Here is a 57,671-nt window from a genome sequence, read left to right as displayed (position 1 = left end):
GCAGCGGCATCACCTCGCTCGACGGCCAGGGCGGAGGCAGCAGCGGCGCCGGCTCCAGCGCCGGCGGCATCACCATCGGCACGGCCAACTTCACCGAGAACCAGGTGCTCGGCTACCTGTACGCCGAAGCCCTGAAGGCCGCCGGAGTGAAGACAGGGGTCCGCGCCAACCTGGGCACCCGCGAGATCCTCATCCCCGCCCTCGAGGGCGGGGACATCGACCTCCTCCCCGAGTACCAGGGCGCCCTCCTGCACTACCTCGACCCGAAAGCGAAGGCCACCGAGGAGGGCGAGATGCAGAACGCCCTGGCCATCGCCCTCCCCAAGGGCCTCCAGATCCTCCCGTACGGCATGGCCGAGGACTCGGACGCCTTCGTGGTGACCCCGAGGACGGCCAGGAAATACGGCCTGTCCTCCCTCGCCGACCTGGCGAAGCAGAACGGAAAGCTCGTCATCGGCGCGGCGCCCGAGGTGAAGAAGCGGACGGTCGGGGCGGTGGGCCTGAAGGACGTGTACGGGGTCGAGTTCAAGGAGTTCAAGTCGCTGGACTCCTCCGGCCCGCTGGTCAAGGGGGCCCTGAAGAAGGGCGACGTCGACGTCGCCAACCTCTTCACCACCGACACGGACATCGCCGCCGAGGGCTGGGTGGTCCTCACCGACCCCAAGAACCTGATCCCCGGCCAGCACGTGGTCCCCCTGATCGCGGACCGCGCGGCGGACTCCACGGTCCGCAAGGCACTGGCCCGCCTGGGCGCCACGCTCACGACGAAGGACCTCACGGAGCTGAACCGCCTGGTGGACAAGGACAAGAAGGACCCGGAGGACGTGGCGCACGAGTGGGCCGCGGCGCACGGCCTGACACAGAAGTAAGCGAAAAGGAGCACCCCCATGGCCGACTCTCTCGTCGAGCGTCGCTCGATCGACGTCGTACCGGACGACGAACGGCACGGAAACGCGTTCTCCCAGTTCACCCTCTGGCTCGGCGCGAACCTCCAGATCACCGCAGTGGTCAGCGGCGCGCTCGCGGTCATCTTCGGCGGCGGCGCCTTCTGGTCCCTGATCGGCCTGCTGGTGGGCAATCTGCTCGGCGGAGCGGTGATGTCGCTGCACTCGGCGCAGGGCCCCCGGCTGGGCCTGCCCCAGATGATCTCCAGCCGGGCACAGTTCGGGGTGCGGGGCGCGGTCGTGCCGCTGCTCCTCGTCGTCGTGATGTACGTCGGCTTCTTCGCCAGCGGCAGCGTGCTGGCCGGTCAGGCGGTCGGCGAGCTCACCCACCTCGGGCAGACCTCCGGCATCCTCGTCTTCGCCGTGATCACCGCGCTGATGGCGGCGATCGGCTACCGGGTCGTCCACGTCCTCGGCCGGGTGGCAAGCGTGGTCTGCGCACTGGCCTTCGTCTATCTCGGCATCCGGCTGCTGGACCGGATCGATCTCGGCGCCGCCCTCGCCGACCGCGCCTTCGACCTGCCGATGTTCCTGCTCGCGGTGTCGATCGCGGCGTCCTGGCAGCTGGCGTTCGGGCCCTACGTCGCGGACTACTCGCGTTACCTGCCGCGCCACACGAGCGCCCGCGCCACCTTCTGGTGGACACTGGCCGGCACGACGCTCGGCTCCCAGTGGTCCATGGCCTTCGGCGTGCTGGTCGCGGCATCCGCGGGCGAGGCGTTCCTCGACGACCAGGTCGGCTACGTCGTCTCGCTGGGCGGCACCGGGCTGATCGCCTCGCTGCTCTACTTCGTGATCGCGCTCGGCAAGCTGACCATCAACGTGCTGAACACCTACGGCGGGTTCATGTCGATGGTCACCGGCATCAGCGGCTTCCGCGGGCAGCGCGCGCTCTCGCAGCGCGGCCGCTCCGCGTACATCGCCGTGATCATGATCGCTGGCACGGCGGTCGCCCTGCTCGGCAAGGACACCTTCCTCACCTCGTTCAAGGACTTCCTGCTGTTCCTGCTGACCTTCTTCACCCCGTGGTCGGCGATCAACCTCGTCGACTACTACCTGATTTCGCGTGAGCGGTACGACATCCCGGCCCTGTCCGACCCCAACGGCCGCTACGGCGCCTGGCGATGGGACGCACTGTCGGTGTACGCGGTGGGCATCGTCGCCCAGCTCCCCTTCCTGGCGACGACCTTCTACACCGGCCCGCTGGTGGAGCCGCTGGGCGGCGCGGACATCTCCTGGGTGATCGGCCTGCTCGTACCCGCCCTGCTGTACTGGCTGCTCGCCCGCCGCGACACGACACACATCCCGACGGCCACGATCACCTCGCCGGACCGGGTCCCGGCCGGCTGAGCCCGGTCCCCACCGGGTCGCGGTCGACCACGACCCGGTGGGCCATGGCGCGACGGCCCGAGGCGTCAGGAGCGAGGTCGTCACCATCGACGGGTGGGCCATCTCCACCGAGGGCCGGCCCGGGGCGCCCCCGACCTCCAACAGGGGGGCTAGCCCCACTGTGCCGGGCTTGTTCGCTCCGTACCGTTGGGCCATGGAAGCCCGTGACTCCGAGCTCGAGAAAGAGCTCAATGCCACCTTGCAGGCCCGCAGTGAGCTGGGGCCCGAGTACGAGTCGGCGCTCATCGACTCGTTTCTGGAGAAGGTCGACCGGCGCCTCGACGAGACGCTCGACCGTCGCGTCCGGCGTCATCTTGCCGAGCAGCAGATCACGGTCGCCCGAGGGGCCCGGGCGCCCCAGGAGCCGATGGCGAACTTCGGTGAACGGTTCGGGTTCGGGATCATCTCGCTGGTGCTGGCCATCCCGCTGTCCGCGATCGGGGTCGCGAACGCCGGGATGGAGGGGCTCGTCGTGGCCTGGCTGGGGATCGTCGGGGTGAATGTCGCCCAGGTGGTCCGCGGTCGGCCGTCGTCCCGGCGCCCGGAGGGACGCACGAAGTCCGACTGGGAGGACTGAGCGGCCGCCGGTCACGCCTGGCGTGTGGGGAGCACGATCAGCTGGCGCAGGTTGACGTGGCGCGGGCGACTGGTGGCGTAGGCGACCAGATCGGCGATGTCGTCGCCGGACAGGGAGCCCATCGTGTCGAACATGCCGTCCAGTTCGCCCGACAGCTCCGCGTTGTCGATGTGGCTGCCCAGCTCCGTGTCGGTGAGGCCCGGCTCGATGTTCGTGACGCGGACGTCTCGCGGGCCGAACTCCGTGCGCAGGGATGCCGACAGGTAGCTGAGCGCCGCCTTCGTCGCCCCGTACACGGCGTAGTTGGGGAACGCGATGTGCGCGCCGATCGACGAGATGTTCACCAGGTCCGCGGTGCGGCCCGCGGAGGCGGCCGCCACCAGGTCGGGGGTGAAGGCACGGATGATCCGCAGCGCGCCCGACACATTGGTGTCGAGCATCCGCTGCCACTCGTCGGTACGGCCCTCTGCCACCGGGTTCGGCAGCATCACCCCGGCCGCGTTGACCACCAGGTCGACCTCGCCGTAGGCGGTGTGGACACGCTCGGCAGCCGCGTCGACGGATGCCTGGACGGTGACGTCCGCCGCCACGACGAGGGCTTCGCCGCCCTCCGCCGTGACCTTGGCGGCCACTTCCTCCAACCGGTCCGCCCGTCGGGCCAGCAGCGCCACCCTGGCTCCCCGGGCGGCGAGCAGGAGGGCGGTGGCGGCGCCCATGCCGCTGGCGGCTCCGGTGATGACAGCGGTGCGGCCTGCGAGGGTCTCGTACGACATGGCGTGCTCCTTGCGCTCCGTGGTGCCCGCCGGGCGTCTGCCCGGTGGCGGGTTCCACTCTTCGCCGCCCGGCACCCGTTACCCAGGGATGCGTCTTTCCTGGGTCCGGCAGTACCAGGCTCCGCTCCGGCCCATCTCCTAGGATCGAACGCATGGATGGGGACCTCGGAGACTTTCTCCGCTCGCGACGAGCACGGATCCAGCCCGAGGACGTAGGCCTGCAGGCGTACGGCCGACGCCGGGTGCCGGGGCTGCGCCGCGAGGAGGTCGCACAGCTCGCGGGAGTGAGCGTCGACTACTACATCCGGCTGGAACAGGGGCGCGGACCGAGCGTCTCGGACGCGGTGCTCGACGCGATCGCCCGGGTGCTGCGGCTGGACGAGACGGAGCTGGCGTATTTGCACACCGTGGCCCGGCCGAGCACGAAGGCACGCGGCGAGCGGCCGGCTACCACGCAGCGGGTACGGCCCGGGCTGCGGCTGCTGCTGGACACCATCGACCGGGCCCCCGCGTTCATCCTGGGCCGCCGCATGGACGTGCTGGCCTGGAACGCCCTGGGCGACGCCGTCGTCGGTTTCTCCCGGATGCCCGCCGCCGTGCGCAACATGCCGCGCCAGGTGTTCCTGGAACCGGCGGCGCGCGAGCTGTACCCGGAGTGGGCGGCAGTGGCAGCGGAGACGGTCTCGCATCTACGGCTGGATGCCGGGCTGCACCCGACGGACAGACAGCTCGCCACGCTGGTCGGCGAGCTGTCGTTGCGAAGCGAGGACTTCCGGCGGCTGTGGGCGGACCACCAGGTCAAGGCGAAGACCTACGGGGTCAAGCGCATCCGGCATCCCGTGGCGGGTGAACTGACGCTTCCGTACGAGACGCTGGCGCTGCCCGGCGACCCCGACCAGTCGCTGGTCGTCTATACGCCGGAGCCGGAGACCGAGACTGCCGAGCGGATCGCGCTCCTGGCGAGCTGGTCGGCCGCGCCCGCCGGATGAGCGGCCCTTGGCCGCCGCTGGACGCGCGTGGAGGTATGTCGCAGGGACCGCCGCACCCCCGGTTTCCCAGGGGGCGGGACGACGGCGGTCCCCGCGAGGGACGCGGGTCCGGGTCAGGGCCGGCTGATCGCGTCCTGGCGACAGTGGAGGTCCGGGAGCCGCTCCGTAGTCCGTGTCGCCGTCTCGGGTGCCGGCGGGTTTCCCTGCCGACACCCACTAATGTGCCGGAGCCGTGTTAAGCCGGTGCTGCAGGTACGTGTCGTGCTCGTACCGTTTTCACGAAGCCCAGCTTCCCGCTCTACTGCTTCGGACCGGCGTCCTTCGCCAGGAACGACAGCAGGTCCTGCCTGCTCACGACGCCCTTCGGCTTGCCCTCCACCAGGACGATCGCCGCGTCGGCGGCGTCCGCACCGCTGAGCACCGACATCAGGTCCTCGACCGGTTCGCCCGAGCCGACCTGCGGCAGCGGCGGCGACATGTGCTTCTCCAGCGGGTCGGTGAGCGAGGCGCGCTGCGCGAACAGCGCGTTCAGCAGCTCCCGCTCCACCACCGAACCGATGACCTCCGCGGCCATCACGTCCGGGTGTCCGGCGCCCGGCTTCACGATCGGCATCTGCGAGACGCCGTACTCGCGCAGGACATCGATCGCCTCGCCGACGGTCTCCTCCGGGTGCATGTGGACGAGCGTCGGGATCGGGCCCTCCTTGTGGGCGAGTACGTCCCCCACACGTGCCGACGGGCCGGTGCCCTCCAGGAAGCCGTAGTCGGCCATCCACTCGTCGTTGAAGATCTTGCTCAGGTAGCCGCGCCCGCTGTCCGGCAGGAGCACGACGACCACGTCGTCCGGGCCGAGCCGCTGCGCGACCTCCAGGGCCGCCACGACCGCCATGCCGCAGGAGCCGCCGACGAGCAGGCCCTCCTCCTTGGCGAGTCGGCGCGTCATCTGGAAGGAGTCCTTGTCGGACACCGCGACGATCTCGTCCGTGACCGTGCTGTCGTACGCGCTCGGCCAGAAGTCCTCACCGACGCCCTCGACCAGATACGGGCGTCCGGAGCCGCCGGAGTAGACCGAGCCCTCCGGGTCCGCGCCGACGATCTTGACCGAGTCGCCGCTGATCTCCTTCAGATAGCGGCCGGTGCCGGTGATCGTGCCACCGGTGCCCACACCCGCCACGAAGTGGGTGATCTTCCCGTCCGTCTGCTCCCACAGCTCGGGACCGGTGGTCTCGTAGTGCGAGCGCGGGTTGTTCGGGTTCGAGTACTGGTCGGGCTTCCAGGCGCCCGGCGTCTCACGGACAAGCCGGTCGGACACGTTGTAGTACGAGTCCGGGTGCTCGGGGTCGACGGCCGTCGGGCAGACGACGACCTCGGCACCGTACGCGCGCAGCACATTGATCTTGTCCGTGGACACCTTGTCCGGGCAGACGAAGATGCACTTGTAGCCCTTCTGCTGCGCGACGATCGCCAGGCCGACGCCCGTGTTGCCGCTCGTCGGCTCGACGATCGTGCCGCCGGGCTGCAGCGCGCCGCTCTCCTCGGCCGCCTCGATCATGCGCAGGGCGATGCGGTCCTTGACCGAACCGCCGGGGTTGAAGTACTCGACCTTGGCCAGCACCGTCGCCTCGATGCCGGCCGTCACACTGCGCAGCCTCACCAGCGGGGTATTGCCAACGAGACTGATCATCGAATCGTGAAATTGCACCGTGTTACTCCGGGGTCTCCGAGATGGTGCGGCCAGCGTATGCGTACGGGGATGAGATTGGGCGAAGCGATTGGGCGACGGTCGTTACGGGGCAGTTAGCTCTATGTACGGCGGTACGGCGACGAGGAGGTGGACCGGACTGTGTCGAGAGCAAGGGTGGCACGGCGGATCGCGGCAGGGGCCGCCTACGGCGGCGGCAGTATCGGACTGCTCGGTGCGGCGGCGGTGGGCGTGGTGGTGGCGGAGGTCCAGCTGGCGAAGCGGCAGGTGGGTGGCGGTATCGCACCCGTCCCGCCGAGTGCCGACGGGCGGTACGGGGTGGCCTTCGCCGGTCCGGCGGAGCCATTGCTGCTCGGTCTGCTCGGCGACTCCACCGCGGCCGGCCAGGGCGTGCGCAGGGCCGGGCAGACCCCCGGGGCGCTGCTTGCCTCGGGGCTCGCGGCGGTCTCAGAGCGTCCGGTGGATCTGCGGAATGTCGCGCAGCCGGGGGCCCGGTCGGACGATCTGGAGCGGCAGGTGTCGGTGCTGCTGGCCGACACGTCCCGTATGCCCGACGTCTGCGTGATCATGATCGGGGCGAACGATGTGACACACCGGATGCCCGCCACCCATTCGGTGCGGTGCCTGACCACCGCCGTGCGCAGACTGCGTACGGCGGGCGCGGAGGTGGTTGTCGGCACGTGCCCTGATCTCGGCACGATCGAGCCGGTCTACCAGCCGTTGCGCTGGCTGGCCCGGCGGGCGAGCCGCCAGTTGGCCGCGGCCCAGACGATCGGTTCGGTGGAACAGGGCGGGCGCACGGTGTCGCTGGGCGACCTGCTGGGGCCGGAGTTCGAGGCGAACCCGCGCGAGCTGTTCGGCCCGGACAACTACCACCCGTCGGCCGAGGGATACGCGACGGCGGCGATGGCACTGCTGCCGACCCTGTGCGCCGTGCTGGGGCTGTGGCCGGAGTCCGACCGCCTCGACGGCTCGCGCCGCGAGGACATGCTGCCGGTGGCCAAGGCGGCGTCTCAGGCGGCCAGGGAGGCCGGTACGGAGGTCACAGGGGCGCGAGCTCCCTGGGCCCTGCTCAAGCACCGCAGGCGGCGGCGTCTGCCTGCGGCCACGGAGCCGCAGTCGGAGCCTCAGCCGCAGTCGGAGCCCCTGGCGCGGTCCCATCCGCATCCGGACGGGCAGCACCCCGACGTACCGCTGCCGGACGGCCAGCACCCGGACGGGCAGCGCCCGGACGGCAAACACCCCGACGTGCACCAGGACAGGGACCCGCGCGCGGGCGGGGACGCGGGCACGGATCCCGCGCCCCGGCACGCCTGAACATCGGCATGCACTCGGCCCCGTCCACCGACCCCACCCAGTCGACTGAGCGGTCGCTTAGAAAAGAGGTCCGCATCACATGGCCTGCCGGGTGACCTCAGCGATACGGCCGGGTAACTTCCAAGGCAGTCCTGCCCGTCAGGTCTGCCGGTCAGTCCTGCGGGACGGCCAGCCTTCCAGCCCTCATGGAGCCGCGTGATGCCTGAAGCCGTGATCGTCTCTGCTGCCCGTTCCCCCATCGGCCGGGCCTTCAAGGGTTCACTGAAGGACCTGCGGGCGGACGACCTGACCGCCACGATCATCCAGACCGCGCTGGCCAAGGTCCCCGAGCTGGACCCGAAGGACATCGACGACCTGATGCTCGGCTGCGGCCTCCCCGGCGGCGAGCAGGGCAACAACCTGGGCCGCATCATCGCCGTACAGATGGGGATGGACCACCTTCCCGGCTGTACGGTCACCCGCTACTGCTCGTCCTCCCTGCAGACGAGCCGCATGGCGCTGCACGCCATCAAGGCCGGCGAGGGCGACGTCTTCATCTCGGCCGGTGTCGAGATGGTCTCCCGCTTCGTGAAGGGCAACTCCGACAGCCTGCCGGACACGCACAACCCGCTCTTCGCCGAGGCCGAGGCCCGCACCGCAGCGCGCGCCGAGGAGACCGGTGCGAGCTGGCACGACCCGCGCGAGGACGGCCTCGTCCCGGACGCGTACATCGCGATGGGGCAGACCGCCGAGAACCTGGCCCGGCTCAAGGGCGTCACCCGTCAGGACATGGACGAGTTCGGCGTACGGTCGCAGAACCTCGCCGAGGAAGCCATAAAGAACGGCTTCTGGGCGCGCGAGATCACCCCGGTCACGACCCCCGACGGCACGGTCGTCTCCCAGGACGACGGCCCGCGCGCGGGCGTCACACTGGCGGGCGTGCAGGGTCTGAAGCCGGTCTTCCGCCCCGACGGCCTGGTCACCGCCGCCAACTGCTGCCCGCTCAACGACGGCGCCGCCGCGCTCGTGATCATGTCCGACACGAAGGCGCGCGAGCTGGGTCTGACCCCGCTGGCCCGGATCGTCTCGACCGGCGTCTCCGGCCTCTCCCCCGAGATCATGGGGTACGGGCCGGTGGAGGCCAGCAAGCAGGCCCTGAAGCGCGCCGGACTCACCATCGACGACATCGACCTGGCCGAGATCAACGAGGCGTTCGCCGCCCAGGTGATCCCCTCCTACCGCGACCTCGGCCTGCCGCTGGAGAAGGTCAACGTCAATGGCGGCGCGATCGCTGTCGGCCACCCCTTCGGCATGACCGGCGCCCGGATCACCGGCACTCTGATCAACAGCCTGCAGTTCCACGACAAGCAGTTCGGTCTGGAGACCATGTGCGTGGGCGGCGGCCAGGGCATGGCGATGGTCATCGAGCGGCTGAGCTGAGCTGCAGCGGAGGGTAGGGGGCGCCTGAGGTACGAAGGCGGCACCTGCCCGCAGCGGAAGCGAAGCGAACGCGACCAGAGGCCCGAGCGGCTGAGCTGAGCTGCAACGGAGGGTAGGGGGCGCCTGAGGTACGAAGGCGGCACCTGCCCGCAGCGGAAGCGAAGCGAACGCGACCAGAGGCCCGAGCGGCTGAGCTGCAGCCGAGCCGAGCCGAGCCGAAGTGAGCTGATCACTTCCGGAGCCGCCGGGTCGGCCTCTCCCGGCGGCTCACCCACCCACGCCATGGCTGGTTCCGAGCCCCGACCGTGACCGAATCTCCCCCAGGATGTGACCTATCTCCTGGGGGAGAGGTGTTTTTGCAGGTCACACCCACATCAGGGGTAAACACGAGCCCCAAAGAACTGTCCAATTCGTGACGTAATGCACTGACAACGGGCACAGGCGCGGGCCAAGCTGATGTAGGAAGTCGTGGAATCAATTGAAACCGGGAGTATGTCAGTGAGCATCATGCCTCTTGCCCTGTTGCTGACCACCGCCGCTGCGACGGCTGTGGGCGCTGCTGCGCTGCACGCTGCTCACGGGCTGCGCAAGCAGGTCACGGCCCTGCGCATCGAGCTGGCCGCGGGTCACGCCCGTACCGCATCGGTGCCGCCGCAGAGCCGCGCCACGGCTACCCCCGCCGCCGAAATACGCGCTGCTGTGGCCGAAGCACTGGCCGAGGAGCGTGAGCGCGAGCTCGCCGAGGCCCGTGCCTTCTGGGCCTCCCAGGAAGCACGCGACGCCGCCGACGCCCCGTCCCTGCTGGGCGGTCTCTCCGGGATCGGCGAGGATGCGCCGTTCTTCCTGCCGCGCCAGGCCGACTTCGCGGGCCTGGAGGCCATGGACCTCGATGCCACCGAGGCGCTCGAAGAGCTGACGGAACTGGCCGAGCTGGCGGAGATAACCGAGCTGCCCGAGACGGCGGAGTTCGCCGAGGACTCCCCCGAGCTGGCCGCGGCCCGTCGCCGCCACCCCTCGCATCCCGACTTCGTGCCGGTGCAGACCCCGGTCGTCACCGACCACGAGCGCACCGTGAACCGGCTGGAGGAGCTCGCCGACCGCCGTACCGAGCTCGCCGATGTGCGCCCCGGCCCGCTCGGCACCCTCGATGTCTACGTCTTCGCCGACGGCACCACACTCTGTATGACCCCCGGCCACCGCGAGACGGCCGAACAGCTCGGCCGGGCGCTGCTGGCCGGTGAGCACCCGGTGCTGCTGGGCGGCTCCGGCGTCTCCGGCGCGTACGCGCTGACGTTCTCCTGCGGCAAGGAGAACGTCTACATTCTCGCCGACCGCGTCATCGCCTCGTTCTGACCCACCGGAAGCACTCCCGGAACCCCTGGAGCCCCCGGGAACCCTCCGGGAAGCCCGGGTTCCCCGCAGCGGCTCCCGTCGGCCGCCGCCCGAAGGCCGCTACGCGAACGCCCGGGCGGCCGCTTCCTCGACGAATCGCACGGCCTCGTCCAGCTCAAGGGACGGGGCCGTTTCCTGTGCCATCGCCAAGTCCCGCCCCGCGACCGCGAGTTGGTCGCCGATTGCGAACATCCCGACGTCCGGCAGGATGCGTGGCTCACGGTCCGGCGCCTCGATGCGCTGGGCCCGTACGGCCAATTCCCTGGCCGTGGCCAGCCCTTCGGCGGCGGCTCCGCGCTGCAGCCTGCTCTGCGGAGCGGCACGCAGCCGGTCGGCAAATCGGTCCACGGCGGTGATCAGCGGGGTCGTATCGAGCACCCAGTGACCCTACGCGCCGGTCCGTGATGGTTGCCAACGGGCCAACGCTCAGGCACGGTGTCGGGAAGGACCAGCAACGCGCAATGCGTCGGAGGCGCCGATGAACCATGTCTTCTCCGAAGAGACCCATCGCAATCTGCTCTCCCGAATCCCCCGCTGCACCGGTCGTGAAGTCTCCGACTGGCTCCGCACCGTCGACGAAGGCCCTGCCCTCCGGTTCGACGAGAAGGTCAGCTGGCTGCGGAGCGAACACGACCTCGCCTATGGACACGCGAAGGCACTCATCCACGAGTACGACCTGAGGCGGGCGGCGCGGAAGCTGCTTTAGGCGTACGAGATCCGGACAAGCGGAACGGCCCGCAGGCGGTGTGCCTGCGGGCCGTTCCGTCGTGAGGGGCTCTGCGGTCAGTCGTCGCCGCTGAGGATGGAGAACAGACGCAGCATCTCCAGGTAGATCCACACCAGGGTCATGGTGAGGCCGAAGGCCGCCAGCCAGGACTCCTCGCGCGGAGCGCCGTACGCGATGCCGTCCTCGACCTGCTTGAAGTCCAGGGCCAGGAAGCACGCACCGAGGATGATCCCGATGACGCCGAAGAGGATGCCGAGACCGCCGCTGCGGAAGCCCAGGCCGTCGCCCCCGCCGAAGGCGGCGAACAGCAGGTTGACCACCATCAGGAGCATGAAGCCCATGGCGGCGGCCATCACGAAGCCGTAGAAGCGGCGGGTGACGCGGATCCAGCGCATCTTGTACGCGAGAAGCACACCGGCGAAGACACACATGGTGCCCAGCACCGCCTGCATCACCACGCCGGGCCCGATGTACGTGGAGACCGCGCTGGAGATCACCCCGAGGAAGACACCCTCGAAGGCCGCGTAGGAGACGATCAGCGCCGGGACCGGCTTGCGCTTGAACGACTGGATGAGCGACAGGACGAACGCCACCAGGGCGGCACCGATGGCGATGCCGTAGGACTTGCCGAGGTTGGCCTCGTCGACCGGCAGCAGGGCCCAGGCGAGGGCCGCGCCGAGCACCACGGTGCCCAGCGTGATCGCGGTCCGCGTGACGACGTCGTCGATCGTCATCGCGCCGGTGCGCGCGGGCGCCTGCGGGGCGCCGTACCGGGTGTCCTGCTGGGCGTAGGGGTTGGTGGCGTACGGGTTCGCGGCGGTGCCCTGCGCGTACGGGCCGGCGCCCGTCACAGGGGCCCCGGCCTGCGGCGCCGCGTTGAAGCCCGCGTAGCCGTTGTCGCGGCTGAACCCCCGTCGCGAGAAGACCGGGTTGCTGCTCCTCATTGCTCTCCTCCATGGCCACCCTGCGTGGCCTTCCCACAAGAGTAATGGGTAGGCAAAAGAATCACCCTAGTGCCAGGGGAGGATCTTTATGAAGGTTGATCGCTGAAGTAACGCCTGTCCGGACCGGTGCCCTCACTGAATGTCGCAGTGGTGCCCGGAGCCGGACTCGAACCGGCACGCCCCCGAGGGGCAGCGAGGTTTAAGCTCGCCGTGTCTGCATTCCACCATCCGGGCCTGGCGCGCGGCTCCGCGTTGGCACATGACCCTATCCGTGGACGTCCCCCGATCAGCGGAGCTGTGGCTCGATGTTGTCTTATTTTATTGGCCGTTTGAGGGACCGTCAGCATAGCTGAGAGGGCATCGGCACATGCCTGGCCGGGGTAGTGGGTACCAAGACCCACAATCGGGATTGACGGAAACTCGCCGCACCCGGACGGCCCAGTGCGCCATGGGTGCGCCATGGTTCGCCATGGGCCCGCGCCAGGGATCACGGGACAGCCCTCAGGCAAGGGTGTCGTTGACACACCTCAGCACCGGGTGGGTCCCCAGTGCCCCGGGGTCCTCGATCACCGCGCCGGTCACCCGGAAGACGGTGCTCTCCCCCGGCAGCAGGGTGACGAGCATCTCGTCCACCTCGGCCGCCGGATCGAGCCGGTCGGGGAAGAGCGCGAGATCCCGCAGCAGTGTCCGGGCGGTCACCTCGACACGGTATGCGGACGCGTCGCCCTCACTCCGGGTGATCCTCGCGTCGTAGCGGGCGGGCGGCAGAGCCAGCCGGGTGTCCTCCTCGTAGAACTCGACTGTCCGCACCTCGCCCAGCCGTGCCACCAGCAGTTCCCGCGTCCGGTCCGCCGGCTCCGCGACGGACGGCGGCAGAGTGAGCCGGGTGACCTGGCGCGGGGCCGTGCTCACCCTCAGCTCCTCCTCGGCCAGCACGGTGCCGTCCAGATCGTGCCGGGTCAGGCACAGCGTGCCCGCCCACGGCCGGTCCGCATCGTTGACCAGGTGCAGCGCACCGTCACGCACGACCAGCAGCCGGTCCGCGTACACGGCACGCAGCGCGTACCAGAGGGGCTTGCGGCGGCCGTCGCCGTCGACTGCGGCCCAGGAGACGACCGGCCAGCAGTCGTTGAGCTGCCAGACCACGGTGCCCATGCAGTACGGGGTGTGCGAGCGGAAGTGCCGGATGCCGAAGGCGACCGCGCGGGCCTGGTTGAGCTGGGTCAGCCAGTGCCAGTCGTCGAAGGACCCGCCCGGCTGCGGCAGGTGGTCGCCGAGGCCGCGGAGCAGTTTGGCGTTGCCGTCCTCGGCCTTCTGGTGGTGGGTGAGCAGCGGGGCGTCGGGGGCGAGAGGGCCGCTGACGGCGCGCCGCAGGGTGGCATGGGCGGGCGGGCCCTGGAAGCCGAATTCGGCGACGAAGCGGGGGACACGGTCCGCGTAGGCGCGGTAGTCGGCCCGGTTCCAGACGTCCCAGATGTGGATCGTGCCGCGGGCCGGGTCCTGCGGGTGCAGGTCCGGCGATCCGGAGTAGGGCGAGCCGGGCCAGTACGGGCGGGTGGGATCGGTCTCGGCGCAGATCGCGGGCAGCAGCTCATGGTAGTAGCCGTGCCCCCAGGTCCGGTCGCCGAGCTCCTTGCGCCAGCCCCAGTCCGCGTGGCCCTCCAGGTTCTCGTTGTTGCCGCACCACAGGACGAGGGAGGGGTGCGGGGCGAGGCGGACCACGTTCTCGCGCGCCTCGGCCGCCACCTCGTCGTACAGCGGCTGCTCCTCCGGGTAGGCGGCGCAGGCGAACGGGAAGTCCTGCCAGACGAGCAGTCCCTTCTCGTCGGCCAGCTCGTAGAAGTCGTCGCTCTCGTAGAGGCCGCCGCCCCAGACCCGGATCAGGTTGACGCCTGCGGCCACGGCCTGGTCGAGGCGGTCGGAGATCCGCTGCCGGGTGAGGCGGGCCGGGAAGCAGTCGTCGGGGATCCAGTTGACGCCGCGTACGAAGACGGGTTCGCCGTTGACGGCGAACCGGAACGCCTCGCGCTCCAGGGACACGGAACGGAAGCCCGTCCTGCCGTGCCAGGTGTGGCCGCCGAGGCGGACGGTCACCTCGTAAAGGGGCTGCTCGCCGTGACTGTGCGGCCACCAGACCTCGGCGTCCGGGAGGAAAAGAGCGGTGGTGGCGCTGTCCTGCCCGGCCGGGACAATGAGCTCGGCCCGTTCACCGGCCACCTCCGCGACGGCCTGCAGCGTGCCCCGGTCGCCGCTCCGGTCCACGTCCAGGGTCACGCTCAGCCGGGGCACTCCGTCGTCCGCGAGGTCGGCCAGCAGCTTCACCGAGGCGATCCGCGGCCCGGTCCACGACTGAAGGGCGACCGGCCGCCAGATGCCGGAGGTGACCAGGGTCGGCCCCCAGTCCCAGCCGAAGTTGCACGCCATCTTGCGGATGAAGGGGTACGGCTCGGTGTACGCGCCCGGCCGGTCGCCGAGCCGTTCGCGCAGCTCCTCGGCATAGGTGTACGGAGCGGTGAACCGTACGTCGATCGTGTTGGTGCCCTCGACGAGCAGCGGGCGGACGGCGAAGCGGTAGCTGCGGTGCTGGTTGGCGGTGCGGCCCACCTCCGTACCGTTGAGCAGGACGGTGGCGACGGTGTCCAGCCCGTCGAAGCACAGGTCGGCGTGGTCGTGGCCGTCGTCCGTCCAGTCGAAGGCGGTGCGGTACGTCCAGTCGGTCCGGCCGATCCAGTCGAGCCGGGTCTCGTTGTCGTCCAGGTACGGGTCGTCGATGAGTCCGGCGGCGAGCAGATCGGTGTGGACGCACCCGGGCACGGTGGCGGGGACGCCTCCTGTGGGGAGCCCGAGGGGCACGGGACCGTCGGCGCCGAGCGTCCAGCCGTCGTGCAGGGGCAGGTGGCGAAGGGTCACGCCGGGTTCCTTCCGCAGTCGGGGAGCTGGGCGCAGGCGACGAAGTGGTCCGGTTCGGTCTCGTACAGATCGGTGTCCTGTGCTCCCGCCGCGTGGAAGGCGCAGGTCTCCACGGGCTCGGGCAGGGTCCACGGGCTGTTGAGCCGGGGCACGGCGGCCAGGAGGGTGCGGGTGTAGGGGTGGAGCGGGTTGCCGAACACCTTCTGGGTGTCGCCGCGCTCGACGATCCTGCCGCGGCGCAGCACCACGGTCCGCTCGGCGAGATAGGTGCCGAGCGAGAGGTCGTGGGTGATGTAGAGAACGCCGAGGCCACGCTCCTTGAGCCCGGCCAGCAGGTTGAGGACGTCGATGCGGGTGGAGGCGTCGAGCATGCTGGTGATCTCGTCGGCGACCAGGAAGCTCAGGTCGAGCAGGAGGGCGCGGGCGATCAGGAGGCGTTGCAGCTGGCCGCCGCTGAGCTGGTGCGGGTAGCGGCCGAGCACCTGTCCGGGGTCCAGGCGCACGTCCCGTACCGCCTGCTCGATGCGGTCGGCCCACTCCTTGTCCGGTACTCCGGGGTGGTAGGCGCGACGGACGAGGGCGAAGACTCGGTCGGCCTTGAAGACGGGGTTGTAGCAGGAGAAGGGGTCCTGGAAGACGCCCTGGACCCGGCGGTAGAAGTCCTTGCCGGGGCGGACCGCCTTCCCGTCGAGGGTGAGGCGGCCGTCGCTGACCTCGGTGAGACCGAGGATCATCCGGCCGATGGTGGATTTGCCGCTGCCGCTCTCGCCGATGAGCGAGACGACCTCGCCCGGGGCGGCGTCGAAGGAGACCCGGTCGACGGCGGTGACGGAGCCGCCGCCGAAGGCGCCGGCCCGGTAGGTCTTGGTGACACGGTCGAGGGTCAGCATCAGGCCGCCTTCCAGCATGCGACGGAGTGACGGGGGGCCACCTCGACGACGGGGGGCTCTTCGGCGCACCGGCCGTCGGCGAGGGGACAGCGGGCGCGGAAGCGGCAGCCGGCCGGTGGGTCGAGCAGGGAGGGCGGAGAGCCCGCTATGCCCTTCAGCGGCTGGTCCGCGTACCGGGCCCCGACCTCCGGGAGCGAGCCGAGCAGGAGTTTGGTGTACGGGTGGCGGGGCTCGGTCGTCAGGACCTTCGCGGGTGCCTTCTCGGCCGTCTTTCCCGCGTACATCACCATGATGGAGTCGGCGATGTGCGAGGTCAGTCCGAGGTCGTGGGTCACGAAGATCATGCTGGTGACCAGGCCCTTGTCGCGCAGTCCGGTGAGTGCGCCGACGACGGCCCGCTGGGTGGAGACGTCGAGAGCGGAGGTGACCTCGTCGGCGATGAGGACGGCCGGGTCGAGCAGGGTGGAGATCACCATGACGGTGCGCTGCTTCATACCGCCGGACAGCTCGATGGGGTAGCGGTCCAGGACGTCGTGGTCCAGGCCCACCAGATCCAGGCGGCGGTGCAGTTCGTCGGTGTCGACACCGACGCCACGTGAGGCGAGGAGTTCGCGGATCATGCGCCCGATGCGCCGGGTCGGGTTGAGGGCGCTCATCGAGTACTGCGGCACGAGCGATATCCGGTGGAAGCGGAAGGCGTTCATGGCACGGTCGTCGGCGATCGGGACGTCGTCGCCGTCGAGGGTCACGGTGCCGCCGGCGTGGCGCATCCGGCCGTCGAGGCGGATGAGGGATTTGCCCAGCGTCGTCTTGCCGCAGCCGGACTCGCCCGCCAGGCCCAGGATCTCCCCGTCGGCCAGGTCGAAACTGACGCCGTCCAGCGCCCGGACCTCGCCCCGCAGGGTGCGGTAGTGGACCCGCAGATCGGTGACGGTCAGGGTCATGTGTTCAGGCCTCCCTCAGCTTCGGGTTGAAGACCTCGTCGAGGCCGACATTGGCGACGTAGAGCGCGCCCACGATCGCGGTGATCCCGGCACCGGGCGGAACGAACCACCACCACATACCGAGTTGGAGTGCGCTCCACTGCTGCGCGCTCTGCAGCATCAGCCCGAGCGAGACGCCCTCGGTGGGGCCGAGCCCGATGAAGTCCAGTGAGGAGGCGATCAGGATGGAGCCGCCGAAGAGCAGGATGAACATCATGAAGAGGTACGAGCTCATGTTGGGCGCGATCTCGCGGAAGACGATCCGCCAGGTCGAGCAGCCGCTGAGCCGGGCCAGGTCGACGAACTCCCGGGTGCGCAGCGAGAAGGTCTGCGCACGGATCGCGCGCGCAGCCCATGGCCATGAGGTGAGTCCGATGAACAGTCCCTGCACGGCGACGGACCGCACCCCGAGATAGGCGTTGATGATCAGCAGGACGGCGAGGGCGGGCAGGACCAGCACCACGTTGGTGACCATGTTGAGGATCTCGTCGACGACTCCGCCGCGGTAGCCGGCGAGGAATCCGACGAGCATGGCGATGACGGCGGCGATGGCTCCGCCGACTACGCCCACCAGGAAGGTGGCGCGCAGTCCGTGCACGAACTGCGCGTACACGTCCTGACCGAAGGTGGTGGTGCCCATCCAGTACGTCCCGTCCGGCGGTGCGGCCTGCGGTCCCACGTACTCGTTGGGGTCGGCGTTGTCGAGCAGCGGCGGGCCGATGATGCCGACGACCAGGAGCAGCGCGACGACCGTGAAGCCGATGAGCAGTTTGGGGTTGCGCAGGGCGTAGTGGAGCGTCTCGCGGGTGGGCTGGGACGCGGGCACGGCGACGGTGTCGGTGGCCGGTTCGGGCACGGTGCTCACGACTGGCCTCCTGCCATGCCGGTACGGGTGCGGGGGTCGACGACGACGTACACGATGTCGATGAGGAAGTTGGCGATCAGCACTCCGATGACGATGAACAGGAAGGCACCCTGGAGCAGGAAGAAGTCCTGGTTCTGGATCGCCGCCAGGATGAGGGAGCCGAGGCCGGGATAGGCGAAGACGATCTCGGTGACGAGCGCTCCGGCCACCAGGACACCCAACTGGAGCGCGAGGCCGGTGATCTGGGGCAGTACGGCGTTGCGGAAGGCGTAGCGGCGGATGAGGCGCTGCGGTGCACCGAGGGCCGACAGATAGGACGAGTAGTCGGACTCCAGCTCGTAAATGATCATGTTGCGCATGCCGATCGCCCAGCCGCCGAGCGCGACCAGGAAGAGGGAGAGGAAGGGCAGCACCCAGTGCTGCAGCAGGTCGACGACGAAGTCGATGCTGTAGCTCGGCTGGATGTTCAGGCTGTAGCCGCCCGAGAGGGGGAACCAGCCGGCCTTGGAGCCCAGCGCCCAGGCGAGGATGACGGCGATCCACATGTACGGCATCGCGGTCAGCAGGTATCCGGCCGGGAGCAGTGTGTTGTCCAGGACCTTGCGGCGGGCCGCGAGGGCGCCGGCCCAGTTGCCGACGAACCAGCTGAGCAGGATGGCCGGGATCATCAGACCCAGGGTGTACGGGAGCGCGTCGAGCAGGACGTCCGCGACGGGCTTGGGGAAGACCCAGATGGAAAGACCGAAGTCGCCCCGCAGGAGGGCACTCCAGAAGTGCAGATACTGCTGCCAGACCGGCTCGTCGAAGCCGAACAGATCGTTGTAGTAGGAGCGCATCGCCTCGACGGCCTCAGGCTGGGAGACCCGGGCGCGGGCCACCATGGCCGACACCGGGTCACCTGGCATGAAGCGCGGGATCATCCAGTTGACGGTGACGGCGACGACGAAGGTCAGCGCGTAGATCAGGAGTTTTCTGGCGAAGTAGCGGCGCAAGGGGGCTCCCCGGGGAGAGCCCCGCCGTGCGGACAGCGGCCAGGGCGCGCGCACGGCGGGGCGGTCATGGAATCAGAACGGCCGTGTCACTTGGCAGGCTTGAGCTGCGTGAGCGCTTCAAAGCCGCCCATCTCCAGCCAGTTGCGCCACAGGGCGGGGGCGTACTTGGGTGCTCCCGAGGCGTCCGACGGCCAGTTGGTCCAGGTCCCGGTGGTGGACTGCGACCAGAGGCCGTTGTACCAGAGCGGGATGACCGGCATCTCCTTGAGCTGGATGTCCTGGATCTTGGAGATGACCTGCTTCATACCCTCGGTGTCGTCGGTCTTCACCCCGCCGAGCTGCTGAACCAGCTTCCAGGCTTCCTTGTTCTCGTACCGGCCGAAGTTGACCGTGTTCTGCTGCTTCTGGACCGGCAGCTGGAACATGTACTCGTAGTACGTCCACGGGGTGTTGGAGAGCTGGCGCTCGTTGTTGATGACGAGGTCGAAATCGCCCTTGCCGCGCTGCTCGTTGAGGGCGTTCTGGTCGGGGAACTCGGTGGTGATCCGGATGCCCGCGGCCTTGCCCGAGGCGGCGATGACCTTCGCGGCCTCCATCCAGTCGGTCCAGCCGGTCGGCACGGCCAGCTTGAGGCTGATCTTCGAGCCGTCCGTGTTCTCCACGAACCCGTCGCCGTCGGTGTCCTTGTACCCGGCGTCGGCGAGGATCTGCTCGGCCTTGCCCGTGTCGTAGGAGAAGCCCTCCTTCGCCACCAGGTCCTGGTCGACGAACTGGTTCCACTGCGGGAGCAGCCCGGTCGGGTCGGCGGGCTTGACCAGCTCTCCGTACACCCCCTTGACGATCTTCCCGACGTCGACGGACGCGGCGAGCGCCTTGCGGAAGGCCGCGTCGTTCATCGGCTTCTTCTTGGTGTTGGGCACCAGCCAGGCGGTGTTGGCGGAGAGCATGTAGGGCGGCTTGTCGTAGTACGAGACGACCTTCTTGCTCTTGATCAGCGAGGAGGCGCCCGGCAGGAAGTTGTTGCTCAGGTCCAGCTGGCCCTGGCCCAGCTGGCCGATGACCACTTCGTTGCTGGGGTTGGAGACGTCGACGATGTAGCGGGGGGCCGGCTTCATGCGGAGCGTCTTGACTCCCCACCAGTCGTCGCGCCGCTGCCACACGACACGGTCCTGGGTGTGACTCTTGAGGGTGTACGCCCCGGTTCCCACCGGCTTGTCGTTGACACCGTCGAGGACTTCCTTGTCCGAGCGCTTGCTCCAGATGTGCTCAGGGACGATCGGACGGCCGTAGAGCGTGAAGTCCCATTCCTGGTACCGGGCCTGCTTGAAGGTGAAGCGGACGGTGGTGGCGTCCACCGCCTCCGCCTTGTCGAGCCAGGTCCACAGGTTGTGGAAGGACGACGCCTCGATCTTGCCGATCCCGTAGGAGTAGGCGACGTCCTGGGCGGTGAGCGGCTTGCCGTCGGACCAGGTGATGCCCGGTCGCAGCTTCAGCTCATAGGTCTTGTCGTCGGTCCAGCTGCCGGACCGGGCCAGCCAGGGCGTCAGCTTGCCCGCCTCGGGATCGAAGTGGAACAGCGTCTCGTAGACCAGACCCTTGGTGCCGGTCGCGTGGTCCCAGTCGTGCAGCGGGTTGTAGTTGGCCGGCGGCCCCCACTGCGTACCGGTCGTGTAGAGCGTCTCGTTACGCGGAAGCGCGCCGCCCGAACCGCCGCCGGAGCCGCCCGAACCACCCGACGAGGAGCCGCCTCCCGTGCACGCGGTGGCGGCGAGTCCGATCACGGCGAGCGTGGTCGCGATCCGTCCCCGGAATCCCGTACCCATCATCTCTCCCTTTCCCCGCCATCCCTGCCGAGCGGAGTTACTGAACCGGGTAAGTGCCGTGAAGTTAAGACCACCGAGAGGCCGTGTCAAGGGAGCGGGAGCGCTCCCATTCCTTTATTTTTCAGGCCAGTTGAGCGATCATCGACCTTCGTCGGGAGATCGCAGGCAGCAGAATCGGTCATTAGGATGGCTGAGGAACAGGAACCGGTTAAGCGAGGTCGCATGCCCAAACACCGTCCTACGATCGCGGACATCGCGCGCCGCGCCGGGGTCTCAAAGGTCGCGGTGTCGTACGCGCTGAACGACCGGCCGGGGGTCTCCACGGCGACCCGCGCCTCGATCAAGGCCATCGCGCAGGAGATCGGCTGGCGTCCCAACAGCGCCGCCCGCGCTCTGACCCGGGCCCGCGCCGACGCCGTCGGCCTCGCGCTGTGCCGGCCCGCCCGGCTGCTCGGCATGGAGCCGTTCTTCATGGAGCTGATCAGCGGCATCGAGAGCGAGCTCTCCCCGCGCGGCTGCGCCCTGCTGCTCCAGGTCGTCGACGATCCCGCGCAGGAGCTGGAGGTGTACCGCCGCTGGTGGGGCGAGGGCCGGGTGGACGGGGTGTTCCTCGCCGACCTGCGCAGCCCCGACCCGCGGATCGAGGGCGTCACCGAACTCGGGATGCCTGCCGTGGTGATCGGCCACCCCTCGGCGGCAGGCCCGCTCACTTCCGTATGGTCGGACGACTCGGCGGCGGTGCGCGACACCCTCACGTATCTGACCGCGCTGGGCCACCGGTCCGTCGCCCGGGTGGCGGGGCTCCCCGATCTGATCCACACGCAGCTGCGCGACCGGGCCCAGCGCGAGATCTGCGCCGAACTGGGTCTGGGCGAACCGCTGATCGTCCACACCGACTACTCCGGCGACGACGGGGCACACGCCACCCGGCGGCTGATCAGCTCCGCCGCGCGGCCCACCGCCGTCATCTACGACAACGACATCATGGCCGTCGCGGGTCTCTCGGTCGCCCAGGAGATGGGGCTCGACGTCCCCGGCGACCTCTCCCTGGTCGCCTGGGACGACTCCCAGCTCTCCCGGGTGGTCCGGCCACCGCTGACCGCGCTGAGCCGGGACATCCCGGCCTACGGAAGTCATGCGGCGCGCACCCTGATGGCGCTGGTCACGGAGGGCAGCGCGCCCGGATTCGAGGACTCCGCCGCCCGCCTCGTCCCGCGCGGCTCCACGGCGCCGCCGCGCTGACCGCCGGGTGCGGGGCGGCCGGCGCGACGTGCCGGAGGTGACGTCCCGGCTGTGACGTGCGCGGTACGTCCTCAGGGTCGCCGTCATACCGCAGGAGGACGCGCCTGCCCCGCCGATGCGACTCAAGAGGGCCTCCGGAACGGGCACGGGGACTGACGACCGGTGGCGAATCGGCGGAGAGGATGAAGCGGTGCCTTGCAGAAGGCCCCGTACCTGAACCGAGCCCCGACCCAGGAGTCTCCCGTGACCACCATGTCCACCGCTCACCGCGCCACCGCGGTGGCCGCCCGCGCCACGGAACTGTCGAAGATCTACGGAGAGGGCGAGACCAAGGTGACCGCCCTGGACCGGGTCACCGTGGACTTCCCGCAGGGCGAGTTCACCGCGATCATGGGTCCGTCGGGCTCCGGCAAGTCCACGCTGATGCACTGCGTGGCAGGCCTCGACAGCTTCAGCAGCGGTTCGGTACGGCTCGGCGAGACGGAGCTCGGCTCCCTCAAGGACAAGCAGCTCACCCAGCTGCGCCGGGACAAGATCGGCTTCATCTTCCAGGCGTTCAACCTGCTGCCGACGCTGACCGCACTGGAGAACATCACCCTGCCGATGGACATCGCGGGCCGTAAGCCGGACGCCGACTGGCTGCGTGGGGTGATCGACATGGTGGGCCTGTCCGACCGGCTCAAGCACCGGCCGACCGAACTCTCCGGCGGCCAGCAGCAGCGCGTCGCGGTGGCCCGCGCCCTGGCCTCCCGGCCGGAGATCATCTTCGGTGACGAGCCCACCGGGAACCTGGACTCCCGCTCCGGCGCCGAAGTCCTGGGCTTCCTGCGCAACTCGGTGCGCGAGCTGGGCCAGACCGTGGTGATGGTGACGCACGACCCGGTCGCCGCCTCCTACGCGGACCGGGTGATCTTCCTCGCGGACGGGGCGATCGTCGACCAGATGGTGCGCCCCACCGCGGACGGGGTGCTGGACCGGATGAAGGCGTTCGACTCCAAGGGCCGCACCAGCTGAGCGCCGTTCCAGCTGCGCACCCACCGCCTTCCCCGTTCCCGCTTCCGGCCCCCATCCCAGGACTGACAGACATGTTCCGTACCGCCCTGCGCAATGTGCTCGCGCACAAGGCCAGGCTGCTGATGACCGTGCTCGCCGTGATGCTCGGCGTGGCCTTTGTCTCCGGCACCCTGGTCTTCACCGACACCCTCGGCAACGCCTTCCGCAACCAGTCGGCGAAGAGTTACGACGACGTCGCCGTCGCCGTCACCACCCACGCCGACCGACGCGACGAAAAGTCGTCCGGCATCGACGCGGCCACACTGAAGAAGATCCAGTCCCTGGACGGGGTGGCCACTGCCACCGGCCGGGTCTCCGGATTCGCCGGGGTCGCCGACCCGGGCGGCAAGCTGATCGGCAACGGCTGGTCCAACACCGGCGGCAACTTCTCCCCCGGCACGGACGGCAAGGACGCCTCGTACACCTTCGTCGACGGCACGGGCCCGGTCGGCGACGGCCGGATCGCGCTCGACAAGGAGACCGCGAAGAAGGGCACGTACGAGGTCGGCGACCGGATCAGGGTCGCCACGAACGGGCCGGTGAAGGAGTACACCCTCTCCGGGATCTTCACCACCGAGGACGGCGCGGTCAACGCGGGCGGCAGCCTGGTCCTCTTCGACACCCCGGTCGCCCAGCAGCTCTATCTGAAGCCCGGCTGGTTCCAGGACGTCACCGTCACCGCCGCGGCCGGCGCCTCCGACCGGAAACTGCTGGACGCGGTGGAGCCGCTGCTGCCCAAGGAAGCCACCGCCAGGACCGGCAAGGTCCTCGCCGATGACCAGGCGAAGCAGATCGAGGACGGCCTGGGCAACCTCAACACGATGCTGCTCGCGTTCGCGGCCATCGCCCTGTTCGTCGGCGTCTTCCTGATCGCCAACACGTTCACCATGCTGGTCGCCCAGCGCACCAAGGAACTGGCGCTGCTGCGCGCCGTCGGCGCCTCCCGTCGCCAGGTCAAGCGGTCCGTACTCCTCGAAGCGGCCGTGGTCGGCGCGCTCGCCTCGGTGATCGGCTTCCTGCTCGGTCTCGGTCTCGCCACCGGACTGCGCTCGGCGATGAGCCTGATCGGCGGGAAGATCCCGGCCGGTCCGCTGGTGATCTCCCCCGTCGCGGTCGGCGCCGCGCTCGGCGTCGGCATCCTGATCACCGTGCTGGCCGCCTGGCTGCCCGCCCGCCGCGCCGCGAAGATCGCGCCGGTGGCCGCGATGAGCAGCGTCCACGCGGTGGCCACCACCAAGTCGCTGGTCGTGCGGAACTCGATCGGCGGGGTGCTCACCCTGCTCGGTGCGGCCGGGATCGTCGCGGGTGCGGCGGCCGGTTCGGACGGCCGGACCATCATCGGGGCCGGCGCCTTCGTGGCACTGATCGGTGTCATCGTGCTGATCCCGCTGCTGTCGCGGCCGGTCATCGCGCTGGTGCGGCCGCTGCTGCTGAAGCTGTTCGGCGTCTCCGGCAAGCTGGCCGCGCAGAACGCGGTCCGTAACCCCCGGCGTACCGGAGCAACGGCCTCCGCGCTCGCGATCGGCCTCACCCTCGTCACCGGCATCTCGGTGCTCGGCGTCACGCTCGGCCAGGCCGTCGACCGGATGACGACGGACAACATCAAGGCCGACTACATGATCTCGATGGCGAGCGGCGACTCGCTCGACGAGTCGGCACTCACCGCCCTGGAGAAGTCCGACGCCGTCTCCGCGGTCTCGCCCCAGCAGGCCGCCTCCATCAGGGTCGAGGGCGCCTACCACGCGGCGTCCGGGGTGACGCCGGGCGATGTGCAGAAGGTCTTCTCCGTGAAGACGGTCTCCGGTTCGCTGGATTCGCTCGCCGACGGCGAGATCGCCGTCGGCGACAAGACCGCGAAATCCAACGGCTGGAAGCCCGGCACCTCGCTCCCGGTGACGTACGACGACGACAAGAAGGGCACCCTGCAGATCGGTGCGGTCTACGAGGAGAACGAGTTCCTCTCGCCCGTCCTGATGCCGAAGAACATCCTGGACGCGCACCAGAGCCGCCCGGACATCCGCGAGATCTGGCTGAAGACGGACGGCGGCGCGTCCAAGGCCAACGAGCAGGCCGTGGTCGACGCCCTGGGTGACAACCCGGCGATGTCCGTGATGGACCGTCAGGACATCCGGGACATGTTCGGCGGCTTCATCAGCACGGCGCTGAACATCATGTACGGACTGTTGGCGATGGCCCTGATCATCGCGGTGCTCGGGGTCATCAACACCCTGGCGATGTCGGTCTTCGAGCGCCAGCAGGAGATCGGCATGCTGCGGGCGATCGGGCTGGACCGGCGCAAGGTCAAGCGCATGATCCGGCTGGAGGCCGTGGTCATCTCGGTCTTCGGTGCGGTGGTCGGGGTCGCGCTCGGTACGTTCCTCGGCTGGGCGATCGGCCGGACGCTGGCCTCCTCCATCCCGGGCTACGCCCTGGTGATCCCGTGGGACCGGATCGCGGTCTTCCTGGTACTGGCAGCGCTGGTGGGCGTGCTGGCCTCGCTCTGGCCGGCCCGCAGCGCAGCGAAGCTGAACATGCTGACGGCGATCAAGACGGAGTAGCGAGTGAGCCACTGATGGCCGGCCCCTGATACGGAGGGCCGGTACCCGCAAGCTGGAGCTGCGGGTACCGGCCCTCTCTGCATCCGTATGCGATCAGTCGGCCGCGGAGGCCTTCCATTCGCGGGCGCGCAACGGCATCCGGGACGCCCCGCCGTCCATGGGACGCACCACGAGGATCTGGTTGACGCCGATCTTGTTGTGCTCGAAGGAGAGCGCGGAGGCCGCCATGTAGAGCCGCCAGACCCTGGCCCGGCCGGGCGTGGTCATGGTGACGGCGCGGGCCCAGTGCTTCTCCAGGTTGGCGACCCAGCCGCGCAGGGTGAGTGCGTAGTGTTCGCGGATCGACTCGACGTCACGGGCTTCGAAGCCCGCTTCCTCGAGCGTTGCGACAGTCCGGCCCACCGGCGCGAGTTCGCCGTCCGGGAAGACGTACGCGTCGATGAACTCGTCCACGTGGTACGCGGACTCGTCCTTCTCGGGGCGGCGGGCGATCTGGTGGTTGAGCAGCCGGCCGCCGGGCCTGAGCAGTGCGTAGAGGCTGTCTGCGTATTCGCGGTAGCGGACCGAACCGACGTGCTCGGCCATGCCGATCGACGAGATGGCGTCGTACGGGCCGTCCCTGACGTCCCGGTAGTCCTGGACCCGGATCTCGATCCGGTCCGTCAGGCCCTCTTCGGCGATGCGTTTGCGGGCGAACGCGGCCTGCTCGGTGGAGAGGGTCACTCCGGTGACCTGGGCGCCGTACTCGCGGGCCGCGTGCATGGCCATGGAGCCCCAGCCGCAACCGACGTCGAGGAGGCGGTCGCCCTCCTTCAGGGCGAGCTTGCGGCAGACCAGATCGAGCTTGTCGCGCTGTGCGTCCTCGAGGCTGCCGTCGTCCTCCCAGTAGGCGCAGGAGTAGACCATGGACGGGCCGAGGACCAGTTCGTAGAAGTCATTGCCCACGTCGTAGTGGTGGCTGATGGCCTCCTTGTCGCGGCGCCTGGTGTGGAGGGGGCCCGTGCGGCGGCGGACCTCCTCGGCGGGCGGGGGCGGGGGCGGCCAGGGCCCGGCCAGCTGCAGCAGGCCGCGGGCGGCGGCCCGCACCTTGGGGTCCCGGATCGGGTGGACGGCGTCCTTCGCGTCCGCCCCGCGCTCCCAGAGCAGCCCGGCCATCCGGTCCAGGGTCTCGTACAGATCGCCTTCGATGTCGAGTTCGCCCGCCACCCAGGCGCGGGCCAGGCCCAGTTCGCCCGGCTTCCAGAGCAGCCTGCGCAGCGCCCGGCGGTTCCGGACGACGAGTACGGGGGCACCTGGCGGTCCGGATTCACTGCCGTCCCAGGCCCGGATCCGGACCGGTACGGGTTCTCCCAGCAACTCCTCGGCGAGAGCGGTCAGCCGCAACGCGGCGTCTGCCATGGCGTACACCTCCGTAATGGTGTTTCCCAACGTGCCCGAACATGCCCAAACATGCCGTGAACCACGCCCTGCACCCGTGGTGCCACGACGAGGTACACCCCCGTCAACACTCTCCGGCGCCAACGCCATCCCGCAGCGGAGCAACGGATCGGCAAAATACCTGTAGTCCACATGCACTTACCGGGTCGAAGGGCCGGCCCCTCCCCGGGCACGCCGAAGGGGCCGCCCGCACCACGGATGGCGGACGGCCCCTTCGGGGTCATGCACAAGCTGCGCGGATGCGAGCATCCGCGATTGGACTAGGAGGCGTTGGCCTTCTCGCCCTCGGCCTTGGCGGCGGCCGGAGCCGGAGCCGGCTTGGCGGCCTCGTAGAACTCCTCGCGCGGCGTCTCCATGGCGCCGAGCGAGACGACCTCGCGCTTGAGGAACATCGCAAGGGTCCAGTCGGCGAAGATCCGGATCTTACGGTTCCAGGTCGGCATCGCCACGCCGTGGTAGCCACGGTGCATGTACCAGGCGAGACGGCCCTTGAGCTTGATCTTCACCTTGCCCATGACGATCATCGCGACGCCCTTGTGCAGGCCGAGACCGGCGACCGCACCCTTGTTGGCGTGGCTGTAGTCCTTCTGCGGGAAGCCGCGCATCCCGGAGATGACGTTGTCGCCGAGAACCTTGGCCTGACGCAGTGCGTGCTGGGCGTTCGGCGGGCACCAGGCGTTCGGGTTGCCGGCCTTGCGGCCGACCATGTCCGGAACCTGGGCGTTGTCGCCCGCGGCCCAGATGTAGTCGGTGCCCTGCACCTGAAGCTTCTCGGAGGTGTCCACGTGACCGCGCGGACCGAGCGGCAGGCCGAAGCGGGCCAGCGCCGGGTTCGGCTTCACGCCGGCCGTCCACACGATGGTGTTGGAGTCGACCTCGAGGCCGTTCTTCAGGACGACGTGACCGTCGACGCAGGAGTCCATGGAGGTCGAGAGGAAGACCTCGACACCACGGGACTCCAGGTGCTCCCGGCCCCAGGTGCCCAGCTTCGGGCCGACCTCGGGAAGGATCTTGTCGGCGGCGTCGACGAGGACGAAGCGCATGTCCTCGCGCTTCACGCTCGTGTAGTACTTGGCCGCGTCGCGGGCCATGTCCTCGACCTCGCCGATGGTTTCCGCACCGGCGAAGCCGCCGCCCACGAAGACGAACGTCAACGCCCTGCGGCGGACGTCCTCATCGGTCGTCGAGTCGGCCTTGTCCAGCTGCTCGAGAACGTGGTTGCGCAGGCCGATGGCCTCCTCGATGCCCTTCATGCCGATGCCCTGTTCGGCCAGGCCGGGGATCGGGAAGGTGCGGGAGACCGCGCCCATCGCGATGACCAGGTAGTCGAAGGGCAGCTCGTAGGCCTCGCCGACGAGCGGCGCGACCGTGGCGACCTTGCGGTCCTGATCGATGGTCGTGACGCGGCCGGTGAGAACCTCGGCCTTCGGCAGTACGCGTCGCAGCGGGACGACGACATGCCGAGGCGAGATGCTGCCGGCGGCGGCTTCGGGGAGGAAGGGCTGGTAGGTCATGTACGACCGGGGGTCGACGACCGTGACGGTCGCCTCGCCGTAGCGCATCTTCTTCAGAATGCGCCGAGCTGCGTACAGGCCTACGTACCCACCGCCTACTACGAGGATCCTGGGACGCTCCGTGGTGCTCATGCCATCGAGTATCCACCCCACCCGGGGGGCACGCTCGTGAGCCCCTTCACAAGGTATTCCCCACCCTCTGCTACACTCCGCCGCCCACGTGACCGAGGTCATGGCGGCGCGAGGGAACCACCGCGCCGGGGCGAACGTTGTTCACCGCTTGTGAGCAGGCTCTTGAGCCCCGCGAGCACCGTGGACCACCCCCTTCCCCCACCCCCTCGAAACACGCCCGAAACCGTGCCGCATGCACGGCGGGCGGGCCCGTCGGCGGACGTGGAAGCCCGTACGGAGCAGAAGTGTGGTCCGGAGTGCCGAATTCCTTGTGAAGAAGTTCACGAACTTCGTCGCGGCGTGTCTCCGGAGGGGGTCCGCGAAGGGTCCACGAGGAGCCGACGAGGGCTCAAAGGTGCAGGCGGGAGTGCGCATGAGCGCGACACCGGCCACGCTCGTACCCACCCCTGCCCGGCCGCCCGGCCAAGGGCTGTCCCGGTAATCCCTGGCGGGCGTACGACGACAGCTACGGCACCTCACGGCGTTGTCGGAACGCCCGAATACGCCCAGCACGATGGCGCCCCTCCGCCTCGCGATGCACCGCATCCGACGCCGCGCCCTGATCCACCAGGGATCACGTGACAGCCCTCAGGCGATCGACCAGCCGATTCCGTCCAGGATGTCGTGCTCGCTGACGACGACCTCGCGGGCCCCGGTCCGCTTCATCACGGCCAGCAGGACGAGCGCCCCGGAGGTGATCACATCGACGCGCCCCGGGTGCATCGCGGGAATCGCGGCGCGCTCGGCGTGGGTCGAGGTGACGAGCCGCCCGGTGATCTCCTGGACCTGCTCGAAGGAGATCCGCGAGTGGTGGATCGCCTCGGAGTCGTACTCCTGCAGTCCCAGAGCGATCGCGGCCACGGTGGTGACGGTGCCGGCGAGGCCGACGAGCGTGGCGGCCTCGGTGAGCGGGACGCTCTCCTCGGCGAGGTCCAGGGCGGCGTCGATGTCCGCGCGGATCGCGGTGATCTGACCCAGTGTGGGCGGGTCGGTGACGACACCGTCGCGTACGAGGTGGCGCTCCGTCATCCGTACGCAGCCGATGTCCACGGACCGCGAGGCCAGTACCCGGTCGCCGCCGACGACGAACTCGGTGGAACCGCCGCCGATGTCGACCACCAGATACGGCTTGGCGAGATGGTCCCGGCCCGCGAGCTCCTTGGTGGCGCCCTCGAAGGAGAACTGCGCCTCCTGGTCGCCGCTGATCACCTCGGGCTCGACGCCGAGGATGTCCAGCACGCCGCGGACGAACTCGTCCCTGTTCTCCGCGTCCCGGGAGGCGGAGGTGGCGACGAAGCGGAGCTTCTCCGCGCCGTGCTCCTTGATGACGGCCTCGTACCGGCGGCAGGCGGCGAAGGTCCGCTCCAGCGCTTCGGGGGCGAGCCTGCCGGTGCGGTCCACGCCCTGCCCGAGCCGGACGATCTCCATCCGCCGGTCGAGCTCGGTGAGCTCACCGGTGGCAGGGTCGGCGTCGGCGACGAGCAGCCGGATGGAGTTGGTTCCGCAGTCGATGGCGGCTACGCGGGTCATGGACGCTCCTGTCGTGATGCCTGGGGCTCCGCGCCGGACCCCGGTCCGGGGTCGCCGGACGGGGTTGATGTGCCGGCCTCGGCCGCGGGTTCGCACGGCGTCACGCACGGCCCCTTGCGCCACCACTCCGGCAGCATCGCAATCGCCTCGTCCCCCAGCGGATTCACGCCCGGCCCCGCCGCCAGCGAGTGTCCGACCAGCACATGCAGGCATTTCACCCGGTCCGGCATGCCCCCCGCACTGGGGAAGCCCTCCAGCACCTCGATCGCGTCACGCCGGGCGATGTAGTCCTCGTGCGCATTGCGGTACGCCGCCGCCAGCTCCGGGTCCGTGGCCAGACGCTCCGTCATCTCCTTCATGACGCCGTTCGCCTCCAGCGTTCCGATCGCGGAAGCCGCGCGCGGGCACGTCAGGTAGTACGTCGTCGGGAACGGCGTACCGTCCTCCAGCCGGGGCTGCGTCTCGACCACGTCCGGGTTGCCGCACGGGCAGCGGTGCGCGATCGCGCGCAGTCCGCGCGGCGGGCGGCCGAGCTGCTGCTGGAACGCGGCGATGTCCGCCTCGGTGGGCGTGGTGGATTCGGTCTGGGGAGGGGGCGTTTCCATGCCTGCCTTGGTTCTACTCGGGATGCTTGAACTGCGGTTCCGCAGAGGATCAGGAGAAAAGGAGAAGAGGTCAGTAGCGGTCGGCGGAGTCCACGCCGTCCCACAGGTTCGAGTGCCACGGCCGATCGGTCTCCTCCGACCCTCCGCTGCGCTCCTTGGCCGCGTCCGGGTCGACCACGATGTAACCGGTCTCTCCGGGGAGGACGTAGTGCAGATGCTCCCGGGCCAGCCGCCGGATGTACGCGTCGTCCTGGAGGCGCGCCTTCTCGTCGCGGAGCTCCTCGGTCCGCGCCTCCGCCTCCTGCGCCAGCCGCTCCTGGTCGGCGATCTCGTCGCGCTGCGACACGTACTGCCGCATCGGGTACGCGAGCGCCACCACCAGGGAGCAGACGACAAGGGCGAGGAAAGCGGCCCGGCCGGTGAGCCGGGAGCGGCGGGCCTGACGGCGGTTCTGGGACCGGTAGACGCGGGCGGCGGTCTGCTCTCCGAGCAGCCGCAGCCGGGTCGCGGTGGAGAACCGGTCCCGGTCCTTCGCGGCCATGTCTCCGCCTCCCCACTACGCACGTCCGTCCCCGCACACGGTACGGGACCGAGTGCGGGGACGGACGGAGGCCGGTGCCTTTGACCCGTGACGGGCCTGCGATCAGCCCTTGAAGCGCGGGAACGCGGAGCGGCCCGCGTACACCGCCGCGTCGTCGAGGATCTCCTCGATGCGCAGCAGCTGGTTGTACTTGGCGACGCGGTCCGAGCGGGCCGGGGCGCCGGTCTTGATCTGACCGCAGTTCACCGCGACGGCGAGGTCGGCGATGGTGACGTCCTCGGTCTCACCGGAGCGGTGGGACATCATGCACTTGAAGCCGTTGCGCTGGGCCAGCTCGACGGCATCCAGGGTCTCGGTCAGCGAACCGATCTGGTTGACCTTGACGAGCAGGGCGTTGGCGGAGCCCTCCTCGATGCCACGGGCCAGACGCTCCGGGTTGGTGACGAACAGGTCGTCGCCGACGATCTGCACCTTGGCGCCGAGCTTCTGGGTGATGACGTTCCAGCCGGCCCAGTCGTCCTCGTACAGCGGGTCCTCGATGGAGACCAGCGGGTACGCGGAGACGAGCTCCTCGTAGTACTCGGTCATCTCGGCGGCCGAGCGGGACTTGCCCTCGAACTCGTACTTGCCGTCCTTGTAGAACTCCGAGGCGGCGACGTCGAGCGCGAGCGCGATGTCCTTGCCCGGGGCGTAACCGGCCTCCTTGATGGCCTCGAGGATGAGGTCCAGGGCGGCGCGGTTCGACTCCAGGTTCGGCGCGAAGCCGCCCTCGTCGCCGAGACCGGTCGACAGGCCCTTCGTCTTCAGGACCTTCTTCAGCGTGTGGTAGACCTCGGCGCCCCAGCGCAGGGCCTCGGAGAAGGACTCCGCGCCGATCGGGGCGATCATGAACTCCTGGATGTCCACGTTGGAGTCGGCGTGCGACCCACCGTTGAGGATGTTCATCATCGGGACGGGCAGCAGGTGCGCGTTCGGGCCACCGAGGTAGCGGAACAGCGGCAGGTCCGAGGCCTCGGAGGCGGCGTGCGCGACGGCCAGCGAGACGCCGAGGATGGCGTTGGCGCCGAGCGAGCCCTTGTTCTCGGTGGCGTCCAGGTCGAACATCGCCTGGTCGATCAGCCGCTGCTCGGTCGCGTCGTAGCCGACGAGCTCCGGGCCGATCTGCTCGATCACGGCGAGGACGGCCTTCTCGACGCCCTTGCCGTGGTAACGGTTGGGGTCACCGTCGCGAAGCTCAATGGCCTCGAACGCACCGGTGGAGGCGCCGGACGGAACGGCAGCACGGCCGGTGCTGCCGTCGTCGAGGCCAACCTCGACCTCGACCGTGGGGTTTCCGCGGGAGTCGAGGATTTCCCGGGCTACGACGACGTCGATGGACGGCACGAGGCATCTCCTTCTGGGATATGACGCTGGTTGTGCAGGGTCGCTTTGGCCTTGCGCCAAGAGCCTAACCGCCTTGGCCCACTGCGTTCGGCGACCGCCCGTCTCCTGGGACGAAAAAGGACCCAAGGGCACCCGTAGACGGGCAAAATTCAGAAATCTACTGATCAGTAACCACAACAGTCGAACGGTGAGCGCAGAAACCCCGACCCGGCGCGTACGGGGGAATCCGCGCCGGGTCGAGGTGCTCAGGGAGGAGAGAGCTTTTCTGCTGAGGCTCGTACTACTTCGTCAGGTGGAGCTGCTGACCCGGGAAGATCAGGTCGGCGTCCTTGACGATGTTCTTGTTCAGCTTGAACAGCTGGTGCCAGCCGCCCTTCACCTTGTGCGCCTCGGCGATCTTGCTGAGCGAGTCACCGGCCTTCACCTTGTACTCGCCGTCACCCTTCGCGACCTTCTGTCCGGTCGGCGTGGTGACGGTCTTCGCGGCCTCGGGGGCGGTGCCGCGGTCCGAGCGGGAGGCGGTGGGGGCCTCGGTGTGCTCGGCCGGCTTCGGTGCGGCCGGCTTCGCGGCGGCGGAGCCGGTGTCGACGCCCGGGTCGACACCGTCGTTGGTCAGGTTGCCGGCGCCGGCGCAGCCCCAGGCACCCGGACCCTGCATGTCGAGGAGCTTCTCGGCGATGGCGATCTGCTGGGCCTTGGTGGCCAGGTCGGCCCGCGGGGCGTACTGCGTGCCGCCGGCGGCAGCCCAGCTGGACTGCGAGAACTGCAGGCCGCCGTAGTAGCCGTTGCCGGTGTTGATGGACCAGTTACCACCGGACTCGCACTGGGCGACGGCGTCCCACGTGGCGACGGAGGCGGCGGAGGCGCCCGTGGCACCCATCAGGGGAACGGCGATGGCGGCACCGGCGACACCGGCGAGCGTGGCCACACGGACGGCCTTGGACGGGCGACGGTGCTTGCCCTTGCTGTTCAGCAGCATGCAACTTCTCCTCACCGACGCCTACGAGGTGAGCTGTCGGGTTCGGGCCAAGTGAGTTGCCCGGTCGCATGTCCTAGCGTGCGACTTCACCCCAAGCCGGTCCTGACGGTCTTTCGACCATCGGGCCCGGCGCTTACCTGGGTCCCCCGCTCCTGCCTACGGCGCTTTACGCGTCTGTTCCCTTCGACCGACGGCAGGATTCGGCGTGACGGTCGACGGGGCCCGCGGTGCGAGCGGTTCCGACCGTAAACGCACGCAACCCCCACATTCAAAGACGGACATAACTGACAATCATCCCCTACCCACGTCCGGCCGTTCATCGTTTTCGCAGGTGGGGGGCAATGCGGACAGGCCTGGCAGACGAGACACGCCGATTAACGCAAAGAGACCCATGTCTCACTTACGCATAAGTGGACATAGGCCTCTGAACTACCCCGATTTCTGGGGTGATTTAAGCCGTTGATCAGACCGGTCTCACTCCGCCTTCACACCGAGATCGAGGCTCTGGCCAGGAAGAATGAGATCCGGGTCGTCGCCGACAGCACTCTTGTTGGCCTCGTAGAGCGCCGGCCATCCGCCATGAACCTTCTGTGCATCAGCAATCGCCCAGAGGTTGTCGCCCGGCCGAACGGTGTATGTGCCGTCGGCGGCCGAGTCGCGCGTGTCGCGCCCGTCGCTGTTACCGCGGGAAGCATGGCGGCCCGAGTCTCGGTCACCGCCCGGTCCCATGCCCTGGCTCACCTCGGGGGCCGGCGCGCCACGATGCTTACCGCCCGTCTCGCTGCCGGAAGAACCGGGCGAGCGGGACGAGTCGGTTGAACCCGACGTATCCGGCACATCGGCCGACGGCTCGCTCGATGCCTGGCCCGACGTCCGACCCGACGTCTCGCCGGACGACTTCTCCGACGACTTGGCGGACGACGACTTCGATCCGCCCGTGGCGCTCGCCTCGTCCGACGCCTCGTCGGACGGGTCCGCACTCTCCGTCGGGTCGGCCGACAGCAGGCTTCCCGGGTCGACACCCGGCAGCGTCCCGTCCACCGTGAGCCCGGAGATCACCGCGCAGCTGGGCCACGCCCGTGGCCCCTGGTCGTCGAGGACCTTCTCGGCGACCGCTATCTGCTGCGAGCGGCTGGCGAGGTCGGCACGCGAGGCGTACGCCTCGCCGCCGTACGACTTCCAGGTGTCCTGCGAGAACTGGAGACCGCCGTAGAAGCCGTTGCCGAGGTCGGCACTCCACATGCCGCCGCTCTCGCACTCGGCGACCCGGTCCCAGGTCGTGGCGTCGGCCGCGTGCGCACCGGCCGCGCCGAGCAGCGGGATGGCGATGGCAGAGCCGGTGACGCCTGCGGCGACGACGATGGCGGGTGCCTGACGAGGGCGACGGTGTCTGCCGTTCGCGGAGCCCATGGGGTTGCCTTCCGTGTGACTGACAAGTGACTGGTGAGTCGAACGGTGAACGTAGCGGCAGTCGAACGCTTGTCACAAGTCGATGCAGTACAGATCACGTGAAAGTCACGGAGTTGACAGAGCGTCACCTTCACCGGAGCAATGTCCGGGATGGAACTCCACGGGAAGAGTGCGCAGTCCGCGCATGATGAGCCCCCCGCGCCACCGCAAATCGGTAGGTTCCACCGCAAGGCGCAGGTCCGGGAGGCGCCTCAGGAGCGTGGCCAGCGCGGCCTGTCCCTCCAGCCGGGCGAGCGGCGCCCCCAGGCAGTAGTGGATGCCGTGACCGTAGCCGAGGTGCTGATTGTCACGCCGGGAGAGGTCGAGCGTGTCGGGGTCGGCGAACCGTTCCGGATCCCGGTCCGCGGCGGCGAGCACCACCAGTACGGGGTCGCCCGCCGCGATCCGCTGCCCGCCGAGCACCAGCGGTTCGGTGGCGAACCGCCAGGTCGCCAGCTCCACCGGGCCGTCGTACCGCAGCAGTTCCTCGATGCCGGTCTCCAGCAGCCCCGTCTCCCCCGCGTCGAGCGAACGCTGCAGCCGCTCCCGCTGCTCGGGGTTGCGCAGCAGGGCGTACACCCCGTTGCCGATGAGGTTGACCGTCGTCTCGAAGCCGGCGAAGAGGAGGATGAAGGCCATGGCGGCGGCCTCGTTCTCGGTGAGGTGCTCGCCGTGGTCGCTGGCCCGGATCAGCCCCGAGATCAGATCGTCCCCGGGGTTCTCCCGCTTCCGGTGGATCAGTTCGGCGAGATAGCCGCGCATCTTCTTCACCGACCGCGCCACCCCGCCACGCGGCCCGCCGCCGTGGCGGATCATCATGCCCGCCCAGTCCCGGAAGTCGTCCTGGTCCTCGCGCGGAACGCCGAGCAGGTCGCAGATCGCGTAGATGGGGAGCGGGAACGCGAAGTCATGGATGAGGTCCGCACTCCCCACCTCGATGAAGTTGTCGATGAGGCGGTCCGTCAGCTCCTGCACGCGCGGCGCGAACTCCGCGACCCGGCGCGGCGTGAACGCCTTCGAGACGAGGCGGCGCAGCCGTGTGTGGTCGGGCGGGTCGATGTTCAGCAGATGCGTCATCAGCTCCGCCTTGCGCTCGCCCGGGATGCCGGTCTTCCCCTTGGCGTGCGCCGGTTCGTCGTGGTGCGCCGGGTTCTTGGAGAGCCGGGTGTCGGCGAGGGCCTGCCGGGCGTCCACGTACCGCGTCACCAGCCATGCCTCGACCCCGCTGGGCAGCTCGGTGCGGTGCACGGGGCTGTTCTCGCGCAGCCAGGCGTAGGCCGGGTACGGGTCGGTGGCGAACTCCCATGTGAAGAGTTCGGGGGCGTCCGCAGGAGCGTCGGCAGGGGTGTCGGCGGGGCTGTCGTTCACCCCCTGACGTTATCCGTTGGTCTCCGCCGCGAGGATCGCGTCCCGGTAGGCGCGGCCGGCGGCGCGCAGTGCCGCCTCGGGGTCGGTGCCGTCCTGTTCCGCGCGTACGGCGAGGGCGAGGAGCTCGTACCCGATGCCGCCCCCCGCGGGGAGCGCCACATCGAGTCCGGCGGTACGGACCCGGCCGGCCAGTTTCGCCGCCAGCGCCAGGCCGGGCTGGCCGAGCGGCACCCCGTCGGTGACCGAGTCGCGCTGCTTCTCGATGGCCTTGGTGCGCAGCCAGTGCGCGTGCACGTCCTCCGGGGTCTCGGCGGTCTCGTCGCCGAAGACATGCGGATGGCGGTGGATCAGCTTCTCGACGAGGGTGGCCGCGACATCGTCGACGGAGAACGGCTGGTCCTCGTCGTCCTCCGCGATCCTGGCGTGGAGGACGACCTGAAGGAGTACGTCCCCGAGTTCCTCGCGCAGCTCGTCGCGGTCGCCGTCCTCGATCGCCTCGACCAGTTCGTACGCCTCCTCGATGGCGTACTTGGCGAGCCCCTGGTGGGTCTTCTGCGACGTCCAGGGGCACTCGGCCCTGATCCGGTCCATGACCTGGACGAGATCGAGGAGGCGGGCGCCCGGCAGGTCGTACGAGCCGGGCAGCAGCTCCAGGTTCGGCATCTGCACCCGGCCCGATCCGGCGAGCCGGGCCAGCCCGTCCGTCAGCGGCTGGTTGCCCTCGCCGCCGGTGACGACCACGACGGTCCGGCCGCCCGCGCAGGCGTCGACGAGCTCCTGCGCGGTGGGCGCGGTGTGTTCGACGGTGACGCCCGCCTCGCGCAGATACGGCAGCTGGGGGTGGTCCTGCTCGGCGCAGAGCACCCGGTCGGCGGCGTGCAGCGTCTGCCAGGCCGGCCAGGACAGCAGCCCGGGCGCGACCCGGTGGCTGGCGGTGAGCAGGACGATACGACCGGGATCTTCAGCGTTCACCCCACCAACCTACCCAGGGGGCGTCCGGTCGGTCAGGCCGGATCAGGGAGCGGCCCGCCGCGGAGCGGCTGATGTCACCGTGGTGCGTGCAGCCGCAAGGCCGAGGAGGGAGCCCACGCCGAGCGGATGGGGTCTCCCCTGCTCGAGCGAAGCCGAGAACCCGGGGAAGACCGACGACAACGCCGCAGGGGTCCCCCTGGCCCTCAAGGCCCTGGAGGAGTGCGCGCCGGCGCACGCGAGCCCGGCCTGACCGACCGGACACCTCCTAAGCGCCTGCTGCGGCTTCCTGCTGGGCGGGCTTGGTGACCTGGGTGATCCACGGGGCCTTGTAGTTGGCGAGCTGGGTCTGCTTGTCGTCCCAGGTGCCGAAGCGCGGGTTGACGTCGATGTGCAGCGACTTCGACGCCGCAGTGAGTGCGTCGCCGACGGCCTTCTGCCCGACGGGCTGCTGCAGGTCGGCGCCGAGGGCCTGGGCCAGCTTCGTCAGCTGGACCTGCTCGCGCAGGACGGCCTCGATCTGGTCCGGGGCGACCCAGCTCTGCTGGAGCATCATCGTCCGCAGCTGCGCCTCTCCCCCGGACTGGGTGGCCGCCGACTGCCGCATCTCCTGGATCTCCTTGCGGCTGACCGTCACGTCCGCGTCCGCGGCGGCCTTGTCCAGGATCCGGTCGAAGATCAGCCCGTGCAGCTTGGCCCGGCCGAGCTGCCCCGACTTGTTGATGAGCTGGACGGACTGGTCGGACCCGCGCTGCGCGGTGCGTACCTCCGCCACCTGGGCCTGCACGGTGGACACCTCGATCCGGTCCCCTCCGACCACGGCTGCGGCACCTGGGTGGGCCTGGTTCCCGCAGGCGGAGAGCAGCGGCGCCGCGACGAGCATGGCGGCGGAGACGACGAGCGCGGTGCGACGGCGGCGGTGCAAAGGAGCCTCCCGGGGAGAGATTGTGCGGTGGTGCACAAGACCTTGCGGTGATCGATGTTAGGCAGTGGGCGTGATCCGGGCCACTGGTTCGACCAACGATTCGGAAGGAGTTGGGGATGTGGGCCGAATCCGGCGTGGTCAGCGCGCGCGTTCGACCGCTTTCGGCCTCGCGTCCGGCCGCAGCATGATCGCGCGGGAGACCACAAAGGTGATCGGGATGGCCGCCACCGCCGCGACCAGCGGTGCGTAGCGGCTGCTGAAGCCGGCACGGTCGACCAGCAGCCAGACACCGCCGGTCGTGATGACGAAGTTGGCGGCGTTGGTGAGCGGGAAGAGCAGGAACTTCCGCCAGGTGGGCCGGGTCCGGTACGTGAAGTACGAGTTCAGCAGGAACGAGCCGGTCATGCTCAACGTGAACGCGATCACATGCGCGGCCAGGTACGGCAGCACGGTCAGCAGGGCCAGGTAGCAGCCGTAGTACGTACCGGTGTTCACGACACCGACGAGGGCGAAGCGGGTCATCTGGGCCGTGACCGTCATCGGCGTACGAACTCCCGCGGCCGCTGCTGATTCGGTACGCCGGTATTGGATGCCTTCACCAAGAAGTGCGGGCGCCGCTTCACCTCGTAATAGATGCGGCCGACATACTCACCGACCACGCCCACTATCACCATCTGGACCCCGGCGAGGGCCGTCACCACGACGATCAGCGTGACGTAGCCAGGCGTGTCCACTCCCTTCACCAGGGCGACGCCGACGATCCAGGCGGCGTAGGCGAAGGCGACGGACATCAGCACCATCCCCAGGTACAGGGCGGCGCGCAGCGGCTTGTTGTTGAAGGAGAGCAGCCCGTCGAGCCCGTAGTTGAGAAGCTTCCCGATCGTCCAGGCGGAGCTGCCCTTCTCACGGACCGCATTCTCGTATCCGAAGGTCGTCGTCCGGAATCCGACCCAGGCGAACAGGCCCTTGGAGAAACGGTTGTACTCGGTGAGTTCGAGGACGGCGTCGACGGTACGCCGGGACAGCAGCCGGAAGTCACCGACCCCGTCGACCAGCTCCACGTCCACCAGGCGGTTGATCAGCGAGTAGTAGGCGCGGGCGCCGAGGGTGCGGGTGACACGGTCGCCCTTGCGGTTGCGGCGGGCGATCACCTGGTCGTAGCCGTGGGCGTGCTCCTCCAGCATGCGGCCGACGAGCTCGGGCGGGTGCTGGAGGTCCGCGTCCATGATGACGACCGCATCGCCGTCGGCGTGCTGGAGGCCGGCGAGCATGGCGGCTTCCTTGCCGAAGTTGCGGCTGAAGGAGAGGTAGCGGATCCGTGGGTCGGCTGCGGCCAGCTCCTCCAGGATCGGCAGCGTGCGGTCCGCGCTGCCGTCGTCGACGTAGACGACCCGGAAATCATGCCCCAGCCGGCTCATTTCGTCCGTGGCACGCGCATGGAAGCGTTCGAGGATCTCCTCCTCGTTGAAACAAGGCACTACCAACGAGATCAGCACAGGAGCATCTCACCCTGTCGGTGCGTCAGACATGCAGGCCGGACATGGACAATGAGCAACCATCAGGTGAATTGAACTATTGAATGACGGTTCCGTACCGCTTATCACTTTCACGGCTGCGATATTCGTCCGTATGCCGACTTTCCGTCCCCGCACGGCCGCGGCCATGCTCGCCGCATTGATCACCACGGCCACCGTGTGCTCGGGCGACGCCAGGGCCCGCAGCTTTCCGTTCGGGCCGCACAGCCGGAGCGTCAATGATCTCGGCAATCAGTTCGTGCCGTTCCACACCCGGCTCTGGGACCTGCTGCACGGGCGCGGCGACGGCGACCTGTTCCTGAACTGGTCGTCCGGGTACGGCACCAGCTTCCTGCCGGATCTCGGTACCTACCTGACCAGCCCGTTCGCGCTGCTCGTCGGGGTCTTCCCCCGGGACCGCATCGACCTCGCGGTGTACGTGGTCACCGTGGTGAAGATGGCATCCGCTGCGGCAGCGATGGCATTCCTGCTGCTGACACTGCGGGGCGGGCGCTGGTGGGTGGCCGGGGTGCTCGGCAGCTCGTACGCGTTGTGCGGCTGGTCGGTCGCCGAGGCGTCGTACAACCCGATGTGGCTGGACGGTCTGATCGCCCTGCCGCTGCTCTGTCTGGTCGGTGAGTGGGCCCGGACGGGGCGCCACCGCATGGTGGCTCCGCTGCTCGTCGCGGTGGTCTGGGTCGCCAACTTCTATACGGCGTACATGGCGACCCTGGGGGCCGCCCTGGTGCTGGTGGTACGTCTGCTGACGGAGGGTGAGAAAGGGGCCGGTAGGGCGAAGGCTGCGATACGGGGGCTGGCGCGGGCAGCCGGGAGCGTGCTGCTGGGGATCGGGCTCGCGGCGCCCGTCCTGATTCCCGTCTACCTGGGCACGAAACACGCCTACCCCGGCTGGGACCAGACGTTCCGGCCCGCTGCCTGGTCCGATGTGCTCGCCCGGCTGTTCCCCGGTACGTACGGCTTCTTCACCCCCGCCCTCTTCCTGAGCGCCGTCGCACTGCTCCCGGCCTGCGCACTCGTCTTCCAGCGGGGTGTGCCGCGGCGCGAACGGTGGGCGTGGGCGGGGCTGGTGGCGGGGGTCGGGCTGTCGCTGCAGTGGGGGCCGACCCACCTCCTCTGGCACGCGTTCGCGACGCCCAACGGCAGTCCGTACCGGCAGACGTTCGTGCTCGCCGGTCTGGTGGTGATCGCTGCCTGGATCTCGGTCTCGTACGGACGGCCCGGGCCCCGGGCCCTGCTCGGCGGAGGCGCCGTGCTGGCGCTGATCGCGGCCGGGGCGGCCTTCAGCGACCTGGCCACGCACCGGTCGTACCTGCTGTTCGCGGCCGGGCTGGTGGCAACGGCCGCCGCGCTCGCCCTGCCCGCCCGGGGCCGTCGGGCGGGTCTCGCCGCCGTGCTGCTGACCGGTGCGCTGGTGGGGCAGGCCGCGGCGACCACTGCGTTCGCCGACCGGCAGCGCCTGGCCCAGCTCGATCACTACGCGCCCTGGGGCGAGCGGCAGCGCGTACAGGCCGACGCGGTGGCCCGCGCGGACGGCTGGCCGCGCTACCGCACCGACCCCGGTGGGGAGCGGACCACCGCCAACGATCCGCTGCTCGTGGGCGGTGAGGGCGCCGCGTACTACAGCAGCCATACCCCGGCCGTGCTGACCCGCACGCTCGCCGCCCTCGGCGCCGGCTGGACGTCCCACGGCCGGGCCGTGCAGAGCATGGACAACCCCGTGACCGACGCGATCTTCTCGGTCGGTGCTCGGGTCCACGGGCCGCGTGACCCGCACCAGCGGTGGAACACACCGGACGACCGGCCGGTGACGGTGGTCCGGCAGCAGGTGCCGCCGCTGGTGACGGTGCGGCAACCGGGCGCGGCGCCGTCCTTCGGCCCGTCGCCGTTCCGGAACCAGGAGGCGCTGCTCGGTTCACGGGTCTATAACGTGCCACGGACGGCACTCCGGACGGTGAGCGGTGCTCCGGTCGAGGATCAGGGCGACCGCACCCAGCGGGTGGGGCGCGGTACGTACCGGCTGACCGCCCGCTGTGCGGCGGACAGCGAGGTGTATCTGTGGACACCCGGAGTGTTCGGCTCGGCGCGGGTGAGCGATCGGCCGGGCGCGGCCCAGGAGACCGAGCTCCGGGGCCTGTTGCCGGCCCGCCGCGCGGCGATGGAACCACTTGGACGGATCGTGGGCGCCGACGGGCAGGTCGTGGTCACGCTGCGGTCCGTCCGCGCGGGCACCGTGCCGCGCGAGGCCCTCGGCTGTCTGGACCGGGACCGGCTGGCCGCGGCCGTGACCGGGCTGCGGCGCACAGGAGCGACGTCGGTCCGTGTCACCGATGACGGCGTCCGGGCCGAACTGCCGCCCGGAAGCCGCGGAACCGTCGTGCTCGCCGCGCCCCGGATCGCGGGCTGGAGCTGCGAGGGGCGGCCCGCCGACTCGTATCTGGGACTGGTCGCGGTGCCGGTCCCCGCCCACGCGTCCTCCGTGGACTGCACGTTCCGGCCGCCCGGGCTGCGGGCCGGTTCGACGGTCGGAGCGGGCGCGCTGCTCGTGCTGGCCGGGGCGGCGGTGTGGGGTGCGCTGGTGCGACGACGCGGCGGGCGGCAGGACTTTGTGCTGGCGGGACCGGACCGAGCGAGCCCGTCCCGTCACGCCGTCGGCGCCGGACCGGCCCGCCGCGTCCGGTCCGCTCAGCCGCCGCGGACCTGCATCTGACGGTCGAGCTGGCGGCGCAGCTCCACCGGCAGCGGGTGGTGCGGCCCGTACATCCGCTCGGTGTCGTACAGCAGTGCCTGGAGCTGCCCGCGCGCCGCCGCATGGTCGCCGACCGCGAGCAGCAGATACCCGATGCGCTGACGGATCTCGAAGGAACGGGCCGGGTCGTTGCCCGTCGCGTACTGGTTCTCGTAGTACGGCAGGACCGCGCGGTACTCCGCGAGCGCGGCGGCCGGTTCGCCCAGCTGCTCCAGGCACTGCGCCGCGTCGTAGCGGTACTGCAGCGTCTGGGTGTCGGCCGGGCCGGCCTCCGCCACGCGGTCGTCGGCGAGGCGGCGCAGTTCGGGCAGGGCGCGACGGTACTGCCCGTCGTCCATGAGCGTCGCCGCGTACTGCTTGCGCAGGATGCGGACCACCGGCGAACCCTCACCGTGCTGTTCGGCCGCGGCCGGGAGGATGCCACCGAGGATGTCCACGGCCTGGGTGATCCTGCCCTGCCCGAGCAGCTGCTTCACCTCGTCGACGGCGGCCGCGACATCCGGTTTGGCGGCCACCGGCGCCGGCTGCGCGGCGGGCGGAGTCGTGACCAGGTCGGGCCACGGGGCGTGCGGTCGCAGAAAGGGGCGGGTCGGGTCGAGCGGGCCGGACGGCAGCCCCGTGGAGCGGGACGGGAGGAGCGGGGTGAGGTGTTCGTACACCTCCTGGGCGCTCGCCGGACGGTGCTGCGGGTCCTTGGCGAGCAGCCGCAGCACGAGCGCTTCGAGGGGCTCGGGGATCTCGGGCCGGATCTGCCGGACCGGGAGCGGCGGCTCGTAGAGGTGACGGTGCAGCACACCGAGGGCGGTGGATCCGGCGAACGGCACGTCCCCGCTGAGCAGTTCGTGGAGCAGCACCCCGAGCGCGTAGAGGTCGGTGTACGGGCCGACGGCGCCGCCCATCGCCTGCTCGGGCGCCATGTAGGCCGGGGAACCGATCGGCGTTCCGGTGTGGGTGAGCCGGGTGGTGTCGTTGTCCAGGACGGAGGCGACGCCAAGGTCGAGGACGGTGATCGTGCCGTCCGGGCGCACCATCAGATTGCGGGGCTTGAGGTCGCGGTGGACGATCGGCACGGCGTGCACGGCGGAGAGCGCGGCACAGAGCTGGGCGGCCACGGCGACTGACCACTGCCAGGGATACGGGTCGTGCTCGGCGAGATGGTCGGCGAGGTCGGAGCCCTCGACGTACTGCATGACGAGGAACAGGTCGTCGCCGTCATTGCCCGCGTCATGGACGGTGACCAGGCCCGGATGGTCCACCTGGGCGGTGACCCGGCACTCGCGCACGAACCGGCGCCGCAGCTCGTCGGCGGCACCGCTGCCGCCGGGACCGGCGACCCGGTCGGGCCGGAGCAGCTTCACCGCGACCCTGCGGTCCAGGCGTTGGTCGTACGCCGTCCAGACCTGGCCCATGCCGCCCTGGCCCAGGATGGTCGCCAGCTCGTACCGCCCGGCGATGACGCGTCCGTTCAACGGTCCTCCTCCTTACGGAGGTAGTCGCTCAGCTCGTCGAGCTCGGCGCGGACCTGGTCGATGCGGTGGGGCGGGGTGGGCGCGGGCTGGGGTTGCGAGCTCTGGGGATGCGCGGGCTGGTACCGGGGCGGCTGATGCTGCTGGTACTGCTGCGGCTGGTGCTGCTGCGACTGAGCGGGCCGCGGCTGCTGTAGGGGGACGGTCGTGTACCCGTAGCCCGGCACCGGCGGCAGGTACCCGCCGGCGAAAGGCTGCTTCGCGAGCTGCTCGTAGTGGCGGATGTCCGCGACCACGTAGTACACGGGGGCGCCCAGCATCGCCAGGAGCAGCATCGGTATGAGAACGAAGTCGATGCCGTTGGCGTCGGCATTGCTGCCGTCCCTGCCGATGATCGGCACGAGGACACAGATGAACACGAAGCCGGCCCCGGTCAGCCACCAGTCGAACGTCCTGCGGCGCACGATCGCGAGGCGCAGCAGCGGAGCCCACAGCAGCAGACCGATCGAGCCCACCGAGAGCACCACGAACAGCACGCGCATCGAGACGACCCAGGCCTGGCTGGGCAGCCGACGCGGCGGCATAGGCGTCGGCTGCGGCGGATGACCCGGGCCGTACATGGCTGCTCCTGGTACCTGGTCGGGGAAGTGCTGAACGCACCTGTCAGCGCGCGCAGATCTGGCAGACCTGAGCGTAAAGGGCGACACCGACAACGGTCCCGGGGTTGTACGGAACCGTTGTGGTTCAGCTCACTTCGGCGTGACCGTACCGTCCGTCAGCCCGTCGTACATCCCCTGGACCAGCTGTCCGCCGAGCCGGCCGGTCAGCCGGAGCGCGTCCTCGAACGCGGCGAGGGCGCGGAACTGCGCCCCGTACCGCTGCTGTTCGGCGAGTGGCATGCGCGGCAGCTGGAGGCGGCGGGCGTCGAGCCGGGTCGCGGTCGACGCGTAACTGCTGGCCTGCCGATTGTTGGCGGTGCCGCGCAGGAAACCGGCGAGGAACCACGGGTCGAGGGCGGCCGGATCGGGGCGCAGCAGCTGAAGGTTGCGGCCGAGTGCGGCGCCCGCGGTGGCCTCGTCGATCACCCGGGCGACGGTGCCGCCACCGAGTACGGGGACGACGACGTCACCGGGCTCGACGAGGACCGGCTCCTCGGGCGGCCCGTCGGTGCTCGCGGGGGTGGCGGGAAGTGTTCCGGAGGGGGCGGTGGAGCCCAGGACGTCGTATTCCATGAGGACGGGCCCTCGTCCGGTGCCGGAGCCGCCGGTGCGGAGCTGGAGTGCGCCGGCACGGGCGAGTTCACCGACGGTGGTGAGAGGCCAGCGGGCCGGGTCGGAGAGGTCCGCGAGCGGCGGGGTGAGAGTGGCCGTCAGCCGCAGCGTCTCGGCCAGCCGGTCCCGTACGCGGGTGAGTTCGGCGGGCCCGCCACCGGCCGTCGGCGGGGGCAGATGGCGGGCGGGGGCCAGGTCCACGTCGTCGTCGAGGAGTTCGATGACGGGGACGACCCGGCTGGCACCCGGCCGGTCCTGGCCGGTTCGGCCGAGGGGGGTGTCCGACTCGGGACCGGTCCGCTCCGCCCGGTCGAACGGCTCCCAGGCGCCCAGCACGGCGCTGCGTACCGCCTGCCAGTCGAGCCGGTCGCGTCCGCCCGGCGCGGGGGCGGCAGCCGTCGCCGCAGCCGGTTCGGCGGGCTCGGCAGTGTCTACGAGCAGCAGCTCGGGCGAGGGGCGGGCACCGGCGCCGGGCTTGCGCAGCACCCAGAGGTGGAGCGGGATGCCGTAGGGGGGTGCGGCGCCTGCCGGGAGGGCGACGACGGCACGAAGGGCGCCGCGGCGCAGCAGATCGGCACGGATCCGACGGCCGGAACGGCGCGACGCGGCGGCCGGGGGCATCAGCAGGACGGCGGTCCCGCCCTCGCGCAGATGGGCCAGGGCGTGCTGGACCCAGGCGAGTTCGGACTCCGTACGGGCGGGGAAGCCGTACTCCCAGCGGGGGTCGTAGGCGAGCTCGTCGTGCCCCCAGTTGCGCTCGTTGAACGGCGGGTGGCAGAGCACGGCGTCGACGGCGAGCTGCGGGAACGCGTCGGCGCGCAGGGTGTCGCCGGCCCGCACGGCGACCGTGCAGCTCTCGATGGCGGAGTTCAGGGCGAGTCGGAGCGCGGTCAGCGCAGCGAGGTCGGGGTCGGCATCCTGCGCGTACAGGGCGGTCGGACGGCTGAGGGCGCGCAGCAGGGCGCCGGTTCCCGTCGCCGGGTCGAGGACCGTACGGGCGGGCCGGCCACCTGTCTCCACGAGGGCGGCCATCAGCTCGGCGAGGCCCGGAGGGGTGAGGGTGAACTGGCGCGGGTTGGCGTCGAGCTGGCGGCCGAGGAGGAACTCGAAGGCCTGGCGGGCGCCGGTCCCGGCGGCGAGTTCGGCAGCGGCGCGCAGCAGGGGGACGGACGGAAGGAGTTCGTCGGCGGTGGGGGTGTGAACAGCGCGTACGCACCCACTCGTTCTTCCGCCTCCGCTTCCGTCGCCTGCTTCGGTGGCCGGACCGAAGCGTGCGGTGAGCAGGTCGTTCAGAGCGAGGTGCAGCACCTTGGCCATCCGCTCGTCCGACACGGCGGTGATCTCCAGCCAGGCGGTGGGCCTGTCCCGGACGAGCAGCAGGGCGCAGCCCGTGTGGACGAGGGCGGGGACGGCGCCTGCCGGGTGCCCGGCCAGCTGCTGCCAGACCCGTTCACGGAGCGGGACCTCGGCGAGCTTCCCCTGGTCGCGCAGCCACTGTTCGACTTCGGGCAGGGCGAAGGACGGGCTGGTCTCCGTGCCGCCGACCGGCTTGGGGAAGTCGGCGTGGCGGCGTCGCCAGTTGCTGACGGCGGCGCGGCCCACCCCTGCGAGCCGGGCGATTCCGGCCGCGGTCACCTCTGTCGAGTTCTCCGGCACTGACTGTCTCCCTGGTCCTGGGCGTCCTGGTCCTGATCCGTCCGCGCTGCCTGCCCTGTGTAGGCGAGCATACCGAGCCGTTCACATGACATCGATTCACACCGTGCATGAATCCGTTCCGCAGTAGCAGTGTTGACTCGGTTCACAAGCCCTGTTGTTATTGACCTGTCGCTACACCAGGCGGCGCAGCATTCCGCTCACCACTCATCCCTGCACTTGCCGGAGGGCACAGCCATGTCCCAGTTCACGCAGCCGCCGCAGTCCCCGCAGCCCCAGCAGCCGTACGCCCCGGCCCAGACGTCGGGCCTGCGCCCGGCCCGCAACGGCCTCGGCATCTCGGCGCTGATCCTCGGCATCATCGGCGCCGTCTCCGGCCTGATCCCGTTCCTCTTCTGGCTGGCGGGCATCCTCGGCGTCATCGCCCTGATCCTCGGCCTGGTCGGCCGGGGCCGGGTCAAGCGCGGCGAGGCCACCAACAAGGGCGCGACCACGTTCGGCGCCGTCCTCGGCCTGATCGCCCTGATCCTCTCCGTGGTCGGTGCGGTGATCACGTTCAAGGCGGTGGGCGACGCGGTGGACGAGCTCGACAGGGCGGTGTCGGACACCACGGCCACCGCCGCGCCGAAGGCCGGCGACACGGGCTCCGGGAAGAACAAGGGCAAGGGCTCCGGCGGCAACGAGAAGCCGGACGCCGGGAAGGCGCTGGAGGCCGGCGACTCGGCCGTCTACGACGACGATCTGACGGTCACGGTCGGCGACGCGACCTCGTACACCCCCGACTCGTTCGCCGCCGGCCACACGAAGGGCAACAAGGCGTACCGGATCGCCGTGGTCATCGAGAACGCGGGCAAGGAGAAGTTCGACTCGGCGCTCGTCAACGTCGAGGCGCGGGCCGGCAAGGACGGTGTGGACGCCGAGCAGATCTTCGACGGCAAGGTCGGCGAAGGCTTCAGCGGCACGGTCCTGCCGGGCAAGAAGGTCACCGTCCAGTTCGCCTTCGACGCCCCGGCGGACGCCAGGAACCTGACCGTCGAGGTCAACCCCGGCTTCACGTACGACGCCACCCAGTGGGACCTGAAGCTCTAGAGCGCCCAGCTCTTGACCACCCCGACGGGAGCCCGACCATGCGCCTCCTCGCCCGCATCGCCGCAACCGCTCTCCGCACCGCGCCAGCGACGCTCTGCGCCGTCACGGCCCTGGCTCTCACGGCCTGCAACCCGGTGTTCGCGCAGCAGCACGACACCGCGCCGTTCGCCCGGCTGACCGGACCCGAAGTCGCCGGCAAGGCCCTGGCGGCGACCCGGGCCGCCAAGTCGGTACGTATCACCGTGGGAACGAAGTCGCCCGACGGCACCTCGGTCGAGGCGTACGTGGCCACCGACATCAGGGGCGAGTGCACGGTGACGCTCTCCATGGGAGCGGCAGGCACGATGGACCTGGTCAGGACCGGCGGCACGGTCTACACCCAGTCCGACGAGGCGATGCTGCGGGCTGCGTCCGCGGGCCGGCCGCGCACCGACACGGACGCCGAGGTCAGGAAACTCACGGGCCGCTGGGTGAACGCGGACCACGCCGACAGGTTCACGGCGCAGACCCTGGGCTACTGCGACCGGAAGGGCTTCCTCGACCGCCTGGCGGAGAACAGCGATACCGCGCACAAGGGGAGGGCGACCACTGTCGGCACCACGCCCGCCCTGTCCCTCACCGGCCGGGCGGGCACGGGGACATGGCAGGCGGTGGTCGCCGCGGAGGGCAGGCCCCACCTCCTGAAGCTGCGCTTCAGCACCGGGACCCCGCTCACCGTCGAGTTCACAGATTTCGACAAACCGTTCACGGTAAAGAGACCGGCCGTCTGACACACGGACCCGCCTGTACACACACGTACAGGCGGGTCGTTCGTCTTCACACCCGGTGCCGCACCCACACATTGGGCTCCACATACACCGCGTATCCATGCGCCACCGAACAGTGCACCGGCACCAACGCCCCCGGAACCTCCACCGGACCGTCCTCGTCGAACGGCAGCCCGGTCCAGGACCGCCACCGCTCGAGGGAACCCGACACCGTCATGGACACCGGCGCCACCGCCTCGATCACACCGCCCGCCCGCACATGGACGCGCAGCCACGGGTCGTACGGAAGCCCGTCCTCCGCCCGGGTCCGGCGTGCGTACTCCTCCATCACGGCCGAGGCGTCCAGGTGCTTGGCACTCGGCCGCACCGGGGCGACGAGCTCCCGGAACCCGAGTCGCCCGGCGTTCTCCCGCATCGCGGCGACCATCCGCCCCGAGATCCCCTCACCCTGCCGCCCCTTGGCGACGGCGATCTCGATCGCGCCGACCGTGTCCGGCGTACGCCCACGCCGCAGGTCGGAGAAGGCCCACAGCAGCGACTGGTCCCAGCCGCCCTCGGGCAACTCCCCGCGCCCCGGAGCATGCAGCGCGAACGGCACGCTGTACGCCCGCGCGGCGACGCCACCGTCCGGGTCCGTCGCGACGAGCGCGTATTCCGGGAAATCGACGGCGAGCCTGGGGTAGTTGGCCCACCCCACGAGGTCCTCCAGGACGAACTCCGGCCAGGTCTCGGGCATCTCCTGCATGGGCCCGGCGAACTCGGGGCGCGCGGCGAGGGTGGTGATCTCCAGCTCCATCCACCACACGCTAGGCAGCGGGACTCCCGAAGCCAACCTGTTTGCCGATGCCCCGCTGCACGGCCGCGGCCGCGTGACCGTACGTACGCCCGGCACCGTCCGGCCCGTCGGCGCCGGACCCACCCGGAAGGACGGCTGCCGTCAGGGCCTCGTGCCTGTCCCCTGCTCAGCGGCCCGACGCCGTCAACCGCCGCACTGCGCCAGCATCGCCCGCTTGTCGGCGGTGGTCACCGGCAGCGCGTACTTCAGCGAGACCTGTGCGAACCGCACCGCGTACGAACAGCGGATCCGCTTGTACGGCGGCAGCCAGGAGGCCGGGCCGGAGTCACTCTTGGCGCTGTTGGCCGGGCCGTCGACCGGGATGAGGTTGAGCGGGTCGTTGGCGATCTGCTGGCGCTTGGCCTCGGGCCAGCGGGAGGCACCCATCTGCCAGTCGTACGAGAGCGGCATGACGTGGTCGATCTGGACCTTCGTGGCCAGCTGCTTGCTCCACTCGATGGTCGAGCCGGTGTACGGGTCCTTGAGGGTCATGGAGACGACGACGCAGTCCGACCCCGACCGGAGTTCGACATCCTTGCCGTCCCTGGCCAACAGGTCGTTGCGGGTGTCGCAGCCGTTGCGGGAGAGCGGGATGCCGTCGACCGAATCCTTCCAGGCGTAGCCGAACTTGTCCCGCTCGTAACCGGTCTTCGGCCCGCGGCCCTTCGTGCTCACCTTCTCGATGAGCTTCAAAGCGGCGGCCCGGTCCGCGTCGGAGGTGAGAGGGGCGAGGCCGGGCTTCGTACCGTCGGGGTTGCTCAGCGGGCCGGCGCCGAAGCCGGCCGCCGACTGCCCGCCGCCCGCCGATCCGCCGCCACCGGCGGTCACGTCATCGGGGTCACAGCCCGCCAGGGCCAGAACCGCCGCCGCGCCCAGCGCAGGCAGCATCACTCGGTACGCGTGGGGAGATATCACTCGAAGCCATCCTGACGGGGGAAGTCGAACCCGCGAATCCTACGGACGTCTTCCCCGCTGACGGACGTTCATGGCCGCGATACCCGAGGGATGCGGCCCGAATCACACTCCCCCTCGCCCGACACCTTCCTCCTCACACCTTCCCGATGCCGAGCGTCGTCTCGGACGGCAGCAGCCCGGACCCGATCGCCGCAACCCACAACGGCCCCAGCAGCTCCACGAGCCGCTCCCGCTCCCCCTCGCCGAGCACCCGCCAGGGTGCGGCCGCCTGTTCGTCGGTGCGCCGCTCGACTTCGGTGCGCAGCGCACGGCCCGCCTCCGTCGCCGCGCCGTCCTCCTCCAACAGCCCGCGCTTCACCAGCCGTCCACGGGCCGCGTTCCACTCCTCGCCGCTCCAGGCCCGGCTTTCGAACACCTCCGGGCGTGCGGCACCGATTCCGGCGAACGAGACCAGCGACTCGACCGGGTCGAGCCCCGCCTCGGCGAGCGCGGCGATGTGCCCGTCCCCGCGGTGCTCGCGCAGAACCGTCGCCGCGTGCCAGAGCGCCGGATGCGGTTCGTCCGGCCACGGCAGGGCGGCGTTGGCCTCGGCCAGCGGACGACCGGTCACATCCGCGGCCTCCGCGACGCGCCGGGCCAGCGCGGCGGCCTCGGTGATCTCCGGGCCGGCGGCCTGCTCCCCGAACAGCGCCCGGTACGCACGGTCGACCGCCTTCGTGCGGGCCGCGACCACCGCATCGGGAGAGGCGACGGACCAGGCGGCCGGAATGTGCTCCTGCACCATCTGCGGACTGAAGCTGTAGAAGGTTTCGGCGACCCGCTCCGCGTCGACCGCCCCCAACGGCGCCGCGCGCCAGGCGAAGTAGCTGGGCCAGCGCTCATCGGTGCGGTAGCCGAGCACGGCGGCCTCGTCGAACACCTCCGGCGCGTAATAGAGCACCGCGTGCAGAGGCTCCAGCAGGTGCCACATCTGACGTACGCGACCCAACTCCTCGGACATGTCTCCACCCTCCGGCCGATCCATTATCTTGTCGCTGACCAGTTCCAGAGAATCCTCGCTCCGCCTGAACTTGTCAACGACTAGATTCCGCGTAATGTGCTGACCATGAGCAGCGATCGCACCTACCACCACGGCGACCTGCGGCGGGCCGTCCTCACCGCCGCACTCGACGTCATCCGCACCGAGGGTCCTGGCGCCCTGAGCCTGCGCGACCTGGCCCGCCGGGCCGGCGTCTCCCACGCCGCCCCCGCCCACCACTTCAAGGACCGCACGGGCCTGCTCACCGCCATCGCCGCCGAGGGGTACGGGCTCTTCGCCGACGCCCTCGCCGACGCGCCGGACCTACGGGAGCGGGGCGTGCGGTACGTACGGTTCGCGACCGGCCACCCCGCGCACTTCCAGGTGATGTTCCAGCCGGAGCTCCACCACCCGGACGACCCGGAACTCCTCACGGCGAAGGCCCGCGCGGCACAGGCGCTGCGCGCAGGGGTCACCGGCCTCCCCGCCGAGGGACGCGGTGACGAGCCGCGGCTCGCCGGCGTAGCCGCCTGGTCCCTGGCCCACGGCTACGCCACCCTGCTCCTGAGCGGCAATCTGAACGACCCGCTGGGCGACCGGAACCCCGAGGAGGTGTTCCGGTCGCTCTCCGGGCTGTTGTTCAAGACCCCAGAATCGTCGTGAGGAACTCCCCGGTCCAGGCCAGCAGTTCGCGGCCGACGACCGGCTTGCCGCCGACCCTCCCGGTGGTCGGGCGCGGGACCAGGATCTGGTGCAGCGCCGGCTTGATCACCGTCTTCGGGTAGAGGCGCTTCAGGCGCAGTTCCTGCGACTCGCGCAGTTCCACCGGGGCGAACCGGATGTTCGGGCCCTGGAGCACGATGTCGCCGACGCCGCAGGCACGGGCCAGCATCCGCAGGCCCGCGACCAGCAGGAGGTTCTCGACCGGCTCCGGGAGCTTGCCGTAGCGGTCGGTGAGCTCCTCGCGGACCGCCTTGACGTCGTCCTCCGTGGTGGCGGACGCGATCGCGCGGTACGCCTGCAGACGCAGCCGCTCGCCCGGGGCGTAGTCGTGCGGGACGTGCGCGTCGACCGGCAGCTCGATCTTGACCTCCAGCGGCGGCTCCTCCTCGACGCCGCCTTCGAGCGAGGCCCGGTAGTCGGCGACGGCCTCGCCGACCATGCGTACGTACAGGTCGAAGCCGACGCCCGCGATGTGGCCGGACTGTTCGCCGCCCAGCAGGTTTCCGGCGCCGCGGATCTCCAGGTCCTTCATGGCCACGTACATGCCCGCACCCATCTCCGTGTGCTGGGCGATCGTGGCCAGGCGCTCGTGGGCCGTCTCGGTGAGCGGCTTCTCCGGCGGGTACAGGAAGTACGCGTAACCGCGCTCCCGGCCACGGCCGACGCGACCGCGCAGCTGGTGGAGTTGGGAGAGGCCGAAGTTGTCGCCGCGCTCCACGATCAGTGTGTTCGCGTTGGAGATGTCGATGCCGGACTCCACGATCGTCGTGGAGACCAGGACGTCGAACTTCCTCTCCCAGAAGTCGACGACGACCTGCTCAAGGGCCTGTTCCGACATCTGCCCGTGAGCGGTCGCGATCCGGGCCTCGGGGACGATCTCGCGGAGGCGGGCGGCCGCGCGGTCGATGGACTCGACACGGTTGTGGATGTAGAACGCCTGCCCCTCACGCAGCAGTTCACGACGGATGGCCGCGCCGATCTGCTTCTCCTCGTACGGACCGACGAAGGTCAGGACCGGGTGGCGCTCCTCGGGAGGCGTGGTGATCGTCGACATCTCGCGGATGCCGGTGACAGCCATCTCGAGCGTGCGGGGGATCGGCGTCGCGGACATGGTGAGGACGTCGACATTGGCCCGGAGCTTCTTCAGCTGCTCCTTGTGCTCGACGCCGAAGCGCTGCTCCTCGTCGACGACGACCAGCCCCAGGTCCTTGAACTTCGTCTCCGAGGAGAACAGCCGGTGTGTGCCGATGACCAGGTCGACGGAGCCCTCGCGCAGGCCCTGAAGGGTCGCCTTCGACTCGGAATCGGACTGGAAGCGGCTCAGCGCCCGCACGCTGACCGGGAATTGGGAGTAGCGCTCGGTGAACGTGCCGTAGTGCTGCTGGACCAGGAGCGTCGTGGGGACCAGAACGGCCACCTGCTTGCCGTCCTGCACCGCCTTGAACGCGGCGCGCACCGCGATCTCCGTCTTGCCGTACCCGACGTCGCCGCAGATCAGCCGGTCCATCGGGACCGACTTCTCCATGTCCTCCTTGACCTCGGCGATCGTGGTGAGCTGGTCCGGCGTCTCCGCGTACGGGAAGGCGTCCTCCAGTTCGCGCTGCCACGGGGTGTCGGGGCCGAAGACATGGCCGGGCGCCGCCATCCGCGCCGAGTACAGCTTGATGAGGTCGGCGGCGATCTCCTTGACGGCCTTCTTGGCGCGCGCCTTGGTCTTCGTCCAGTCGGCGCCGCCGAGCCGGTGCAGGGTGGGAGCCTCGCCACCGACGTACTTGGTGACCTGCTCCAGCTGGTCGGTCGGGATGTAGAGGCGGTCGCCGGGCTGGCCGCGCTTGGCGGGGGCGTACTCGACGAGGAGGTACTCGCGGGTGGCGCCCTGCACCGTGCGCTGCACCATCTCGATGTAGCGGCCCACACCGTGCTGCTCGTGGACGATGTAGTCGCCCGTCTCCAGCGTCAGCGGGTCGATGGTCTTGCGGCGGCGGGCCGGCATCCGGCCCAGGTCCTTGGTGGCGGTGCGCTGACCGGTCAGGTCCGTCTCGGTGAGGACGGCGAGCTTCAGCGCCGGGTCGACGAAGCCGTGGTCGATCGCACCGCACGAGACATGGACGACGGATGGCGAGATCTCCGCCAGGTCCGCGTCGAGGCGGGCCGGGATGCCTTCGCCGCCGAGCACCTCGACGGTACGGGCGGCGAGACCCTGGCCCTCGGTGACGTACACCGTGCGCCAGCCTTCGGCGAGCCAGCCCTTGGTGTCGGCGAGCGCCCGGGCGGTGTCGCCGCGGTACGACTCCGGGGCGTGCATCGTGAGCTTCAGCGTGTCTTCGTCGAGCTCGACGTCGGCGGCGAACGGGGAGACCGCCCACCACATCATGTTCAGCTCGCGGGCCCGGTCGCGGACGTCCGCGATGCCCCACAGGGAGGCGGCGTCGACATCGATCGGGGCCTCGCCGCCTCCGGCCGTCGCCGCCCAGGACGCCTGGAGGAACTCCTGGCTGGTGGCGACCAGGTCCGCGGCCCTGGTGCGGACCCGCTCAGGGTCGCAGACCAGCGCCATCGACCCCTTGGGCAGCACGTCGAGCAGCAGCTCCATGTCGTCGACGAGGACCGGGGCGAGGGACTCCATGCCCTCCACCGCGATCCCCTCGGCGATCTTGCCGAGCAGCTCGCCCAGCTCCGGGTGGCGTTCGGCGAGGGCGGCGGCCCGTTCGCGTACCTCGTCGGTGAGCAGCAGCTCACGGCAGGGCGGCGCCCACAGCCCGTGCTCGGCGATCTCCAGCGACCGCTGGTCGGCGATCTTGAAGTAGCGGATCTCCTCGACGTCGTCGCCCCAGAACTCCACCCGGAGGGGGTGCTCCTCGGTCGGCGGGAAAACGTCCAGAATGCCGCCACGGACGGCAAACTCACCGCGCTTCTCGACCAGTTCGACCCGGGAGTACGCCGCTGCCGCGAGCGCCTCGACGGTCTTGCCGAGATCGGCGCTCTGGCCGATGCGCAGCGCCACGGGCTCCAGGTCGCCGAGCCCCTTGACCTGCGGCTGCAGTACGGAACGCACCGGTGCGACGACGACGCTGACCGGGCCGGTCTCCGGGTCGTCGGCCCTCGGGTGCGCGAGCCGGCGCAGCACGGCGAGACGGCGGCCCACCGTGTCGGAGCGCGGTGAGAGCCGCTCGTGCGGCAGGGTCTCCCAGGACGGGAACTCGGCGATGCTGTCCGGGGGCAGCAGCGTCCGCAGGGCGGCGGCCAGATCCTCGGCCTCCCGTCCGGTCGCGGTGACGGCGAGCACCGTCCGCCCCGCCTCGCGGGCCAGTGCGGCCACGGCGAAGGGGCGGGCAGCGGCAGGGCCGACGAGGTCGACATGCATCCGGTGGCCGTCGGTGGCGGCCTTCACCGCTTCGGCGAGTGCCGGGTCACGTACGACGACATCCAGCAGACCGTGCAGGCTCATGAAGGGCTTCCGTCCGGGTTACGAGGGCGAGGTTCCGGCAGCCGGCTGCTGCCAGGGGGCAACGCGAAGGGCCCGACACGTATCACGGGCCGGGGGTTCCCAGCGTACGACTCCCCTGTGACACCCGCGCCCGCAATCCGGCTCGGCGGGCCGGATCCGGTCGCTCTCCCGCACAGACCGGCGACACGGGCCGGCGCCGTCCGACGGCACGTCGTACCCCGGCGGGCAGGGGCGCCGCACCGGGAACAGCGGCAACGCATCCGGCCCCGAGGTGTTTGGAGGAACACCTCGGGGCCGGAGCAGTCATCCTACGTGGATCTCCGCGGCCGCTATTCGGTGGCGATCGCGTTCAGCACGTTCATCCGGCCCGCCCGGAACGCCGGGACCAGTGCCGCGAACAGGCCGACGAAGGCCGAGCCGACGAAGACCGTGAGGATCGTCGGCCACGGGATCTCCAGCACGCCGAGGCCTTCCAGGGCCAGCAGCTTCTGTGCGGCCGTGCCCCAGCCCATGCCCAGGCCGAGGCCGAGCAGGGCACCGAAGAGGGCGATGACCACCGACTCCAGGCGGATCATGCGGCGCAGCTGGCGGCGGGAGAGGCCGATGGCACGCATCAGGCCGATCTCCCGGGTCCGCTCGACCACCGACAGGGCCAGGGTGTTCACCACACCGAGCACCGCGACGATGATCGCGAGCGCCAGCAGACCGTAGACGATGTTCAGCAGCTGGCCGATCTGGTCCTTCAGGTCCTGCTTGAAGTCGGCCTGGTTCTGCACGGTGTACTGCGGGTACGCGGCGAGGGCGTCCTTGAGGGCCCCGTACGCCTCCTTCTCCTTGCCGTCCTGCGCCTTGGCGAACATGATCATGTTCTTCGGCATCTTGTCGGCCGGGACGTACTTCTCGGCGGTCGTGATGTTGGTGTACATCGCGCCCTTGTCGACGTTGGTGTCGTCCGAGGTGATCGCGGCGACCTTCAGCTTCGCCGTCCCGCCGTCCTTGAACGCGACGGTGATCCGGTCGCCGACCTCGACCTTGTGCCGGGTGGCGTACGCGTCACCGACCGACATCGCGTCCTTGCCGTAGGCGTCGGCCAGGTTCCCGGAGACCGTCTCGCGGCGCAGGTCGTCCCGGTACGTCGGGTCCGCGGCGACGACACCCTCGTCCTCGACCGCGCCGTCGGGGGCGGTGAGCTTGGCACTGACCGACTTGTAGTTGGTGATGTGCTCGATACCCGGGACGGCCTCCAGTGCCTTCGCGGCCTGCGGCACGATCGGCTGGGGCGGGTTACCGCTCGGCTGGACGATGAAGTCCGCGCCGACCGACCTGTCGAGCTCCTCGGTCGCCGAGGCGACCATCGACGAGCCGACGACGGAGAGGCAGGCCACCAGCGCGAGGCCGATCATCAGGGCTGCTCCGGTCGCTCCGGTACGCCGCGGGTTGCGCAGCGCGTTGCGCTCCGCCATCCGCCCGACCGGGCCGAACATCCGCAGCACCACCGTGCTGAGCACCCGCACCACGAAGCCGGCCAGCAGCGGGCCGATCACGATGAAGCCGATCAGGGTGAAGACCACACCGACACCGAGGAAGAGCGATCCGTCGCTCGCCTTGTCGGCCTGCGCCGCGGTGTACAGGGCGGCGCCACCGGCGGCCGTGAGGACCAGACCGATCAGGGCCCGTACCCGGCCGGCGCGGCCGTCCGTCGGGGTGCCGGCGTCGCGCAGGGCGGCCATCGGGGAGATCTTCCCGGCCCGGCGGGCCGGGACGTACGCAGCGACGACGGTGACGATGACGCCGAGCGCCAGCCCGAGCACCGGAGTCGTCCAGGCGATCGTGAGGTCCTCGGTG

Annotated in this window: 46 protein-coding genes, 1 tRNA gene and 1 riboswitch (2 of these 48 only partly in view); of the genes, 15 read left to right on the top strand and 32 right to left on the bottom strand. The window is 70.1% G+C overall.

The window, feature by feature from the left end:
* The 3 genes from ACIA8E_RS19700 to ACIA8E_RS19690 form a co-directional block, all read left to right on the top strand.
* Positions 1-869, top strand: the 3' portion of a protein-coding gene (locus ACIA8E_RS19700) for an ABC transporter substrate-binding protein (RefSeq protein WP_399299659.1). It extends 88 nt beyond the left edge of the window; the window shows 869 of its 957 coding nt (coding positions 89-957); the start codon falls outside the window, past its left edge; it ends in the stop codon at positions 867-869.
* Between the two features lie 18 nt (positions 870-887).
* A complete protein-coding gene (locus ACIA8E_RS19695) occupies positions 888-2,294 on the top strand; it encodes a purine-cytosine permease family protein (protein WP_399299656.1) in 1,407 nt (468 codons plus the stop codon).
* A gap of 193 nt (positions 2,295-2,487) precedes the next feature.
* Entirely contained in the window at positions 2,488-2,910 is a 423-nt protein-coding gene (locus ACIA8E_RS19690) for a hypothetical protein (protein WP_030976976.1), read from the top strand.
* Between the two features lie 11 nt (positions 2,911-2,921).
* On the opposite strand, the gene ACIA8E_RS19685 is transcribed toward ACIA8E_RS19690, so the two are convergent.
* Positions 2,922-3,683: an SDR family oxidoreductase gene (locus ACIA8E_RS19685; RefSeq protein ID WP_399299653.1), complete on the bottom strand. Its 762-nt coding sequence runs from the start codon at positions 3,681-3,683 to the stop codon at positions 2,922-2,924.
* A 152-nt stretch (positions 3,684-3,835) separates the two neighbouring features.
* Here ACIA8E_RS19685 and ACIA8E_RS19680 point away from each other — a divergent pair, with 152 nt between their 5' ends.
* Entirely contained in the window at positions 3,836-4,672 is an 837-nt protein-coding gene (locus tag ACIA8E_RS19680) for a helix-turn-helix transcriptional regulator (protein WP_399299650.1), read from the top strand.
* A gap of 298 nt (positions 4,673-4,970) precedes the next feature.
* Here ACIA8E_RS19680 and ACIA8E_RS19675 read toward each other — a convergent pair whose 3' ends face one another.
* Complete coding sequence (locus tag ACIA8E_RS19675) at positions 4,971-6,374, bottom strand: cystathionine beta-synthase (protein WP_399299647.1); 1,404 nt, start codon at positions 6,372-6,374, stop codon at positions 4,971-4,973.
* 156 nt (positions 6,375-6,530) lie between these two features.
* On the opposite strand from ACIA8E_RS19675, the gene ACIA8E_RS19670 reads away from it, so the two are divergent.
* The 3 genes from ACIA8E_RS19670 to ACIA8E_RS19660 all read left to right on the top strand — a co-directional run bounded on the left by ACIA8E_RS19670 (position 6,531) and on the right by ACIA8E_RS19660 (position 10,463).
* Positions 6,531-7,691, top strand: coding sequence for a GDSL-type esterase/lipase family protein (locus ACIA8E_RS19670; RefSeq protein WP_399299735.1), 1,161 nt, complete (start codon positions 6,531-6,533; stop codon positions 7,689-7,691).
* Between the two features lie 198 nt (positions 7,692-7,889).
* Complete coding sequence (locus ACIA8E_RS19665) at positions 7,890-9,110, top strand: acetyl-CoA C-acetyltransferase (RefSeq protein ID WP_399299644.1); 1,221 nt, start codon at positions 7,890-7,892, stop codon at positions 9,108-9,110.
* A gap of 522 nt (positions 9,111-9,632) precedes the next feature.
* Positions 9,633-10,463, top strand: a complete 831-nt coding sequence (locus tag ACIA8E_RS19660) for a hypothetical protein (RefSeq protein ID WP_399299732.1) — start codon at positions 9,633-9,635, stop codon at positions 10,461-10,463.
* A 99-nt stretch (positions 10,464-10,562) separates the two neighbouring features.
* Here the strand turns inward: ACIA8E_RS19660 and ACIA8E_RS19655 are convergent, their stop codons facing one another.
* Positions 10,563-10,880, bottom strand: a complete 318-nt coding sequence (locus ACIA8E_RS19655) for a hypothetical protein (RefSeq protein WP_399299641.1) — start codon at positions 10,878-10,880, stop codon at positions 10,563-10,565.
* A 100-nt stretch (positions 10,881-10,980) separates the two neighbouring features.
* Between ACIA8E_RS19655 and ACIA8E_RS19650 the strand changes: the two genes are divergently transcribed.
* Entirely contained in the window at positions 10,981-11,208 is a 228-nt protein-coding gene (locus ACIA8E_RS19650; RefSeq protein WP_030976961.1) for a DUF4287 domain-containing protein, read from the top strand.
* 77 nt (positions 11,209-11,285) lie between these two features.
* On the opposite strand, the gene ACIA8E_RS19645 is transcribed toward ACIA8E_RS19650, so the two are convergent.
* The 8 genes from ACIA8E_RS19645 to ACIA8E_RS19610 form a co-directional block, all read right to left on the bottom strand.
* On the bottom strand, positions 11,286-12,173 hold the full coding sequence (locus ACIA8E_RS19645) for a Bax inhibitor-1/YccA family protein (protein ID WP_399299637.1): 888 nt from the start codon (positions 12,171-12,173) through the stop codon (positions 11,286-11,288).
* Between the two features lie 148 nt (positions 12,174-12,321).
* A tRNA-Leu gene (locus ACIA8E_RS19640) sits at positions 12,322-12,407 on the bottom strand.
* Positions 12,408-12,674: 267 nt separating this feature from the next.
* Entirely contained in the window at positions 12,675-15,083 is a 2,409-nt protein-coding gene (locus tag ACIA8E_RS19635; RefSeq protein ID WP_399299634.1) for a glycosyl hydrolase 2 galactose-binding domain-containing protein, read from the bottom strand.
* Entirely contained in the window at positions 15,080-15,991 is a 912-nt protein-coding gene (locus tag ACIA8E_RS19630; protein ID WP_399299631.1) for an ATP-binding cassette domain-containing protein, read from the bottom strand. Before ACIA8E_RS19630 ends, ACIA8E_RS19635 begins: the two co-directional genes overlap by 4 nt.
* Positions 15,973-16,917 (bottom strand): ABC transporter ATP-binding protein, encoded by a 945-nt coding sequence (locus tag ACIA8E_RS19625; protein ID WP_399299628.1) that lies wholly within the window; start codon positions 16,915-16,917, stop codon positions 15,973-15,975. The genes ACIA8E_RS19630 and ACIA8E_RS19625 overlap by 19 nt, the downstream gene beginning before the upstream one ends.
* A 4-nt stretch (positions 16,918-16,921) precedes the next feature.
* On the bottom strand, positions 16,922-17,821 hold the full coding sequence (locus ACIA8E_RS19620) for an ABC transporter permease (protein ID WP_399299625.1): 900 nt from the start codon (positions 17,819-17,821) through the stop codon (positions 16,922-16,924).
* Positions 17,818-18,813, bottom strand: coding sequence for an ABC transporter permease (locus ACIA8E_RS19615; RefSeq protein ID WP_399299621.1), 996 nt, complete (start codon positions 18,811-18,813; stop codon positions 17,818-17,820). The genes ACIA8E_RS19620 and ACIA8E_RS19615 overlap by 4 nt, the downstream gene beginning before the upstream one ends.
* An 86-nt stretch (positions 18,814-18,899) precedes the next feature.
* Positions 18,900-20,636, bottom strand: a complete 1,737-nt coding sequence (locus ACIA8E_RS19610; RefSeq protein WP_399299619.1) for an ABC transporter substrate-binding protein — start codon at positions 20,634-20,636, stop codon at positions 18,900-18,902.
* 222 nt (positions 20,637-20,858) lie between these two features.
* On the opposite strand from ACIA8E_RS19610, the gene ACIA8E_RS19605 reads away from it, so the two are divergent.
* The 3 genes from ACIA8E_RS19605 (at position 20,859) to ACIA8E_RS19595 (ending at position 25,489) form a co-directional block, all read left to right on the top strand.
* The gene (locus ACIA8E_RS19605; protein ID WP_399299616.1) at positions 20,859-21,878 is read left to right on the top strand and encodes a LacI family DNA-binding transcriptional regulator; all 1,020 of its coding nucleotides are present in this window, start codon (positions 20,859-20,861) and stop codon (positions 21,876-21,878) included.
* A 243-nt stretch (positions 21,879-22,121) separates the two neighbouring features.
* Positions 22,122-22,892: an ABC transporter ATP-binding protein gene (locus ACIA8E_RS19600; protein WP_093776545.1), complete on the top strand. Its 771-nt coding sequence runs from the start codon at positions 22,122-22,124 to the stop codon at positions 22,890-22,892.
* Positions 22,893-22,963: 71 nt separating this feature from the next.
* Positions 22,964-25,489: an ABC transporter permease gene (locus tag ACIA8E_RS19595; RefSeq protein ID WP_399299613.1), complete on the top strand. Its 2,526-nt coding sequence runs from the start codon at positions 22,964-22,966 to the stop codon at positions 25,487-25,489.
* A 93-nt stretch (positions 25,490-25,582) separates the two neighbouring features.
* On the opposite strand, the gene ACIA8E_RS19590 is transcribed toward ACIA8E_RS19595, so the two are convergent.
* The 13 genes from ACIA8E_RS19590 to ACIA8E_RS19530 form a co-directional block, all read right to left on the bottom strand.
* Positions 25,583-26,887 carry a class I SAM-dependent methyltransferase gene (locus ACIA8E_RS19590; protein WP_399299610.1) on the bottom strand — a complete coding sequence of 435 codons (1,305 nt, stop codon included), beginning with the start codon at positions 26,885-26,887 and terminating at the stop codon, positions 25,583-25,585.
* Positions 26,888-27,186: 299 nt separating this feature from the next.
* Positions 27,187-28,572: an NAD(P)/FAD-dependent oxidoreductase gene (locus tag ACIA8E_RS19585; RefSeq protein ID WP_399299606.1), complete on the bottom strand. Its 1,386-nt coding sequence runs from the start codon at positions 28,570-28,572 to the stop codon at positions 27,187-27,189.
* Between the two features lie 627 nt (positions 28,573-29,199).
* Complete coding sequence (locus tag ACIA8E_RS19580; protein ID WP_399299603.1) at positions 29,200-30,141, bottom strand: exopolyphosphatase; 942 nt, start codon at positions 30,139-30,141, stop codon at positions 29,200-29,202.
* Entirely contained in the window at positions 30,138-30,746 is a 609-nt protein-coding gene (locus ACIA8E_RS19575; protein WP_399299601.1) for a DUF501 domain-containing protein, read from the bottom strand. The genes ACIA8E_RS19580 and ACIA8E_RS19575 overlap by 4 nt, the downstream gene beginning before the upstream one ends.
* 70 nt (positions 30,747-30,816) lie before the next feature.
* The gene (locus ACIA8E_RS19570) at positions 30,817-31,287 is read right to left on the bottom strand and encodes a septum formation initiator family protein (RefSeq protein WP_399299598.1); all 471 of its coding nucleotides are present in this window, start codon (positions 31,285-31,287) and stop codon (positions 30,817-30,819) included.
* A 102-nt stretch (positions 31,288-31,389) separates the two neighbouring features.
* Positions 31,390-32,670, bottom strand: coding sequence for a phosphopyruvate hydratase (eno, locus tag ACIA8E_RS19565; protein ID WP_352265547.1), 1,281 nt, complete (start codon positions 32,668-32,670; stop codon positions 31,390-31,392).
* Between the two features lie 280 nt (positions 32,671-32,950).
* Positions 32,951-33,649: a transglycosylase family protein gene (locus ACIA8E_RS19560; protein ID WP_399299596.1), complete on the bottom strand. Its 699-nt coding sequence runs from the start codon at positions 33,647-33,649 to the stop codon at positions 32,951-32,953.
* Positions 33,650-33,652: 3 nt separating this feature from the next.
* Positions 33,653-33,823: riboswitch (cyclic di-AMP (ydaO/yuaA leader) on the bottom strand.
* A gap of 300 nt (positions 33,824-34,123) precedes the next feature.
* Positions 34,124-35,059 carry a transglycosylase family protein gene (locus tag ACIA8E_RS19555; protein WP_399299594.1) on the bottom strand — a complete coding sequence of 312 codons (936 nt, stop codon included), beginning with the start codon at positions 35,057-35,059 and terminating at the stop codon, positions 34,124-34,126.
* 105 nt (positions 35,060-35,164) lie between these two features.
* Positions 35,165-36,466, bottom strand: a complete 1,302-nt coding sequence (locus ACIA8E_RS19550) for a cytochrome P450 (protein ID WP_399299592.1) — start codon at positions 36,464-36,466, stop codon at positions 35,165-35,167.
* 9 nt (positions 36,467-36,475) lie between these two features.
* Positions 36,476-37,438 (bottom strand): nucleoside triphosphate pyrophosphohydrolase, encoded by a 963-nt coding sequence (locus ACIA8E_RS19545; RefSeq protein ID WP_399299589.1) that lies wholly within the window; start codon positions 37,436-37,438, stop codon positions 36,476-36,478.
* A gap of 265 nt (positions 37,439-37,703) precedes the next feature.
* Positions 37,704-38,360 carry a SurA N-terminal domain-containing protein gene (locus ACIA8E_RS19540; protein WP_399299586.1) on the bottom strand — a complete coding sequence of 219 codons (657 nt, stop codon included), beginning with the start codon at positions 38,358-38,360 and terminating at the stop codon, positions 37,704-37,706.
* Positions 38,361-38,498: 138 nt separating this feature from the next.
* Positions 38,499-38,900, bottom strand: coding sequence for a GtrA family protein (locus ACIA8E_RS19535; RefSeq protein WP_399299584.1), 402 nt, complete (start codon positions 38,898-38,900; stop codon positions 38,499-38,501).
* Positions 38,897-39,856 (bottom strand): glycosyltransferase family 2 protein, encoded by a 960-nt coding sequence (locus ACIA8E_RS19530; protein WP_399299581.1) that lies wholly within the window; start codon positions 39,854-39,856, stop codon positions 38,897-38,899. Before ACIA8E_RS19530 ends, ACIA8E_RS19535 begins: the two co-directional genes overlap by 4 nt.
* Positions 39,857-39,989: 133 nt before the next feature.
* Here ACIA8E_RS19530 and ACIA8E_RS19525 point away from each other — a divergent pair, with 133 nt between their 5' ends.
* A complete protein-coding gene (locus ACIA8E_RS19525; RefSeq protein ID WP_399299578.1) occupies positions 39,990-42,602 on the top strand; it encodes a YfhO family protein in 2,613 nt (870 codons plus the stop codon).
* On the opposite strand, the gene ACIA8E_RS19520 is transcribed toward ACIA8E_RS19525, so the two are convergent.
* The 3 genes from ACIA8E_RS19520 to ACIA8E_RS19510 all read right to left on the bottom strand — a co-directional run bounded on the left by ACIA8E_RS19520 (position 42,578) and on the right by ACIA8E_RS19510 (position 47,034).
* Positions 42,578-44,110: a protein kinase gene (locus tag ACIA8E_RS19520; RefSeq protein WP_399299575.1), complete on the bottom strand. Its 1,533-nt coding sequence runs from the start codon at positions 44,108-44,110 to the stop codon at positions 42,578-42,580. The genes ACIA8E_RS19525 and ACIA8E_RS19520 overlap by 25 nt on opposite strands.
* Complete coding sequence (locus ACIA8E_RS19515; RefSeq protein WP_399299572.1) at positions 44,107-44,727, bottom strand: hypothetical protein; 621 nt, start codon at positions 44,725-44,727, stop codon at positions 44,107-44,109. Before ACIA8E_RS19515 ends, ACIA8E_RS19520 begins: the two co-directional genes overlap by 4 nt.
* 129 nt (positions 44,728-44,856) lie before the next feature.
* Positions 44,857-47,034: an N-6 DNA methylase gene (locus ACIA8E_RS19510; protein ID WP_399299569.1), complete on the bottom strand. Its 2,178-nt coding sequence runs from the start codon at positions 47,032-47,034 to the stop codon at positions 44,857-44,859.
* A 234-nt stretch (positions 47,035-47,268) separates the two neighbouring features.
* Between ACIA8E_RS19510 and ACIA8E_RS19505 the strand changes: the two genes are divergently transcribed.
* A complete protein-coding gene (locus ACIA8E_RS19505; protein ID WP_399299566.1) occupies positions 47,269-48,120 on the top strand; it encodes a DUF4190 domain-containing protein in 852 nt (283 codons plus the stop codon).
* Positions 48,121-48,158: 38 nt separating this feature from the next.
* Positions 48,159-48,890 carry a hypothetical protein gene (locus tag ACIA8E_RS19500; protein WP_399299563.1) on the top strand — a complete coding sequence of 244 codons (732 nt, stop codon included), beginning with the start codon at positions 48,159-48,161 and terminating at the stop codon, positions 48,888-48,890.
* Positions 48,891-48,936: 46 nt separating this feature from the next.
* Here the strand turns inward: ACIA8E_RS19500 and ACIA8E_RS19495 are convergent, their stop codons facing one another.
* The 3 genes from ACIA8E_RS19495 to ACIA8E_RS19485 all read right to left on the bottom strand — a co-directional run bounded on the left by ACIA8E_RS19495 (position 48,937) and on the right by ACIA8E_RS19485 (position 51,637).
* Positions 48,937-49,683: an N-acetyltransferase gene (locus tag ACIA8E_RS19495; protein WP_399299560.1), complete on the bottom strand. Its 747-nt coding sequence runs from the start codon at positions 49,681-49,683 to the stop codon at positions 48,937-48,939.
* Between the two features lie 183 nt (positions 49,684-49,866).
* Positions 49,867-50,610 (bottom strand): HNH endonuclease family protein, encoded by a 744-nt coding sequence (locus ACIA8E_RS19490; RefSeq protein ID WP_399299729.1) that lies wholly within the window; start codon positions 50,608-50,610, stop codon positions 49,867-49,869.
* A gap of 160 nt (positions 50,611-50,770) precedes the next feature.
* Positions 50,771-51,637: a hypothetical protein gene (locus ACIA8E_RS19485; protein ID WP_399299557.1), complete on the bottom strand. Its 867-nt coding sequence runs from the start codon at positions 51,635-51,637 to the stop codon at positions 50,771-50,773.
* Positions 51,638-51,742: 105 nt separating this feature from the next.
* Between ACIA8E_RS19485 and ACIA8E_RS19480 the strand changes: the two genes are divergently transcribed.
* Complete coding sequence (locus ACIA8E_RS19480; protein ID WP_399299555.1) at positions 51,743-52,318, top strand: TetR/AcrR family transcriptional regulator; 576 nt, start codon at positions 51,743-51,745, stop codon at positions 52,316-52,318.
* On the opposite strand, the gene mfd is transcribed toward ACIA8E_RS19480, so the two are convergent.
* A complete protein-coding gene (mfd, locus tag ACIA8E_RS19475; protein ID WP_399299552.1) occupies positions 52,296-55,826 on the bottom strand; it encodes a transcription-repair coupling factor in 3,531 nt (1,176 codons plus the stop codon). The two genes, ACIA8E_RS19480 and mfd, sit on opposite strands and share 23 nt — an antisense overlap.
* Positions 55,827-56,155: 329 nt before the next feature.
* Positions 56,156-57,671, bottom strand: partial view of an ABC transporter permease gene (locus ACIA8E_RS19470; protein ID WP_399299551.1) — the 3' portion only. It continues 1,070 nt past the right edge of the window; 1,516 of the gene's 2,586 nt are visible here — the last part of the coding sequence; its start codon lies off the right edge, out of view; the stop codon is at positions 56,156-56,158.

The organism is Streptomyces sp. NPDC051664 (assembly GCF_044453545.1).
In the GTDB taxonomy this organism is placed as follows: Bacteria; Actinomycetota; Actinomycetes; order Streptomycetales; family Streptomycetaceae; genus Streptomyces.
This window is presented reverse-complemented; position numbering and strand designations above follow the sequence as displayed.

Bases quoted from the DNA above. Each gene is read 5' to 3' on its own strand.
- ACIA8E_RS19570 (WP_399299598.1), bottom strand. From the start codon at position 31,287: ATGGCCGCGAAGGACCGGGACCGGTTCTCCACCGCGACCCGGCTGCGG.
- ACIA8E_RS19650 (WP_030976961.1), top strand. From the start codon at position 10,981: ATGAACCATGTCTTCTCCGAAGAGACCCATCGCAATCTGCTCTCCCGA.
- ACIA8E_RS19485 (WP_399299557.1), bottom strand. From the start codon at position 51,637: ATGTCCGAGGAGTTGGGTCGCGTACGTCAGATGTGGCACCTGCTGGAG.
- ACIA8E_RS19625 (WP_399299628.1), bottom strand. From the start codon at position 16,917: ATGACCCTGACCGTCACCGATCTGCGGGTCCACTACCGCACCCTGCGG.
- ACIA8E_RS19505 (WP_399299566.1), top strand. From the start codon at position 47,269: ATGTCCCAGTTCACGCAGCCGCCGCAGTCCCCGCAGCCCCAGCAGCCG.
- ACIA8E_RS19480 (WP_399299555.1), top strand. From the start codon at position 51,743: ATGAGCAGCGATCGCACCTACCACCACGGCGACCTGCGGCGGGCCGTC.
- ACIA8E_RS19590 (WP_399299610.1), bottom strand. From the start codon at position 26,887: ATGGCAGACGCCGCGTTGCGGCTGACCGCTCTCGCCGAGGAGTTGCTG.
- ACIA8E_RS19680 (WP_399299650.1), top strand. From the start codon at position 3,836: ATGGATGGGGACCTCGGAGACTTTCTCCGCTCGCGACGAGCACGGATC.
- ACIA8E_RS19535 (WP_399299584.1), bottom strand. From the start codon at position 38,900: ATGACGGTCACGGCCCAGATGACCCGCTTCGCCCTCGTCGGTGTCGTG.
- ACIA8E_RS19575 (WP_399299601.1), bottom strand. From the start codon at position 30,746: ATGGAAACGCCCCCTCCCCAGACCGAATCCACCACGCCCACCGAGGCG.
- ACIA8E_RS19555 (WP_399299594.1), bottom strand. From the start codon at position 35,059: ATGGGCTCCGCGAACGGCAGACACCGTCGCCCTCGTCAGGCACCCGCC.
- ACIA8E_RS19500 (WP_399299563.1), top strand. From the start codon at position 48,159: ATGCGCCTCCTCGCCCGCATCGCCGCAACCGCTCTCCGCACCGCGCCA.
- ACIA8E_RS19685 (WP_399299653.1), bottom strand. From the start codon at position 3,683: ATGTCGTACGAGACCCTCGCAGGCCGCACCGCTGTCATCACCGGAGCC.
- ACIA8E_RS19630 (WP_399299631.1), bottom strand. From the start codon at position 15,991: ATGCTGGAAGGCGGCCTGATGCTGACCCTCGACCGTGTCACCAAGACC.
- ACIA8E_RS19515 (WP_399299572.1), bottom strand. From the start codon at position 44,727: ATGTACGGCCCGGGTCATCCGCCGCAGCCGACGCCTATGCCGCCGCGT.
- ACIA8E_RS19490 (WP_399299729.1), bottom strand. From the start codon at position 50,610: ATGCTGCCTGCGCTGGGCGCGGCGGCGGTTCTGGCCCTGGCGGGCTGT.
- ACIA8E_RS19690 (WP_030976976.1), top strand. From the start codon at position 2,488: ATGGAAGCCCGTGACTCCGAGCTCGAGAAAGAGCTCAATGCCACCTTG.
- mfd (WP_399299552.1), bottom strand. From the start codon at position 55,826: ATGAGCCTGCACGGTCTGCTGGATGTCGTCGTACGTGACCCGGCACTC.
- ACIA8E_RS19695 (WP_399299656.1), top strand. From the start codon at position 888: ATGGCCGACTCTCTCGTCGAGCGTCGCTCGATCGACGTCGTACCGGAC.
- ACIA8E_RS19595 (WP_399299613.1), top strand. From the start codon at position 22,964: ATGTTCCGTACCGCCCTGCGCAATGTGCTCGCGCACAAGGCCAGGCTG.
- ACIA8E_RS19560 (WP_399299596.1), bottom strand. From the start codon at position 33,649: ATGCTGCTGAACAGCAAGGGCAAGCACCGTCGCCCGTCCAAGGCCGTC.
- ACIA8E_RS19525 (WP_399299578.1), top strand. From the start codon at position 39,990: ATGCCGACTTTCCGTCCCCGCACGGCCGCGGCCATGCTCGCCGCATTG.
- ACIA8E_RS19645 (WP_399299637.1), bottom strand. From the start codon at position 12,173: ATGAGGAGCAGCAACCCGGTCTTCTCGCGACGGGGGTTCAGCCGCGAC.
- ACIA8E_RS19585 (WP_399299606.1), bottom strand. From the start codon at position 28,572: ATGAGCACCACGGAGCGTCCCAGGATCCTCGTAGTAGGCGGTGGGTAC.
- ACIA8E_RS19605 (WP_399299616.1), top strand. From the start codon at position 20,859: ATGCCCAAACACCGTCCTACGATCGCGGACATCGCGCGCCGCGCCGGG.
- ACIA8E_RS19580 (WP_399299603.1), bottom strand. From the start codon at position 30,141: ATGACCCGCGTAGCCGCCATCGACTGCGGAACCAACTCCATCCGGCTG.
- ACIA8E_RS19665 (WP_399299644.1), top strand. From the start codon at position 7,890: ATGCCTGAAGCCGTGATCGTCTCTGCTGCCCGTTCCCCCATCGGCCGG.
- ACIA8E_RS19495 (WP_399299560.1), bottom strand. From the start codon at position 49,683: ATGGAGCTGGAGATCACCACCCTCGCCGCGCGCCCCGAGTTCGCCGGG.
- ACIA8E_RS19610 (WP_399299619.1), bottom strand. From the start codon at position 20,636: ATGGGTACGGGATTCCGGGGACGGATCGCGACCACGCTCGCCGTGATC.